The sequence below is a fragment of the Cupriavidus sp. 86D6 genome (assembly GCF_057815095.1).
The window spans coordinates 1-55973 of the sequence record NZ_JBYPSB010000019.1; the positions used below are offsets into that span (position 1 = coordinate 1).

Genomic DNA, 55973 nt, shown 5'->3' on the forward strand with positions numbered 1-55973 from the left:
ATCACAGTGTGCCAGCATCGCAAGCTCACCCGGGTGTCAAGACGGCCTCCAGCGGGCCGTTACGATGATCCAGGCGGTCCACTAGGAGCACCACGTCCGCCACCTCCGAAGCCGAGGCCGCGCCGCGAGCGCCCATCGCGACGCCAACATCAGCGGCGGCCAGGGCAGGCGCATCGTTGACACCGTCTCCCACCATAATGACCAGCCCATCCTGCCGGGCGGCCCGAATCCGCTCGAGTTTCTGGGTCGGCGATTGTGTCGCATAGACCTCCTCAATACCTAGCATTGCCCCCAGGGCTTCCGCCAGATCCTGCCGGTCCCCTGTCAGCATGGCCTGTCGCGCAAATCCCTCGCGCCGCAAAAGCCGCAATGCACGAGGGGTCTCAGCCCGTATAGCATCCGCCAGTGCCAGGATGCCAACCAGTTGACCATCGACGGCCACGAACACCGCCGACATGCCGCCCATGCGGATACGCTGGTCTATCGCGCCGGCCCAGAGCGGCAGACTGGCATCACCGACCACATAGGCGCTGGAACCCATCCTGACCAAACGACCGTCGACAATCCCCTCGACACCTGCGCCCGCCTGCTCTTTCACACCCGCTGGCGTGGCAAGCGCCATGCCACGCTCGCGCGCGGTCGTCATCAGCGCATCGGAGATAACATGCGACGATCCCTGACCTAGCGATGCAGCAAGGCCGAGCAGCGTCTCGGTCGACTCGCCCGGCGCGCTAGCCATCTCGGCAAGCCGCGCCGCGCCGCGGGTAAGTGTGCCGGTCTTGTCGAAGAACAGGATGCTGGCGCGCGCCAGGCGTTCCATCGCGCCGCCGCCCTTCACCAGTACACCGTGGCTTGCGCAACGCGACAATCCGGACACCACGGCAACCGGTACACCCAGAATCAGCGGACACGGCGTGGCCACGACCAGTACCGCCAGCACGCGCAAGGCGTCTCCGCTCCATAGCCAACTGGCACCCGCGACGGCCAGCGCCACAACGTTAAGAACAAGGCATAACGATCGGCCAGGCGCGTCAGCGGGCTGCGTTCGGCCTGTGCCGCCGCGACCATACGCAGAATTCCGGCAAACATACTCTCCGACGCCGTGGCACGCGCAACCATTTCCAGCACGGACCCGGCGTTCAGCACACCGCTGCAAACGGCTTCCCCAGCAGCCCGCCGCTGGATTGTGGCCACTCCCGTCAGGGCAGATTCATCAAGATCGCCAGCGCAGGCCAACACACCGTCGACGGGCAGCACCTCGCCATGCCGCACCAGAAGCCGATCGCCTGGGCGAACCTCATTCACGCCCACGGACACCCAGTTGCCTTGTTCCTGTCGGATAGCCTGGCGAGGAGCATGCCGGAGCAATGCGGTCATCTCGCGTTGCGCGTAGTCTTCCAGCGCACGGCCACTGGCCAGCATCAGCGAGATAACGGCCGCCACGAGGAATTCGCCGAGGCTCAGCGCAACGACCACCGACGCCAGGGCCAGCAGCCACACCGGTTTCCTTGCGAAACACGGCCTTGGCGCTCGTGACGGCGAGCGCGATGACGTTGGGCAACGTCCCGAGCAGCCAGACGCCGTCGGCGATCCCCGAGCCACGCCCGCGCGACAAATCCACCCGCAAGCGTGACGGCCGAAAACACTGTTCCGGCGCTATTGACCATTCTGGCACCCGACATCCTGATCGTGCCCCCAGTACATGACAGCTCGCGCCTTCCTCAGCGCACACCATGCCTGGCTCACGCGCTAACAGCGACGGCCGGACGTTTTCCCTCTTCAAGATACATGGTGCGTGCCAACGTGCCAACGATTGTGTCTGCCATCCGCATCATGAGATTTACGCTACGAATCATTCGCATTTCGTCTTACACCTTCGCTGGACTTGCGGATCAACTGGACTGGCCTCCGTGCACATAATCTGAAATAGATCATGCGCTGGCTGCGCGCCGCCAGCCGGCCGTCCGCGAGGGCTGCGCACGGCGTGCTAGTGTGACAACAAGACCGGCGTCGTCATCGTGCGCAGCAGGGTCCGAGTGGCGCCGCCAAGCACGACTTCACGCATTCTCGCGTGACCATACGCGCCCATTACAAGCAGATCCGCATCCGAATCCGCAAGGCGGGACAGCAGCAGTTCGCCTGGCTCGGCATCGTTGTCCAGCATCGACTCCGAAAGGGTTGCATGAATGCCATGATCATGCAGCCACGCGACGGCATACTGGCCTGGCGAGCACCACGGATCTTCCCAACGATCCGGCGCCACGCATTGGACGATCTCGACGGAAGTGGCGCGCGCAAGAATCGGCAGGGCGTCGCGAATGGCACGCGCCGCCTCGCCCCTGCCATTCCACGCCACCACCACCCGCTGCCCTATCGTTGGGAACGACCCCGTGTGCGGCACCACCAGGACTGGACGTCCGCAGCGCAGGATGATCTCGTCGACCGCCTGGTGATCGCCAGACGCCATCCGGTCGGTGGGATCGGTCTGTCCCAATACGATCAAGTCGGCCAGCCGAGACGCCACAAGAACGGCCGACTGACTGCCCGACTCCGATTCACGCCATTCCGTCGTAATACCTACTCCGGAAGTCGCGCCCTCAAACGCAGTCCTTGCCGCCCTGCACGCCTGATCGTGCCAGGTGTTGAAAGACGCGAGATAGCGATCGCCATCTATCAAGCCCCGAATGTCATTGGGATCTGGCCGGGCGGTAGCGAACAAGCCAATGAGCCGTGCCCCATTGGCCAGAGCCAGTTGCGTGGAAAGGTGCACACGTTGATGCAGGTGTCGGCTGCCATCCAGGTGTACGAGGATCGTGGCGAAGTCCATGACGAAACACTCCTTCCAGGCTCCAGGCCTGCTGCCCGCACTGTATATGCCGGCAACCGCCACCACTTGCGATACGTCAAGCCAACACGTTCAGTGCCCGCAAAGCCTCACACGACGAGGCCTTGCATCCGAGGGCAGCGGGCCATTGATCTTTGTCAACGGGACGGGATGTACACCACCTAGCATGACATCGCCTTTCCCAATTTTTCAGGAGACGATGAAATGGCCGAAACAGAGAGCAAATTGCCTGTCACAAAGGACCAACAGGAAATGATGCAGTCCTGGATGCCGCGCGCGTGGCACCCCTTGGAAGGCCTGCGTCGCGAGGTTGATCGTCTGTTCCAGACCTTCGATCGAGACTTCAAGCTGACCTCGTTCCCCCGGCTGACGCAGGGCCTCGCATCCGCCATGCCCGACATGGGGTTGATGTTCTTGGCAGGTCCCGCCGTCGATTTCGTAGAAACCGACAAGGGCTACGAAATCACGATGGAATTGCCGGGACTTGATGAGAGGAGCATTGAAGTGAATTTGTCAAACGGAGGGCTCGTCGTCAAAGGCGAGAAGCGTGTCGAGAAGGAGGAAAAGAACAAAGACTATTTCCTCCATGAGCGCCACTACGGCTCGTTCGAGCGCGCATTCCGCGTGCCCGAGGGCGTCGACGTCGAGCAAATTGACGCAGCGTTCAAGAACGGCGTATTGACAGTGACCCTGCCGAAGACGGCCGAAGCCCAGAAGCCGGAGAAGAAGATCGCAATCAAGTCCGTATAACGCTTCTTGTTCGGGGCGGTCGCAACTTCTGCCAACGACGCCCGCCTTTTGGTGACAGACAGTTGTTCTGCCCCAGCGCATCGCACGTCGTTCATGCTGACGGCGGCGAAAAGCGATTTGCCCATGCCGAATAACGGGGGATCCCATGATTAAGCATCAAGCTACCGCAGAATAAATTCGTCGCGAGATACTGCGCCGGCTGCAAGATAATGCCGATCTCGGGGAGACATGCTGGGGATGCCAGATCCCTCTTCCCAAACAGACAATGACGGCCGGACAAGCCTGCAACTGGATGATCGACGCCTTCCCCGGCGTCAATGCGCCCTGCCTTGCACTGGTCGAGGCCGTCACGCGCGAGGTAATGCGGGAGTACGATCTAGCGGGAATCAGTCCAAAATCGTTTCTATTTGCTTTCCAACGCCCCCTTGCATACGCGGGCAGGCGTGCATATAAAGGCCGCCAACTTCAGTGACATCGAGATCGATCACAGATATCGATTGCTGGTCGAGGCTGTCAGTGATTATGCGATTTCCATGCTCGACGCCAGCGGCAATGTGACGAGTTGAAACCTCGGCGCCCAGAGAATCAAGGGGTTCACCTCCGACGAGATCATCGGCCGACATTTCTCGGTCTTCTGCACGAAGGAAGACCTGGGGGCCGGAAAACCGGTGCATTTGCTGTGCACAGCGGCAACCACGGGACGCGCACAGGACAAGGGCTGGCGCGTTTGAAAGGATGGCAGCCAGTCTTGGGCCGACGTTACCATCACCGCCGTGCGCAAACACGATGGGACACTTCTGGGCTACGCCAAGATCACGCAGGACCTCACTGCCCGGCACAGGCTATCGGAGTTGGAAGGCTCCGCGTCCACCTCGGCATTGGTGCAGCAGGCCAGGGAGAACGAGCAAAAGCGAATCGCGGGAGAACTGCATGACGACCTGGGTCAGCAAATCGTTGCCATGCAAATGACGGTCTCGCTCCTTAAGAAGCCCTAACAAAATGATCTTGCAGGGCTGTTAACTTCAGGTGATCTTTGTTAACCTTTGCGTTGTTTAGTCAGCGCAAAGGACATGGCAAAACCAATACTCGACGACGAACTGTGGGCACTCATCCAGCCACTGCTACCGCCTCCGAAAGCTCGGCGAGCTCGTTACCCCGGGCGCAAACCGCTGGACGACCGAGCCGTGCTCACGGGCATCCTTTTCGTCCTTCAGTCCGGCATTCCCTGGGAGATGCTGCCCCAGGAAATGGGATGTGGCTCCCGGCATGAGTTGCTGGCGACGTCTGCACGCATGGCAGAAAGCCGGCGTTTGGGACCGTTTGCACGAGGTACTCCTGGCCAAGCTGCGCGCAGCGGACCGCCTCGATTGGTCGCGTGCCGTCGTCGATTCCTCTTCCATCCGTGCTGTGGGGTCGGGTCAAAAACAGGACCCAACCCCACGGATCGCGCGCGACCAGGTTCAAAGCACCACCTCCTGACGGACGCGCAAGGCATTCCACTGTCACTGATACTGACTGGCGAGAACCGCAACGACATCACCCAACTGCTACCGCTGATCGAAGCGATTCCTCCGATCCGTGGCAAACGTGGCCGGCCCCTGTCAAAGCCCAGCATCGTCCAGGGTGATCGGGGATATGACCACGACAAGTACCGCAAACCTCTGCACGCCGCTGGCATTGCTACTGAGATAGCCCGTCGCGGCGAGCCGCACGGCAGTGGGCTTGACAAGACCCGCTGGGTCGTTGAACGAACCATCGCCTGGCTCCACAACTTCAAGCGATTGCGTGTGCGCTTCGAACGCCTCGCAATCATCCACGAAGCCTTTCTGAAAATGACCTGTTGCATCATCTGCTGGCGCCACCTCAGAAAGTCATTTTGTTAGAGCTTCTAAGGCCGACATGTCGTCAGCCAGTACCGAGCGCGCCAGCTCCGCTCAAGCCGAGGCGCTCGACGATATCAGCCATCGGCTCGAAAACATGACTTCCCCCGTGCGCATGATCGCGGCGAATCTGCGCCCCGCCCTCCTCGACGATCTCGGTCTGGATGCGGCAATCGACTGGATCGCGCATGAGGTGGAGCATCGTCACGGTCTACGGGTGCAATGCCAAATCGACGAGACGATCGGAATGGTGGACGAGCGGGCCGCGATAACGCTTTACCGAGTGGTGCGAAGCTCGATCTTGAAAAGATGACTTACAGCGCCGCCCGCCAGATCGATCCGGCGCAATCGCAGTCGCGGAGAAAGGAAAACAAAATGCCGTGGCGACATGCCTTTGCCAGCCCGATCGCGCCCGTCGATGCTCGCCTACTTGCTCTGTCCTTCCGAATACGGATCGAACTTCCCGGATCTCGCCACATCATCCGGTTGCGGGCGCTCGTCAGGGAATTTTTTCGCGCCGGAAGACGCCGTCTTCTCACGTACGCCGTCAGTGTAGGGATCGAACTTCCCAGAGCGTTGTGTCGATGACTTCTTGGCTTCCTTTGACGGTGCTGCGTTGCCCGTTGGCGCGTGTGCCCCGCCATAAAGATCGCCACCATCGGTGTAGTTCTTCTGCGCGTGCGCGGCGGATACGGCCAGCGAACCCATGACCACCGCAGCCATCGCACTCAGTGCAAGCTTTCGTTTCATCGCAACTCCTTACAAGAAAGTCTGTTCCTGCATTCAGCGTAGGAAACCTGACTGCCGGGACCTTGACACATATCAAGCGAGGAGAATCCGAGAGACCTAGCCTTGAGTTGGGAAGACTTGCATCCCAATGACCCCAACTACCGGTCACGCGCCATGAACGACATTGCTGTGCTTTTCTACTCTCGTAGCGGTACCACACGACTGGCTGCCCAAATGCTCGCCGATCGTCTGGACTGCCCCCTATTTGAAGTCGAGGACACAGTCAGTCGCGCTGGCTTCCGGGGCGACCTACGATGCGTCATCGACAACCTTCTGCGCCGGCACGTGCCCTATCGCTACGCCGGCCCACCCTTGTCCGAGTACGCAAACCTTGTCATTATGGCGCCCGTCTGGGTCGGTCATCTCGCCGCACCGATGCGCAGCTTTCTGAGGGATCAGCGCCCGTTAGGGCGCGGCGTGGCGGCCGCCGCCGTGATGGCCGCGCGCGGCGGGTTCCGCGCTACCGAGGAAATTGCCGAAGCACTGGGTCGTACTCCGCACCCCGTGATGGTGTTGTTGCAGCGTGATGTCATCAGCGGCGATGCACGCCCCGACATCGACGCATTTGCAACGGCGCTGATTTCCCAGCCGACAACCGATCCCGGTACCTCTCCGCGCCCTGCATGGCTGTCGCCAAACGAAGCCTAGCGCGCATGCCACCGCGGGAGGGCCGACAGTAATGAGCAAACTGCTGCCTTCCCGTCGCCGACGGGCTGATTTGTGCCACATCAAGGGCCATATGCAAGAGTCTTCTAGATTGACGCATGCAGGGCCATCGTTCGATGGCCCTGCATGACCGAGACAGGAGAATGGAATGAAAACTGACATGGAACTCAAGCAGCTTATCGATGAGGAGCTCGACTGGGATCCCCGCGTAGCTGCCGCCGGTATCGGTGTCGAAGTGCACCAGGGAATCGTGACCCTCTCCGGCCACGTTGGTACGTACGCGGAAAAGATTGCCGCGGAATCCGCCGCCGAGCGCATAAGCGGTGTCAAAGGTGTCGTGGTCAAACTTGAGGTGACGCCGAAGTCAACGCTGGGCGACGAAGCTGTCGCGCTGGCCGCACGTAATGCGTTGCAATGGTATGTGCATGTGCCTGCCGAGAATCTGCACGTGGAAATCGAAAAGGGCTGGATTACGCTCCGTGGCACCGTCCAATGGGGCTTTCAACGCCGTGCGGCGGAAAACGCGGTCAGCCATATCCGCGGCGTGGTTGGTGTATCGAACCTGATCCGTGTCGTGCCGAAGATCGTGCCCGAGGCAATCGAAGGAAAGATCGAATCCGCGCTTCGGCGTCATGCGGAACGTGAAGCCCATCACATCTCCATCAACGCAAACGCCGGCGTCGTCACGCTAGAAGGAACCGTCGACTCGCTGGCCGAGCGCCGAGCCGCTGCCGGCGCCGCATGGTCCGCACCAGGCGTTTCCGATGTCGTCAACAATCTCCGCATACGATAGCCGACATCCAACATGCCTTACGTCAATACCCCCTCGAAGACCGAATGCGTGCGTGTGCCCGCCTATTCTGGTTTGAGTCCTGTCTTGGCGCGCCCTCGTTTCCCGCTTCCGATGGATTGATTCCATTGGATCCGATGCTGCGTCGGCGATACTTTGACCATCAGGATCAGCCGCCACAGCCGGTGGCTCAAGCACGCACGCAGCCTTTGGGGAAACGTCAAGGCATTCAAGACAGCCTGCATCGCCGTGCGCGCGTCCTGGCTCGGCCAGTGCGACATACTGATGCGGATTCGCGGATTGGCAAGCGCCATCTCCGAGCCACAGCAGACGGAACACCCTGCAGGGCCGCCGCGGGCTACAGCCCGGTCATGATTCGATCAATATCGATACCACACGGGATTCTCCGCCAGTGACACCAGTCACGCCACCAGCGTGGCTGGTGCAAGAACTGGTCTGGCGCGGTCCAGATCGATCGCTCTTATTTGCAGCAGAAAAACTTGCAGCATAAAACCGACGGTTATCGCGAGGCTTCCCCTAGCGCCTCGCCGGGAGCAGTCTCATGCGTGCGCGGCGCCTCCCTGACCAGAAGCACCGGCACGGCGGAGGATCGCGCCAATGATTCGGCTACGCTCCCTAGAAATACGCGCCTCAGTCCGTGACGCCCGTGGGTGCCCACCACCACTACGTCGGCGTGCGATGCGTTGATCTGCTCCAAAATCTGCCCGGCGACATCACCCAGACAGATGATGTTATCGATCAATGTCGTCGTGCACTTTACGCCGGCCTGTTCGGCCGCGCCTGCAGCGTCGCGCAAGAGATTCTTACCGTACTCCAGCAGTTCCGGAATGATATCCGCCCGGATTCCGTAACCGCTGTCGTACTGCAAGAACGAGTAGTCAATTACGTGCACGACTTCTAGTTGCGCACGGCATGCCGCCGCGAGCCCGATCGCCTCAGTCAGCGCACGCATGGCGCAGGCGCCGCCGTCAACGGCGACAGAACATGGTGATACATCGACCGTCTCCCAATCCATTCGCCCGGGCATGATGGCCAGTGCTTTGCGTAACGACCTGTCAGTTTCGATTCTGGTATAGCAGGTCGACCTGTAGTTGATTTGTGTCAACCCACGTTCGACCTACGATCAGCCCACGCTCAAGCGCGCGCCACACGCGATTTCACCTGTTCGATAAGTTCGAACACCATCATCCCCGCCGGCATGGCTAGGACGAAACCGGCGGCCTTCGGATATCCCGCTCCCAACGCCACCAATGCGGGCCCAGGGCAGAAGCCCGCCAGCCCCCAGCCGATGCCGAAGGCGGCACTGCCAAGGATCAGGCGCCATGTGATCGACGTGCTGGAGGGCCACTGCATCGGTAATCCGAACCACGAACGTGCACGGCGCCGGGCGATCAGAAATCCGAGTGCGGCCAGCGAGATCGCACCGACCATGACAAAAGCGAGCGAAGGGTCCCACACGCCGGCAAGGTCCAGGAAGCCCAGGACCTTGGCAGGGTTCGCCATGCCCGACACCATCAGGCCGAGCCCAAATACCAGCCCAGCTACCCACGCAGTGATCGTGCCCATCTCAGGCTCCCAGCAAATGACGTTGTACGAAGACGGTCAGGAAGCCGGCTGCCATGAAGGTAAGCGTGCCGGAAATCGACCGTACCGAACCGCGCGAGATTCCGCACACGCCGTGCCCACTGGTACATCCGCTTGCGTATCGCGTGCCGATGCCCACGAGCAAGCCGGCCACCAGTACTTGGGTCCAGCCAGCCTCGATGCTGGCAACGGCAGGATGACCCGCCAGGCGGCCCAGCACCGGTGCGGCGAGCAGCCCCGCAAGGAAGGCAATGCGCCACGCCATGTCGCGGCGAGGCATGCCCAGCAATCCGCCCAGGATGCCGCTGATGCCGGCAATGCGGCCGTTGAAAAGAATCAGCACGGCCGCCGCCAAGCCGATAAGAAGCCCGCCCGCGAGCGACAGCGATGGGGTGAAGTGATCAAGATCCAGCATCATGGGTTTTCCTATTCGATATTTACTCCTGAACCGCGGACATCGGGAGGTGCGAGAGGTTCCGACAGGCGCAATCGGCTCGTGTCGACGACGGCCGGCGCGGGCCGCCAAGAATCTGTGGCAACGTCGAATTGTCGCTGCCCGATGCGCCCGGCAGGACCACGAACCGGCTTTACTGTCTGGCATCAGACATGCCATGTTATCAGCCGCGCGCGGCTTCACCTTTCACCAGAATGACAGGGCACGGCGCATGAGCGATGACACGGCCCGCCACGGAACCGACGATGGCATCGAAGAACGCACCCCGGCCGTGAGTACCCATCACAATCGCCGACGCATCGACGGATCGTGCAAATTCGACGATGCGTTCTGGCGCGAATCCAGTGAGCGCGTGCTGCTCGAACGATACGCCGCCGAGGTTCAGGATCTCGGCGGCCGAGCGCAATGTCCGGCTGCTTTCATCCGCGTGCCATTCTGCCAGGTCGGTCGCGCTGATGTATGACTTCACCTCGCCCGACACGTCCGGCATGCAATGAATCAGATGGACGATCAATGGTCCCTTCAGCAATTTTCCGGCGGCCACAAATTGCGCCGCCGCATCGCTGTACGTTGACCCATCAGCGGCAAGTACGATGGATTGCATTACAGACTCCTTGAATCGAGGACGGCAACACACTTGTTCGGCGCACAGCACTGAAAAGGACACTAACGCGACACGGTGATTCTAAAACCGGTGTACCCGCCCTTGTTTTGACAAGGTAAGCGATCTATCCTCCATCGATTTGGGCTGGATCAAGGAAAAGGTCTTTGTCCTTCGCAGAGTACGGGGAACGGCGTGATTGTTATCATCGCATTATCGGCATGTTCGAGCGGGTGCACCCGAGACCTATTTCAAGGGACAACAGGGTCGTCTTTCATCCTAACCAACGAATGCCGGCGAAGGATGCCTTGTTTGTCAAAGGACAGTACCAGGCTGTACTTGGCGCTCCAAGCGGCTTCCCTGCGCCGCATCGGGACATAACCCTGATGGTTGTGGTCAAGCTGATAAGTCAGGATGCGGCCATCTTCCCACACCGCGCTCGGCTCGGCCAATTTCATGTACACGTCCTCCCGGGTTGTGACGCCGTCCTGCAGGAATGTCAGAAGGTGTGGATCGCCTGGAGGATAGCTCGCGCAAGCGGTGAGGATCGCCAATAGGATGACAATGGCACGGCGACGGGCCCAGATAGTTTTCATCGTCAATCATCTCTTCGCAAGACGCTCGGCTTGGCTCGCTTGTGGTTTACCGCAACTCTCGCAACGTTCAAGATCCCGCTGTCTTGCAGTTACATGCCAAATCGAAAATGCCCGCTGTGCAGCAAGATGCTGTGGGCGCCGGTCATCTCGAACAGTCCGCGGGCCATCGTCTCGATGGCACCCTTGTGCTTCTGATAGGCCACGAACAGGTCTTCTGGCTGACATGATCGCGCACCGAAATGGTCCTCCAGAGCTTCGGCCGTAATGCCGTAGCACGCCGGCGCACCATCGACGTGCGCCTGGCACTGAAGGCTTGGGCCTGCGGAGCAGTAGGTGGGCAACATGACTGAAAACTCGATTGTGCTCATGATGTGTTCGGTGAAATGTCGCCGTACCCTGAGATGTCACCTTCCCTAGACTAGGCGTTGGCGGGATCGGTGATTTGATTCACCGCAAGGGCGGAAGCATCGCACCACGCCGCGCGTGGGTTGCGCGCCGCCTGTCCGGTAGTGGGCGACATCGAAGCCGTAACTGGCGCCGTTGGTGACAGCTCGCCCTGGCCCCTTATCGTTGCATGACAAATCGCCTTGCGCTGTATCAACTGCCACCGCCCATGCGGACATAAAGTAAAGTCCAACGCGGCAACGCAATCACAAAGCGGATTCGATCATGAGCTTCCTTGGCAGTCCCCGCTCCTGGGTCAACGTCATGATCCTCGCTGCCTTCACCGCATCGGCCGGAACGGCCGGCGCCCAAGCGTCTGCGTCTGCAAGCACGCCCAAGACCGCCCTGCAGCAGGGCGCCACCAGCATTCCGTACCTGTCGGGCGGCATCGGCGCCGACGATGTGGCCCGCATGCGCGCGCTCGCGCCGCAGTTCAACGTGCACCTGCGGTTCCAGGATCGGTCGGATGGCGCGTCGCTTGCGGACGTCAAGGTGCTGCTGCTCAATGCGCGACACGAACGCGTCCTGCGCGTGGTGAGCGAGGGGCCGCTGTTGTATATGCGGGTGCCGCCCGGCCAATACTATCTGGCGGCGGTGTACCAGGGCATCATCCAGGAACACGCGCTGATCGTTGGCCGCAAACCAGTAGATCTGACCATCTCGTTCACAATGAATAGCGAGGAAGGCACTTGGCAGTACTGCAAGCGCCAGGCCAACCTGTGCGAAGGCATCACCCCGTAAGTGCGTGGCACGTCGAGGGCGGATGACGAGGCGAACACATGCGGGCGCGGAATCGGCGGCAGCCTCGCTCTGCGGAACATGAACCGGCCGCCTTCAGACAAGCAAGCCGTCGGCTTCGGTGAAGAGATTAGTGGCGTCGGCTGCCCGCCAAGGTCGAAATGGCACCGATGGCGGCAGACAGCAAGGCCACCGTGCCGATGCACCGCCATGGGTGCTCATGCACGTAAGCGTCGGTGGCCTTTGTGAACTCGCGTGTACGCTGGCGCGCGCCTTCGCGCAGCATGCCCATGCGTTGACGGAAGTCTTCCACGCGTCTTTTCATATCGGCATGGGCCGCGGCCGAGCGGCCAGATGCTTCGCTGGCCACCTCGCGCAATAACGCTTGCGCATCGGCAACCAGAACGTTGAGATCATTGATCAGGGCATCGCGGTAGGCGGGAAGCGTGGCGTGCACATCGTCGTTCATCTTGCGTCTCCTTTGGGTCATGCATGGTTCGTTTGGCAATGCACGAAGCGTAGGTGGCAAGGGCGACCGAGAGTTGGGATAGATCAAGGAACATGTGGTGTCATGGATCGCGCCCGCGGTACTAGACGATGAAATCAGACATGTAACCGCAGAAGCTGGTCAGCGATGCACTGGAATGAGACCCGCCATCCTCGCGCGCCCGATCGGCGAGTCTCCGACGCCGGGTCCCCCGCCTACATGTTGGAAAGCTCGGATAGGCCAGGGCGAGGCAAGTCACGTGGCATCGTCGATGCGCCCCCCAATTGATCGTTATCAAACAGCTATGGGTTTTAGCGCACTAACGATTTGACAGTGGCTATCTTCACTAGGCAAAAGACGAGACACAAACAGTTGCCGCTGCCACCGGAGACATGCCATGTTGAGTGCCCATGAAATCGCCGCGTTGATGGTGCTGGGATCGCTGGGGTCGTGCCGCGATATCGATCCGCGCGATCTGGCCGCGCTTGCCACCCGCCGCTTGGTCGATATGGCCGACGCACCGACCGCGTCTCCCTCGGCGCACCTTACCCCGGCCGGGTATCAGGTCTTGGGTGCCATTCACCGCGCTTCGGGGGTGCGGTCGTTGCTGCGGATCGCGTAGCCATTGCGGCATCGGCGAATGCCGGCGCGAGTCAGGCAATCCTGACAGCCGTGCCAAGAAACCTGACGCGCCACACAGCGCCATTCCCACATTGCGCATCGTAATCAGGTGACGCGTTTGCCGGCATGCGCTGATATGTGCCAATACCCGGGCTGACCAATACTCCAGCCACACCCCGGCAACGCCGCGCGAATTCCATAAAGCAACAGGCCGCGCGTCCGTGCCCTCGGTGCCAACCGGCGGGAGATGGAAATGGACGATATGGACATCGCGCCAGCGGCAACCAACCGCGCGCCACAGACGCTGCGGGAAGGCTCGCACCTGGTCACGCCGCGACGCTGGTATCGCCATCATGGCATCTACATCGGCAACGGACAGGTGGTGCATTACGCGGGATTCAAGTCATTGCTGCGTCGAGGCCCCGTGGAATGCGCCACGCTCGAGGCCTTCGCCGACAGCCACGGTTTCGAGGTTGTCACTGTGCAGCAGCACGCCCGTTACAGCGGAGCTGATGTGGTCCGTCGCGCCACTTCGCGACTGGGCGAGGACACCTATCACCTGCTACGCAACAACTGCGAGCATTTCTGCAACTGGTGCGTACATGGCGCGTCCACCAGCTCGCAGGTTGAACGATTGGCACACGAGCCGCTTCGCGCCCTACTCGCTGCCGTGTGCCTACTGCATGCGTGGATGAGGGCGCGCGTGTACACCGGGCGCGGCGGCAACTTTCTTTCTAACCGTCATGGAGAGCAAACATCATGAACACCGTAAGCTACAACTATCGGGGCTTTCATGTCACCCTGCGTCCCGACCCGTGCACCCCGAGGTTCGCATCCTTTCGCGAGACGACGATATGGGCGTGTGCTTTACCCCGCGCTGGGGCCCATTGGCGCCGGTGGCCTCCGAAACCAAGCAGTGGCTGCAAGGCTACGCGGCCGGCCTGATCGACTGCGAACTCGCCGGAGGCTTCGGCATCCTGCTCCAGCGCGACGCTCAGCTAAGGCAAGAGCGCGGCGATTGTGTGGCGGCAGCCGGAGGCGGCCCGTGGTCTGACGCGGCTTCGACGCTCTTGCGCGGCCGGCTCGCACAGCTTCCCGCGCTCAGCGCGCCGATCAATCCTTGACCGAGCAGGTCAGCGAAAGCTGAATTGGAGCGGGGGCAACCGAGTTCATCGACTCTCATTCATTACTGCCTACGCTGCCGAACGGATCTGGATACGCTTCTGCGGCGTGGCTTCCTTCTTGGGCCGCACCGGCCGCAGAACACCGTCGGCGTAGGTGGCGTCAACTTTCGATTCGTCGATCGGCGTCCAACGTGAAGGCTCGGCGCATGGCGCCGCTGTAGCGCTCGTGGCGGATCACACGTTCGCCATCGCCGCTGCTCGGTCGTGCGCTCGACCCTGGCAGCAATCATGACCGTGCCGCGATCGACGTTGATATGGATGTCCTCGTGTTTCACACCGGGCAAGTCGGCGGTTATCGTGTAGCTGCCGTCTGAATCGGTCACATCGACCTTGAACACCATGCCGGCGTCGGCGGCGCCGAGGAACGCGCGCAGCATGCCCTGCATCATGTCGCTGCTCGGTTCGATGGAAAGCGGATCGTAATGTCTGAGGCTGGTCATCGTAGATTCCTTCATTCAACTGCCGGCAACTCCGGCTGTCCTTAGCATGGCAGTCCATGGCGACCGGCCCTTGCGTCGCGTCAAGCGCTGGGGCGCCAGTTTTTCAGATCAGCGTTTGATGAGACAACACGACCCGTCGTCTCGGCGAGGAATGTTTGGGGTCAGCCGCAGCAGAGTGCGGCGAGCACAATAAGTTATCTATAAAGCATACGCACGCCGATTAAGTGCGGTTATGTGGGCGGATGGGCGCCCGCATCCCTTGCGCCAGTCGCGCAGGCGTTACGCATCTTCTATATTTTGATTAGCAGACCACTGCCGCCTTAGGAAAAGAGGAAAATACGCCTTTCGGCATTAAGCATCCCTTAAGAGTGGCCCGACATGACCCAAGACACGCCCCTTCGCAGCGATGCGACGCACCTGTCCGCCCAGATCTCGGGCAACGAGGCGTGTTTGGCAGCCATCGTGCGGACTTCCATGGAGGCGATCATCTCGATCAACGAACAGCAGCAGATCGTGCTGTTCAACCCAATGGCCGAGGCGCTGTTTGGGATTGCCGCGCAAGATGCCATCGGTAAGACACTCGACCTCCTGCTGCCTGAGCGTTTTCGCTCGGCGCACACCCAGCACGTGCGCCGTTTCGGCGTGACTGGGGTCTCGGATCGGCAGATGGGCCTGCAGCGTACGCTCTATGCGCTGCGCCACGACGGTAGCGAATTTCCCATCGAAGCTTCCATCTCGCAGACGAACGACGGCCAGGGACGCAAGCTGTTCACCGTCATGCTGCGCGACATCACCGAGCGCGTGCGCGCAGAAGCCGCGTTGCGGCACTCGCGCGAGGAGCTGCAAGCGCTCTCCGATAGCATCCTGGCAAGCCGCGAGGAAGAAAAGCGCCGCGTCGCCCGCGAACTGCATGACGACATCGGGCAACGCCTGAGCGCGTTGAAGATGGACCTTGCCATGCTGGAGGGCGACCTGCGCGAAGCCGGCACGGCGTCGCATTGCCTGAGCCGCGCGGCGGCCATGCATGGCGGCATCGATGCCGCTATCGCCGCGGTCCGGCAGATTTCCGCGGACCTGCGCCCCGCTCTGCTCGACGAACTAGGGCTGGCTGCGGCGCTGGACTGGCTGAGCAAGGACTTCAGCGGCCGCTACGGCCTGACGATCGATCTGCGCGCTCCCGATCATCTTGACGTGAGTGAACAGGAGGCGACGGCGGTTTTCCGCATCGTGCAGGAGGCACTGAACAACGTCGTGCACCATGCGCAGGCCAATCGCGTGTGGATCGCCCTGGACCAGCACGCCGACGAACACGTGTTGCGGGTGCGGGACAACGGAAATGGCTGGGACGGCGCGCTACTCGACCACACGCGACGTTCGTTCGGACTGCTCGGCATTCGTGAGCGAACCCGGCTGCTAGGCGGAACCCTTGCGCTGACGCACGCGCCGGGGCATGGATTCGAGCTATGCCTGCGATTTCCCATGCGCGCTACTGAGGCGGAGTGAGACGATGATACGAGTAGTCATTGCCGACGATCACGCCGTGGTGCGCAACGGCTTGCGCCACATTCTGGAGCGCGAGGACGATGTGGAAGTGGTAGGCGAAGCTGCCAAGGGTTCCGAAGTGCCGCAGGTGTTGCGCGAGACGACGCCCGATGTGATCTTGCTGGACCTGTCGATGCCAGGGCGCAGCGGCCTGGAGTTGGTGCGGCATGTCCGCACCGATTATCCCGCGAGCCGGGTGCTGGTGCTGACCATGCATGCCGAGGAGCAGTACGTGGTACGGGCATTCCGCGCTGGTGCGGCCGGATACCTGACCAAGGACAGCGCCGCCAATGACCTTATTGCGGCCCTGCGCAAGGTAGCCATGGGGGGGACCTACGTCAGTCCCGAGATGGCGGAAAAACTCGCGCTTGGCGTCCAGGAGCAAACCGATGCGCCGCATGCCAGCCTATCTGACCGCGAGTTGGAGGTGTACCGACGCATCGTCAACGGCGAATCGCTGACCGAGATCGCCGAAGCGCTGTGCGTGAGCTCGAAAACCGTCAGCACCTACAAAATGCGGCTGCTGGAAAAGCTCCAGCTTCGCAGCGACGCCGCCCTGGTGCGGTACGCCATCGAGGCGAACCTGTTTCCCGGTGAATCGCCGCTCTAGTACCTGTCATCCCACGTGCCTGCGACGGCCGGCGGCCACGCTGCTTGCCTCCGCGCGAATCAGCAGCACAGGCTTGCTGGTCTGCGCCAGGACGCCTTCAGACACGCTGCCCATGATGACCCGCCGCATGCCGCGACGCCCATGCGTGCCCATGAGATCACGTCGGCCGGCCAGGTGTCCGCGCGCTCGACGATAGTCTCCGAGATGTTGCCACGGCCAAGCGGACGCTCCACAAGCTCCTTGATGCAGGTGACGCCGGCGTGAGCGCACCGCTCGGCGGCAAGGTCAAGTGCCCGTTCACCACCCTGCACAAGCTGGCTCAGTGCCATAGCGGTGTCCGCCGTGCCCGCGGCGTCGAACAATTCGCTGTCGTCCACTACATATAGCAGCTTGCTATTGGCACGGAACGCCCGCGCCATGCCAATGGCCTGGGTCATCGCCAGGTCGGCCGAATCGCCACCATCCACCGCCACCAAAATTCTCTCGTACATGATCGGGCTCCGCCTGCATCTTCTTGCTTCGAGACTACGTCGCTTCAGCCCATCGCACTTGATCTGCCGCAATGCCTTTGATCGATCGAGTCAGTCCGCTATTGATTGATTTTTCGCAACGGCTTCTTCACGTCATGGCATAGATTTGACGCGTGCCCAATGTTGTGGCATTGGCAAGGGAGAAAATGGACATCTCAGCTATTGTGGTCCACGTCGACGCGTCAACGTACGCCACGGCCCGGCTTGCTCACGCGGTCGCCCTAGCCTGTGCATTGCCGGCGACGCTTGTGGGCCTGCTGCCACAGCGCGGCCTCCATCCCGACGCGGAGTTCTTCGCCGATTGCGAGGCCAGCCGCTTGGCCTTCGAGGCCGCGACGGCAGGCGCTCCCATCGCCGTGGACTGGCGCGTGGGAGAAGGCACGCCACTTGAAGCCATGCAATGCGAAGGCCGCTTGGCCGATCTGATCATCGTCAGCCAGCCGTGCGCTGGCGACGGACATCGCCTAGTTGACACACGGCCGTTTGTGGAAGGAACAATCCTGGAGGCCGGACCGCCGGTCCTGGTCATTCCGCTGACGGACGACGCAGAGCCCACGCAGGTGTGGCCCTATGCGCGCGTGATGGTGGCGTGGAGCGGCACGCGCGAATCGGCGCGTGCGCTGCGAGACGCACTGCCGATCCTGCGCCGCGCGCAGCATGTCGCGCTGGCTTGCTGCGTTCCCTTCTCCCGACATCGCCAAACCGATATGGCGCCGGCCAGCTACGCGCTGACGTGGCTGGCGCGCCGGGGCATCCGAGCCTGCCTGATCGGACTGACAAGCGATGCGCATGCATCACTAGGCAAGGCTTTGCTCGCCACTGCCCGGACGGCCCGCACCGACTTGTTGGTTTGCGGCGCGCCGGCGCGCGACGAAGCGGTCGGCAAGCTGGGGGGCATCGCTGGAACGGTGCTCGAGAAGTCCCCAATCCCGGCGCTATTCGCACGTTAGCGATGCGCATGCAGACGCTGCCTGCGCCCTTCGGACCTTCGGAACTCCGGGGCGCGGGCAGCTTCGCAAATTTGGCGTGGCACGTCTCAGTGCGCCAGGAGCACGGGGACCGTCATCGAACTCAGGATGGTCTTGGTGACGCCGCCCAGCACCAGTTCGCGGAAGCGTCCGTGCCCATACGCGCCCATGACCAGCAGGTCGGCTTGCACATCGGCGGCACGCGACAATATCAGGTCGCCAATGGCGGCATCGTTCGCGCCGGGTTCGACCTCCGTGCGGACATCGGCGCAGACATCGCGCAGCACGCGGCATGCGATGTCCAGCGGGGCCGCGTCGGCGCACGGGGCATGGTGGACATGAGTGGCATGCAGCAGGTGCACGGTGCTACCTACCGGCAGCGGCAATGCATCGTGCAGGGCACGCGCGCATTCCTTGCCGCCGTGCCACGCCACCAGCGCGCGGCGGCCCACCGTCAGCGCCGGCCCGCCGTAAGGCACTACCAGCACGGGCCGGCCGGATTCCAATAGGAGCGATTCGAGAAACTGCGGCGCCACCACGCTCTCAGGTTCGCTGGTATCGATTTGCCCGGCCACCACGAGGCCGGCCTCCTTCACCTCCCTGAGCGTACGGCGTACCGGATCGCCGTCCAGACTGCGCCATTCCGCCGACACCGATTCGCTCCATACGGCCGCCTGGAATCGTTGTCGCAGTGTTTCTTGCTGGCGCTCACGACGGGCGCGATCCTGCTGCGCGGCTGCCGCCGCGTGCGCCACGTGATAAAACCACTGTGGATCGGCGGAAAACGTGGCGCATACGCCTACCAGACGGCAACGCTGCGCGGTGGCGATTTGCAGGGCCAACTTCGCGCGGACCATCGCGCGCGGGCTTGCGTCAACATGGACGAAGATGCTGGGATAGGCGAGCATGGCTTGATCTCCTGACCAGGCGGCGCGGCCAACTAGTGCGAAATGAGCATTGGCACCGGCGTGTTGTGCAGCAGCGTGCGGGTCGTGCCGCCGGTCATTAGCTCGCCTAGCCTTGAATGTCCGTAGCCGCCGGCCACCAGCAGATCAGCCGATTCCTGCTGCGTCTTTTGCAGTAGGCAACCCGCTACCGACGACGACTCCTCCACCGTCACCGTCGCCCGGACCCCATGCATGCCAAGCCAGCGCAGCAGTTCACCGTCTCCATGCTGCCAAAGCCCCTTTCCGCCGATTACCACCAGCAGAATCACACGCTTGGCGCGCTTGAGCAGGGGCAGCGCATCGCTGACCGCGCGAGCAGCCTCGCGCCGGCCGTTCCACGCCACCATTGCGGTATCGATCTTCGACAGCCGCGCCTGGGGCGGAACCACCAGCATCGGCCGACCTGCGTTGACCAGTGCATACTCGGCCGCTGACGCCATCAGCACGGGCAGATCGCTGGGCGCCCCCGGCAGGCCGGGCAGGATGATGTCGCTGGCCATGCCGTGCGTGGCCAATGCCCAACCAGGGTCCTGTTCCGCTAGCAGGTGCGAATAGTCTGCCGGCGCACCGTGACGCCCACAGGCATCGGACAGCGCCTGGGTACCCGCTTTCTCCACGCCGCGCAACATGTCGGCCCGCATGGTTTGATAGCGCATCGTCTCCGCGCCCACGCTGCGATACGGATCGAGCATCGGTCCGGTCGCGCTGAGCCCGACCACGCGCCCACTGGAGAACGACGCCAACAAAAATGCCGCATCCAGGCGCGCCTCCCGCGCTCCGTCGTCAGTCAGATCTACCAGCACTGTCTTGCAGTCCATTGCCGTGCCCTCGCGTGTCGTTGTATCTAATACAGTCAAAGGTAGCCAACACAGGATTGCGACGCTTGTGTCAGATCAAGTCAATGCGCGTTGCGCATGCGATGATGGATTCACTGCAAAGCGGTTGCGCAGCAAGCGAAACAAGGAGTGCAGATGGACGCCACCATGCAGGCCATGATCTTCGACGGTCACACGCTTGTCGCGCAGCGCGTGTCCGTGCCCACGCCGGGCGCAGGCCAGGTGCGCATCCGTGTACTGGCCTGCGGGGTATGTCGCACAGACCTGCATGTGATTGACGGAGACCTTCCTCATCCGAAGCCGGCGCTGATTCCGGGGCACGAGATCGTGGGTCGCGTCGAAAAGATGGGCGAAGGCGCGGCCGGAGTGGCGCTCGGTGACCGGGTGGGCGTGCCGTGGCTCGGCCATACCTGCGGCGTCTGCCGCTTCTGCGCCTGCGGGCGCGAGAACCTGTGCGATGCGCCGCTGTTCCACGGATATACGTGCGATGGAGGCTACGCGGAATACATGCTGGCTGACGCGCGCTACTGCTTCCCGATTCCCGACGCTTACGATGACGCGCACGCCGCGCCGTTGCTGTGCGCAGGCCTGATCGGCTATCGCACTTTACGCATGGCGGGTGAAGGCCAGCGCCTCGGCATCTATGGCTTTGGTGCGGCCGCGCACATTGTCACGCAGATTGCCGTGGCTCAAGGCCGCACGGTCTACGCCATGACACGGCCTGGCGACTCGGCGGCGCAGGCGCTGGCCACGCAAGTGGGCGCGGCTTGGGTGGGCAGCAGCCTGGACCCACCCCCAACCGTGCTGGATGCTGCACTTATCTTCGCGCCCGACGGTACACTGGTGCCGGCAGCGCTAGGTGCCACGGATAAAGGTGGCGTCGTCGTATGCGGTGGCATCCACATGAGCGATATTCCGTCGTTTCCGTATCGCCAGCTTTGGGAAGAGCGTCGCATCGTGTCCGTAGCCAATCTCACGCGGCAAGATGGCATTGGACTCATGCAGGTGGCCGCGCGCCTGCCGATCCAAGTGCACACCACAGTCTATCCGTTGCGCGATGCCGGCAAGGCGCTGGCCGACATGCGCGCCGGACGGCTTGCCGGTGCTGCCGTCCTGCGCATTTGATCGCGTGCCAGGCCCCACCGCGACGCTACTGCGGCAGCATCTGGATATCGTCCACCACCTTCATCACGCCCGGTGCAATCCACGCGGCGTTGAAAGCTGCCTGCCGCTCAGCCATCGACGTCACATGCCCCGACAGCGTGACCACGCCATCTTTGACGATGACCTTCACATGCCGCGCATCGCGGGCCGCCTGGCGTCGCATGGCATCTTCGATGCGCTGCTGCACATCTGGCGCGCTGGTGCGGGGCCTCAGCACGATCTGGTTCACGACGCCGCGTACGCCGTTAAGCGGCCGCACTGTATCGACCGCTGTACGACGCTGGTAATCCCAGTCCACTTCCCCCGAGAGAGTGACCATGCCCCGCTCAACTGCCACGCCAAGCTGCCCAACTGGCACGACGGAATTCCACATCAGCACGTTTTCGATAGCCCAGGCGATATCACTGTCGGTCCGCACGGTATCACCAGGCAACACCACGTCCAATTCCACGGCAACCGCCCGCAATCCCTGCACACGCTGCGCGGCCTGCTCCGCGAGATGCTTGGCATGGAATGACCGCAAATGTCCAGTGAGTGTGACAATGCCATCCTTGACCTGCACACCCACCTCGCGCTCGTCGACTTCCGGATCCCAGGCCAGTTCGTCAAGCACGTCTTGCTTCAGTTGAGAATCGCTTTTCATTTGCAACGCCTCCTTTTTTCGCCCGTCCGCATATCGCGTGTTGGGAACTTTAGGCGCATTACGTTGGGCGGCTTTGCTCTGGCGCAAGGCCTGCGCCCAGCGCGCACTCGTCTGCAAGCGCCTGTCAGATTTTCCTGACGCGCGCCCAGCGCAATCTGACCCGCCTCTCAGTCACCGCTGATTTCGGCCTGAGCGGCCGTGGCCAATACTCCAGGAAAATCGGGAGATACCGAATACCGACGCCGGTAGGTAGCCAGCGCGACCAGCAAAGGGGATGATATGCAGCAACAGGTGATACAGTTGCGCACGGCCGTGCCAATGCCCTACCCAGAAGCCTACGCGCCAGCGCAGGTCATGGCTCTGACACCCAGATGCGCCCATTGCAGCCTGAGGCCTCTCTGCCTGGCGGCGGGACTCGATGACGACGACCTGCCCCAGCTTGGATCGGTCATCGGACAGTGGCGCATGGTGCATCGTGGAGACTACCTGTTCCGCGTCGGCGACAGGTTCCAGTGCCTATATACGCTGCGCTCTGGATCGTTCAAGACGGTGGCGGGCCACGAGGAGGGTGTCGAGCATGTCACGGCCTACCTATTGCCGGGCGACATGCTGGGGCTGGGTGCTATCTCTGGCGAGCACTGCGACTGCGATGCCATTGCACTGGAAGACAGCACAGTGTGCGTGATCCCGTTCTCGCCGCTTGAACTGCTTTGCCGCGACATGCGCGGCGTGCAGCGTCAGTTGCACAAGCTGCTCAGCCAGGAGATTGTGCGCGAATCCCGCCAGACCACGCTGCTGTCTGGCATGCCTTCGGAGCGTCGCGTCGCTGCCTTCCTGCTCAACATCTCGCGGCGCCTGCGCGCCAGGGGCTACGCGGCGCATGCGTTCACACTACGGATGACGCGCGAGGAAATTGGCAGCTACCTCGGCATCAAGCTGGAAACGGTCAGTCGCACGTTCTCCCGCTTCCAACGCGAGGGGCTGATCCGCGTGGACGGCAAGCAAATTGAGATTTTCGATCTCGACGCGCTGGCGCAGGTCTGAGTTGTACGGCGAAGACAACCCACGTTGGCACGCGCCGCACCGCGACGCGCCGCCGGCATTTGTCCTCGGAGCAAGTCATGGCGACGATGCAAGCAGCAGTCTTTGGTAAGCCCGGCGTGATCGAGTTGCAAGAGAAACCCCATTCCTGACGTGGGCCCCGGCGGCGCATTGGGGCGGGTTACCACCACGACAATCTGCGGCACCGACATCCATACCCTGAAGGGCGAGCACCCACGGGCGTCGGGATTGACGATTGGCCACGAGCCGGTTGGCATCATGCCAGACTGGGCAGCGGCGTCACGGGCTACCAGGAAGGCCAGCGCGTGATCGCCGGTGCAATCTGCCCGAGCTTTCATTCCTGGTGCCCGATGCCCAAGCGAATTTGGCCCCGATTCCGGCAGGCCTGACCGACGAACAGGTGCTGATGCGCTCGGACATCATGCCCACCGGATTCGCAGGCGCCGAGCGCGCCAACATCCGCATCGGCGACGTCGTTGCCATCTTCGCGCAGGGCTCGATCGGGGTGTGCGCAACCGTTGGGCGCGCCTGCGCAGCGCTTCCACCATCATCTTCGTAGACGGATTGGACGACCGCCTGGCCATCTCGCGGCAACTGGGCGCCGACGTCACACTGAACTTCCATCAGCGCGACGTCGTGGGAGATATTTTGAAGCTCACCGGCGGCCGGGGCGTGGACGCCTCTATCGAGGCGCTGGGCACGCAGGCTGCGCTACGCGTGCTGAAGCCCGGTGGCACGCTGTCCAGCCTTGACGTCTATTCGACCGATCCGGGAATTCCGCTGGGTGCGTTTGCCGCTGGCTTGGGCGACCACCGCATCGTCACGTCGCTGTGTCCCGGCGGCAAGGAACGGATGCGCAGGCTGATGAACGTGATAGAAACAGCGCGCGCCGACCTGTCCGCGCTGGTGACTCATCACTACAAGCTAACCGGCGTTGTCGAGGCTTACGACCCCTTGGTCATCAGCGCGATGGCGTGCTGAAGGTGTCGATCACGCCCTGAGTCGGCGACAGCGGCCCATGTTTGGTCTTCTTGATCGTGCTCGCTTTCTATATTGAACCAAGACTTGCACAAAGCCATCGACATAGTTGATGCCTTAGAGTCCGTTGAAAAAAATGGGAGACGAACATGAAGATGCCGATCCGTCGACGGTAGCGTCGCAGTGGATGCTTCGGCGCTTGGGGGGCGCCACGGGGGCGTTGCCGGCAGCAGACCACGTCACCCGAGCCGGATTCCGCCGCCCCGACCGATAGCAACGACCTGTTCATGCGCGTCTGCAACTGCGACCTGCGCGCCTACCCGCAACGCACCGGCAGGGGCTACAGCCAGGGCTTCGTACTCGTGCGCGACTGCGCGCCGCCCAGTCCGGTGTGGCACATCGAAACCGTATCGCCTAGTGTTTTTGCCCTACTCCAGCGAATACTTCTGCCGGTATTCTGGCATTGTGACCCGCCATTTCAGCTCGTGTTCGATGCGCTGGCGCAACGCGTCGCTGGCCACCGGCTCGCCATGCACGACGAACGTCTGACGTGGCGGGCGCTCGAATCCCTTCAGCCAGCTCATCACTTCTTCGGCATCGGCGTGGGCTGACAGGTTCTCGATCTGCGCCACTTCGGCGCCGATGTCAATGTCCTTGCCATGCAGCCGGATTTGCCTGGCGCCACTGCAAAGGCGGGCGCCGCGCGTGCCGGGTGCCTGGAATCCGGACAGCAGGATGGTGTTGCGCGGGTCCATGCCGAACGCTTCCAGGTGGTGCACCACGCGGCCACCGGTGGCCATGCCGCTTCCTGCCAGGATGATCTTCGGACTGCGATCTGCGTTCAGGCGTACAGACGCCTCAGTACTGGTTACGGGGCGCGCCATGTCGCAAGCGCCCGCACAGCTTGCCTCGTCGACGCGCAGCTCCGACACATGCCGGGCAAAGATCGTCGTTGCCGCGATAGCCATAGGGCTGTTCAAATAGACGGGTACGTCCGGCAGCCGGCGCAGTTGCCTGAGCCGGTACAGGCAATACAGCAATGATTGCGCGCGACCTACGGCGAAAGTCGGGATCACGAGCGTGCCGCCCCTGTCGATCGTGCGGCTGACGATATCGCCCAGCGCGTCGACGGGATCGACGTCGGGATGGCGCCGGTCGCCGTACGTGGATTCCACGAACAGCCAGTCGGCATGCTTCAGGAAGACGGGCGCGCGCATCACCGGATCGTTCAGGCGCCCAAGATCGCCTGAGAACACTAGCCGCTGCCCATCCACGTGCAAGGTGACACTGGCAGCGCCGATAATATGTCCGGCGTGACTAAACTCTGCATCGATGCCCGCGCTCACCGGCACGCGCGTGTCGAATCGCACCGCCTCCAGGCGATGCACCGCGCGCTCAGCATCGGCGCGCGTATACAGCGGCATCGCCGGATCGTGACGCGAGAAGCCTTTTCGGTTTGCATACGCCGCGTCTTCCTCGGCCAGCGCCGCGCAGTCGGGTAGCAGTACGCCGCACAATTGCGCGGTCCCCAGAGTGCAGTACACGCGCCCTCGGAATCCGTTGCGGATCAGCAGGGGCAGATAGCCACTGTGATCGATGTGCGCGTGGGTCAGCACCACCGCGTGCAAGCTGGCGGGATCGACCGGCAGCGCATCCCAGTTGCGCAGGCGCAAGGCTTTGAATCCTTGAAACAGGCCGCAATCCACCATCACGCGGATGCGTCCAATGTCCACGACGTACTTGGAGCCCGTCACCGTATCGGTGGCGCCTAGACATTGCACTTTCATCGATATCCCCTTGTTCATGCTGCGCCATCGCTGACCGGATGCTTTGCGGTGCGCACAGCGCGCAACAGCATTTTTCAGGATGGATCGCACGCCGGGCGGTAGCTTGATTTTCATCAACGTTCGGGCACTTCATTCCTGCGCCGCGCGCCCCCAGCGGCGATGGCTGTCGTCCATGCCCTACAGACAGCTCAGCACATCCTGATTTCATTGACGGTGCTCGGCGTCCATACTGGGATGACTGTTGATGCTGCCCTCCCCCGTCATGCTGGTATTCAAGCCGCTCGGTATCGACACGTGGCAAGAGCACGTGATTTACCTCCACCCCGACTGTCCGGTGTGCGGGGCCGAAGGTTTTTCGGCGCAGGCGCGCGTGCAGGTGCGAATTGGTGCGCGCACGCTGATCGCCACGCTGAACTTGGTGGGCGCCCCACTGCTGCATACTCACCAGGCCAGTCTTTCGGCGAGTGCTGCAGGCGAACTATGTGCGCGTGAAGGCGATGCCATCGAGGTCACGCACGCGCCGGCCTTGGAATCGCTGCGCGCAGTCCGCGCCAAGATTCATGGCCTGGCTATTGACGACGCACAACTGGCTGGCATCGTCGAGGACATTGCAGGAGAGCGTTACACGGAAATGCAGATCGCAGCCTTCCTTGCAGCCTGCGCGGGCGGCAGGATGAACGAGCAGGAAGTCATCGGCTTGACTCGCGCGATGATCGGCACGGGGGAGCAATTGCGTTGGGACTGCGAGGTGGTGGCTGACAAGCATTGCGTGGGCGGGCTGCCCGGCAATCGCACCACGCCAATCATCGTGGCAATTGTGGCCGCCGCCGGGCTAACGATTCCCAAAACCTCGTCACGCGCGATCACGTCTCCAGCGGGCACGGCGGACACCATGGAAACCCTGACGCGAGTGACACTGGACGTGCACGAACTGCGGCGCGTGGTGGAGCGCACGGGCGCCGCGCTTGCGTGGGGCGGCGCACTGAACCTGAGTCCGTCCGACGACGTGATGATTCGTGTGGAACGTGCCCTAGATATCGACAGCGACGCCCAGTTGATTGCGTCGATCCTGTCGAAGAAGGTGGCAGCCGGGGCCACGCATGTACTAATCGATGTCCCCGTGGGCCCCACGGCTAAGGTGCGTTCCGAGGCCGACCTGTTGCGCCTGGAGTCTTTCATGCAACGCGTGGCGGCGGCGTTCGGACTGCAAGTGATGATGGTGCATACCGACGGCTCCCAGCCGGTTGGCCGTGGCATCGGTCCGGCGTTGGAGGCCCACGACGTGTTGGCCGTGTTGCGACGCGACACCCACGCGCCCGCCGACCTACGGCGTCGCGCGCTACTGCTTTCCGGATTACTGCTTGAGTTCTGCGGGGCGGCCAGGCCCGGCGATGGCCAGGCCAAAGCCGAGCAGATCCTGAACTCCGGCGCCGCTTGGGCCAGGTTCCAGTCCGTTTGCGAGGCGCAGGGTGGGCTGATGGTGCCGGGCGAGGCGCTGTTCCGGCGCGACGTGCTGGCGCAAATTGGTGGCACAGTCGCCACCATCGACAACCGTCGCCTGGCGCGCACCGCCAAGCTGGCGGGAGCGCCGCGCCACCAAGTAGCCGGCATCGCGATGCGCGCTCGGCTGGGCGACATCGTGTCGGGGGGCGATCCCCTTTTCACTATCCATGCGCAGGCGTCAGGAGAACTCGATTACGCCTCCGCCTATGCACTCGCCAATCCTGCCTTCGGCGTGAATCCGGGCTGACTATGCGCCACGAGAAAGGGCGCACGGTGCCGGAGCCAGCCTGAATTGCGGCGAAACCGCGTTCGATCGACCCCATCACGCCCGATTTCTGCCGTTGGCAGCAATCTAGCTGATCGACAGAGATAGGGCGGAAGTCGTCTCGGAACCGGTAAGCCCTGGCCCAGGTAGGCCGAGGGCCGAGCTGGCCACGAGGCGAGATGCGCCTGATCGACCATTTGCCGCGCAGCGCGAGCTGGTGGCCGGCTTCCACGCTAGTGGCCACGCCGCTGCCGCGATTGCCGTTGGCCAGCTTGGTCGCCAGCGTTGACGAACGGATGTCAGTGTCTAGGGCAGCCCCCAATTCATTGGCGGCCTAGTTCGACTTGCAATAGCTCCGGACTTAGCATCGTATGTTATTGCTCGGCTTCTCCAGGCCGTACGATGAAAGAGTTCCTGTATGCCTTGCACAGGTACGTTGTCATCTAGCGGTCCGGCTTCCAATGACTGACTTGCAAGGCGAGCAGCCTTTGCGTCAAGGCTGCGGCACGTCGCGCATCATCTTTCAGCCTTTTCGCGGTCACTTGTACCAAATTGTGAAACATTGATCTACAGCAACTGCCTCCTTCAACCAAGCGCTACCTTTCAACAGAGTCGCGCTTCTGCGCAGCGCACACAATTACTGAGCGTTCGTCGCACAGAGAGTGTGCGCAGGAACAAAGTCTACCGATGCAGCGTACATTCGTACGGCAGCTATGCGCTCACCTATATAACTTGGTAAGTTAGACACGTCAGTCAGAACCTGCATCACCTTTCGGCCTGAGCATTGCCATGACCACCGCCACGGTTTCCATCACGCCCGCAACAGTCTCTCGCATGTACTCTCTGGGCCGCGCCCTGCTGGGCGCGCTTTTTCTACTCTCAGGTTTGCTCAAGATGATAAGTTTCGCGGGATATTCCGCCTGGATCGCGAGTGCCGGACTGCCTTCGCCAGGACTATTGCTCACCCTTACGATGGGGATCGAGATTGTCGGTGGCCTGATCTTGATGTCAGGATGGAACGCTCGATGGGGAGCAGTTACGTTGGCGTTGTTCCTCGTGCCAACGACGTTAATCTTTCACGGATTTTGGCGTGCGGATATCGCCGACTCGTGGAACCAGCTCAATCACATTCTTAAGAACATCGGAATCTTGGGCGGGTTGCTGATCATATTCGCGACCGAATCCGCGCGAGAGAGGCGCCGTACAGCGATCTAGGTAGCGCAGACAACACTCCTTGGTCCGAACGGTGGGATCTGGCTGATCTGGATCAAGTTTGATGCCCGCTTGTCGACTAACTTGGAAAAGCCACGGATCGAAGCCTGATTCGTTGGCGTCTCCTAGTGTTGAATTTCACTCAAGCGACCCAAGTGCTATTCGGCGTGTGCGCCGATCCGTCTTCGAGGCTTCTGCTTCATGAAGGCATGACATGGACAACTCTTCCGCTTCGGGCCTTCATGAGGGCAGTCCGGCTTCCGCCGGATACTGGCATCAGTGGTTTGCGCCCGCAAAATGGCTCGCAACCTACCGCGCCCAGTGGCTACGGTACGACGCCGTCGCCGGCGTGACTCTGGCGGCATACGGCATTCCGGTGTCGCTCGCCTATGCGTCGCTGGCGGGGCTGCCGCCGCAGTACGGCATCTACTGCTATCTGACCGGTGGCCTCTTCTACGCCCTGTTCGGCTCGTCACGGCAACTGGCGATCGGCCCAACTTCGGCCATCTCCATGCTCGTCGGCGTCAGCCTCGCCGGGATGGCGCAGGGCGATCCAGCACGCTGGGCGTCCATCGCGGCGCTGACCGCCTTGTTGGTCGCGGCCATGTGTCTGGTGGCCTGGTTCTTCCGATTGAGCTCCTTGGTAAATTTCATCAGCGAGACCATTCTGCTTGGATTCAAGGCTGGTGCGGCTCTCACGATTGGACTGACTCAACTGCCCAAGCTCCTTGGCGTCAAGGGCGGGGGCGAGTTCTTCTTCGAGAGAATAGCGATCCTGACGCAGCAGATTCCACAGACGAACCTTACCGTGCTGGCATTTGGTCTCACGACAATCATCGTGCTCTTGCTCGGCGAAAAATACTTGCCCGGGCGACCGGTTGCGCTAATCGTCGTGGTGGTGTCTATCATCTTGCTATCGGTGACGCCTCTCGGCGCCCTCGGTTTTAAGGTCGTGGGGGCATTGCCACAGGGATTGCCGGCGCTTCATTGGCCGAATCTGCGTCCCCGCGACGTCGATGGCGTTATACCGCTGGCCTTCGCCTGCCTACTGCTCTCCTATGTGGAAAGCGTGTCGGCCGCTCGGGCTATCGCCCAGGCGCATGGCGACGAAATCGACCCACGCCAAGAGCTTCTGGCACTGGGCGCGGCGAATTTTGGAACGGCTCTCTTCCAGGGCTATCCTGTCGCAGGCGGCCTATCCCAAAGCTCAGTCAATGACAAGGCGGGCGCCAAGACGCCGATTGCGCTCATTGTCGCGTCCGTCACCATCGGCTTGTGCTTGATGTTTTTGACAGGTCTACTCGCCAACCTGCCCAACGTGGTACTCGCCGCCATTGTCCTTGTAGCCGTCAAAGGGCTCGTCAATATTGGCGAACTCCGGCACGTCTGGAGGGTCAGTCGATTTGAGTTTTGCGTGTCGATGATAGCGCTGGTCGCCGTGCTGTTCCTGGGTATCCTCAACGGCGTGATCGTGGCCGTCCTCGTATCGATGCTACTCATCATTCGCCGCGCTTCCCACCCACACGTTGCGTTCCTGGGCCGCATTCCGGGAACGCAGATCTATTCGGACGTCGCGCGGCACCCGGAAAATGAGGTTGACGCAAAGATTCTCGCTTTCAGGCCAGAAGCCTCCTTGCTCTACTTTAACGTCGAGCATGTCCTCGCCGCCGTTCGACAACAGATTGCATCACGCGCCGAGTCGCCGAAGCTGGTGATCTGCGACCTTTCCGCATCCCCCGTCGTGGACTTGGCTGGGGCGCGAATGCTGGCGGCGCTGCACAAGGAATTAAACGCCGCAAGCATCGCCCTGCAATTGGTTGGGCCCCACGCCGGCGCGCGCGACATCCTCCGCGCCGAAGGGCTCGAAGAACGCGTAGGCGACTTTGGACTGGGCTCCTCCGTGGACGGCGCAATGGAAGCCTTCCGGCATCCGGCGGTTCTTCCCGAATCGTCTAGCGCAATCGACGAGAAGTTCTCCTCGATAAGGAGCCATCCATGAACAAACCAGAAAGCGTCCGTCACATGGTAAGACCGCTCCACGCGCAGGCTGCCTACCTGAGCGCCGACGAGCGCGCGGCCAATGGCCGGGCGCTGCGCGATGCCACGCCTCGCTCGTCTCAGTCCGGTTGGCGGCCCGCCGAAGACCGGCAGGATCCTATTGCGCTCTTGGCCGCATCGAACACGGGGCGCATGCTCGACTTGGTTCCGATCCGCTTTGGCAGGATGGCGTCGTCCCCCTTTGCCTTTTATCGTGGGGCGGCCATGATCATGGCGGCCGACCTCGCCAACACGCCGTCCAGTGGTATACGCGTCCAGGCATGCGGTGACGCGCACCTAATGAATTTCGGGGGCTTTGCGACGCCGGAGCGCAATATCATTTTCGACATTAACGATCTGGATGAAACCCTGCCTGCGCCTTTCGAATGGGACCTGAAGCGATTGGCCGCCAGTGTGGCCATCGCCGCAGAACACCTTGCCTTGCCCAAGAGCGATGCGGCCAGGATCGTGACCGATGTTGTGCGCGAATACCGTGAGCGCATGTTCAACTACGGATGGATGCGCGCACTGGATGTGTGGTACGACCGTATAGATCTCCAGAAATACGAGGATCGAAGCGGCGATCCGGAGGTTGTTGCGGCCGCTCGCAAGCGGCTTGCACAGCGTATCGAGGAGGAGCGGCGCAAGAGCGTGCCAGACCATCTGTACCCAAAGCTAGTCTCGGAAGAAGGCAGGCAGCCACGCATCAAGGATGAGCCACCGCTCATCTTTCATCCAACGGAGGAGATGGCGCCCGGCCTTGACACAGCTTACGGCGAGGCCATTACCTCGTATCGGGAAAGCCTGCCCGAGCACGTGCGCGTGCTGTTCGACCGGTTTCACTTCTTCGATCTGGCCATCAAGGTAGTCGGCGTGGGGAGCGTTGGAACGATGTGCGCCGTCGGCCTGTTCCTGGCCGCAGATAACGATCCCTTGTTCCTACAGGTAAAGGAAGCCCGTCAGTCTGTGCTCGAGCCGTATGCCGGGAAGAGTGTCCATGCTAACCATGGCGAGCGCGTCATCGCGGGTCAGCGTCTCATGCAGACGGCAAGCGATGTTTTCCTCGGCTGGACACACGGCAGGAACGGAAGGGACTTCTATATCAGACAACTGCGGGACATGAAGCTCTCGGCCGTGATCGAGGATTGGGACACGGGCATGCTCAGGCAGTATGGCCGCATGTGTGCTCACGCGCTTTCTCGCGCGCACGCGCGCTCGGGCGACGCCGCAACCATCGCCGGCTACATGGGATCTGGCCAGACCTTTGATGACGCAGTCTGTGAGTTCGCGACGGAATATTGCTCACAGAATCGCAGTGATTTCCGTGCGTTCGTTGCCGCCATTCGGGAGGGCCGTGTCGAAGCACGGGCCGAATCGTAGTCCCAGCCACAAGATCGGTCTGGGTGCACCGCGATCCGCCCCATGGATGAGGCGAACTCGGTGGCGGCACTATGCAGTGCCGCGGCTTACCCCCATGATGCACCCTATGTCCGCATGCTGGAAACCCACATCTCGCGCGTCTTTCTCGCTGGCGACTTTGCTTACAAGTTTCGCAAGCCAGTAAAGTTCGACTACGTAGATTTTTCCACGCTAGAGCGCCGCAAGGCAGACTGCGAACAAGAACTGACCTGCAACCAGTGCCTTGCGCCGCATCTGTACCTTGATGTTGTCCCCATCGCCATCACGCTGGGGGGGGTAGCGCCCGTATCGCAGGGGCGGGCGCGCCAATCGAATACGCAGTGAGAATGCGCCCGTTTCCCAACGGCGCTCTCTTCAGCGAGATGGCCAACGCTGGGCGACGCGAACGCGTACACGTCAACGACCTCGCCATGCGCCTGTCGGCATTTCACGACAGGCAACCTCGCGCCGCGCCTTCCGCCGGGTTCGGAACGGCGCGGCGGATCGCGGCAACAGTTCGGGCCACGCTATCGGCATTGACGCGTCTGTCAGGCGACAAGCATCAGGTCGAACGTGTTGCGTCGCTGGTTCACGAACGTTTCCAGGCGCTGCGACCTGCCATCGCAGCGCGTCTGGCACATGGCCATGTTCGCGACTGCCATGGCGACCTGCATCTGTGCAATATCGCCTGGCTGGACGGCGCGGCACTTCCCTTCGACTGCCCGGAGTCCAATTCGGCTTTGCGCTGGACCGACACCATGAGCGATGTAGCCCCACAGGAATGGAGCGCGTGATGCAGCTAGCCGCCACGGACCTGGTGGGCACGAAATGTGTAACTGTGTAACTGTGTAACTGCGTAACATCGACCTGACGTGAAGGTACCCACGTTAGTCTTGAAGGAACGCTGGACGTCCCAGCGCTATGACATATGGTAGCCGCCATTGATCGCAAGGTTTGCGCCGGTCACGTAGGCGCCGTCCTCCGAACAAAGATAGGCGACCATGCCGGCCACCTCCGCCGGTCGCCCCAGCCGGCCCGCTGGAATCGCAGGCAGAATGGATTGTGCCAGGACATCAGCGGGTATGGCGTGCACCATTGGGGTATCCAGAAATCCAGGCGACACCGTGTTGACGGTAACCCCGTTACCCGCCAGTTCCAAGGCGAGCGCCTTGGTAAAACCGTGGATCCCGGCCGTGGCAGCCGCATAGCCGGCGTTGCCGAGCGCCCCCTGCAACACACTGACCGAGGAGATGTTGACAATCCTCCCCCACCCGCGTGCGGCCATACCTGTGCACACTGGCCGCGTCATATGGAACATGGAGTCCAAATCGGTTGACATGACCATTCGCCACTCTTCCAGCGACATGTCGCGAAATGCCCCGGCTCGGGTCATGCCCGCGTTGTTCACTAGAACATCTACCGGACCGATTTGGGCCTCAACTCGAACCACGCAGTGCTGGCAATCTCCGTAGTCGGTGACGTCGACGGGATACGCCGCGATATTGCGACCCTCACCCCATTGGGCTTCCAGCCAGGTGTTTACATGGTCGTTATGCGGGGAGTAGGTCACGACCACCCGAAATCCATCTACGCACATCCGAAGCGCAATGGCCTCGCCGAGGCCACCCATGCCGCCCGTGATCAGCGCGATTCGTGGCTTCTCCATAGCGTTCTCCCTTGATTCAGATGGGCGATTTATCAATAAGCGCTATCGCGCGGCGACGTCGCCTCAGATCAACCCTCCGCACTGGACTATTCCCACCCCCTTCGGATATCCATATGCGCGCTGAGCAGGTTTCAGAACAGCCGCTACTTGCGCCTTGTACGCACTGGCTACTACTTGGACGCACCATCTGTATAGGGGTCAAATTTCCCGCTCTTCGCCACGTCATCGGGTTGTGGATGCGCGTCAGGCAAGGTCTTGGCGGGCACAGGTGCCAGATGGCTCTTGGTATGTGCCCCCTCTGTATAAGGATCGAACTTCCCACTGCGATGCGTCGCCGGTTTCGCCGCTTGCTTCGCGGGCGTTTCCTTCGCATCTGGCGCGCGAGACCCACCATAAAGGTCACCGCCATCCGTGTAGTTCTTCTGAGCACCGACAGGCAAGGAGAGCAGCACGGCAAAGGTGGCCAAAACCGCGCCCGCATGATTCGGGGTCATCTTCATCTCCACTGACAGACAACATTTGTCTGTTCTCAGCATAGAAAAATGCAACGCTGATCCGTTGATACATATCAAGTCAATGCATGACAGGAGCAATAGCCTTCTTAAAGGCACCCCTCGCACGCCATCCTCCTTTGTCCGCTAGCGTGCTCCAACAGGAAGCAAGCTGCTGTGAATGACGCCGTCATCCTAAAATCACCCGCGCCACCCGAACCTTCGGCCCGGTTAGCATGCCAGAGACAATCCTACAGCTCGTTGGCGTGCTATCGGTTGAAAGTGAGCCAAGCGCTGCGGTCACCGTCACGGAAAAAGTCACCCTGCCGCGCGTCGTCGCCAATGTGTGAACTAGCCGATCCCATCGTTGCGACGTGCAGGGTGTCCGTAAAGGGCCTTATGTAAAGGGTAAAGCAGTCTATGCACCGCACCGGCACCAATCTCGCCCGCTGGGTCAGATCGATTGTTCACCACAATCCAGCGCGAGCCCTTCCTGGTCCACGATGCATGCGAGACGATTGAGTTGTGCCACTGCCATGGCAAGCGCCACAGCGCTTTTTGGCTGCGCGGCGCCAACACGAAAAACCTTCTGTACAGTACCGACGAGCGTGTGATGGCGAACGAGAACGAACCCTTGACTCAGTCCGCCATCGACAAGCTGTGTATACGCACGAAGGTCATGGTAGCCGACACGTCTGAACAGATCCTCGGTGGCGTCCCGCTCTTCAGCATCAAGCGGCTTCGTACGTCGTTGCGCTCCAGCGCGAAACGGTCGCAGCACAGAGTGGTCCGTAGGTGGCGCCTCATCTGAGGTGGAAAACTCACCGCGTGGTGGCGGTGCCGTAATGTCTCCTTCGGGAACCGTTTTCAGAGACCCCGCGTTTCCCCGGCCCGCGCGGCCTTGGGACAAAAATCCCAACGCGCCTGATGACAGTAGCGCGCCATATTGGCCATCTTCCGCATTCTTTCTCAGCATTGCCATATGTCGTCTCGCCGGCGAAGCCCGTATGCAGCCAAGTACGCTGGGACGACTGACGCTGGCGTGCCGCAAGGCGCGTTTTCCGCAATGCCCTCACGCAGCCTCGTAGACATCGCCCAGTTTCCGACGCCCTCGGTTCACTATAGAAACGCCCAGCCACCCAAATCTGATCTGCGTCAAAACATTCGCACGACGACGCTACCCCACGCGCAACTAGGACCAATGAGTGACGCAAGCGCTCGGTTGGTCCGATACGTACGGCGAACATCCGCTCAACATCTCACACCCAAGACAGCACTACGAGAAAGTCAACGCAATGCGGCCAAACCGGCATTCCGGAGAATCGTGACCACCGATGCGCACAAGTGCGACTGCAATTTGCGCACCCTTCCTTGCCTTGCTCTGCGCTGTCCTTGTCATAGGCTGGGCTTGCCGGCGCTGCAAGCTGGTCAAATGGCCAAACGTCCAACTTTCGTGACGTTGTGCCACATCAAAGGGAGAACTCGCTTGTCCTCTAGATTTCAGGATGCGCATCCATCGGTTTCGATGGGAGGCAAGAATCGATGAGGAGTAAATTTTGAAAACAGACATGGAACTCAAGAAGCTTGTCGACGGCGAGCTTGAAGGGGACCTGAGAGTGGCCTCAGAGGGAATTGGTGTTGAAGTGCATCAGGGCATCGCTACACTTTCCGGCCATATCGGCACGTATTCTGAGAAAATGGCGGCAGAAAGGGCGGCCGAACGCGTGAGCGGCGTCGAGGGCGTCGTGGTCAAACTGGAAGTCCGTCCGAGTGTAACGCAGGACGACGAGGCTATCGTGCTTGCCGCACGCAACGCGCTGCAATGGTATGTCCACGTACCTGCCGATGATCTGCAGGTTGAGATCGAGAAGGGCTGGATAACCTTGCGGGGTACTGTGCGGTGGGGCTTCCAGCGTCATGCGGCCGAAAGCGCGATCAACCACCTGCGTGGCGTGGTCGGGGTGTTGAACCTGATCCGGGTAGAGCCTAAGATCGTCCCTGAGGAAATTGGGGGCAAGATCGAATCCGCGCACTACGTCACCACGCTGAACGGGAATCCCATCACATCTCGATCAAGGCAAACGCGGGCGTGGTCACCTTGGAAGGCACCGTGGATTCCGTTGCTGAGCGCCGCGCGGTTGGGGGCGCGGCGTGGTCCGCACCGGGCGTTTCCCAAGTCGTCAACAACCTTTGGATCCGTTAAGGACTGGCGCAATGCGATAGTTCCCCGATAGCACGCCAGATCGCACGAACGCCTACTCAGTTAGCGCGAATCGAACCCCGAGCGTCCGCTTCACAAGTGTTCAAGGAGGCCGCCATGGCCCGCAAGATACTCGTTGCCATCGACTTCAGTCGCTGTGCGCAGCGCGCGTTGGAGGAAGCATTGCGTGAAGCCGAATTCCGACAAGCCACCCTGGAGATACTGCATGTCATCGATTACGGATTTCTGAAGCATGAGAACAAGCCTTCGGAACTTGCCGACGTTCGTCTCAAACACGTCCTTGCAGCCAGTTCGCTCCTTGCAAAAGCCGCAGCGCGCGCGCAGACAGCCAGGATCGAGCACTCGTTGCAACTGATCGATGACATGGCAACGCTAGGCGACGTGGCCGGCCGCGTCGTTCAATTCGCAAAGACTTCAGGCGCGGAACTGATTGTGACGGGGTCCCACGGACACACCGGTCTGTCGCGCGCCCTGCTGGGAAGCGTCGCAGAGGAATTGGTTCGTCACTGCGCCGTCCCCGTGCTCGTGGTGCGCGAAGATATGGCGCAAGCAAGAGATGCCTCCATCGCCAAGTCAACACCCCAAGAAGTCGAAAGTAAATGAGACGGAAGAGCGGACCGCGGGACGTACGTCGGTCCCATTTCGCGACCGAAGGTTAGAATCTATAACCGTAGGCTAGCTAACAAGCCTCAGGCGTGATCTGTCGGTACGCGCGGGTGGGCTGCTTGGCGTGCCTGGAAGCGGTCACATTGCCGCCCTCTCACGGTGGCGCTTCCGCTGTTGCCGTGTCTGACTCGGATAGGCGCTCCCTCACAAGAAAAATGGCATCGGAGACGATCACTCAATGTGCGAACAGCGTGGGCACAGTCATGCATGACAGGATGGTTTTGGTAACGCCTCCGAGGACGAGCTCCCTGAAGCGACCATGCCCGTATGCTCCCATCACAATCAAATCCGCCTCGCAGTTCGCCGCGCGAGACAGGATGATCTCGCCGATGACCGAATCCGCCGCTGCGGGAGCAAGCTCAGTCTGTACTTCGGCACCGACATCGCGTAACAGACGCGCGGCGCTGGCAACCGGTGCGGAATCCTGGCGCAAGCTGAGACCCATCGCCGGGGCGCTTAGCAGGTGAACTTCGCTACCTGCAAGCAATGGCAGTGCATCATGTAATGCACGGGCACACTCCCGCCCGCCATCCCAGGCGACCAACGTCCGGGTACCAATGGTGTAGATACTTGTCGCGTAGGGGACGACAAGGACCGGGCGACCGGATTCCAGGATCATGGACTCGAGAAACTGCGGGGCGACGAAGGCTTCGGGATCGGCTTCATCCGGTTGACCGCCAACGACCAGACCCGCCTCCCTGATCTCCTTGAGGGTATGGACGACTGCGTCGCCATCCTCACTGCGCCAGTCCGCCAGAATGCACTGCTCGGCGAGCATGGATTGGAAATCCTGTCGCAAGGATTCGTGCCTGCGCAAGCGCCGCGCCCGCTCTGCTTGCAGATAATTGGACGCATCTTCCATGCGATAGAACCACCGCGGCTCCGGCGCAAAGGTCGCGCAAACGCCGACTAAACGGCATTGTTGTGTGGCCGCAATGCGAGCCGCCAATCTCACCCTCGTCGTCGCACTACGGCTGGCGTCGACATGGACAAACACACTTGGATATCCGAGCATCGATGTGTCTCCTGCGGAACGCAGACTAACGTCAGCCTATATGTGTCATTCTCCGGCAGACAGGATTTTTACACGCACCATGGCTGCGGCATAGACTGCACCTGACTTCCCGCTTCCCTTGCGAGGAGGCGGCTCCGCCAGACATTCCTCTCCCAAGCGGCTTGCGCTGGTATGCCAATCGACCGGCATCTGCGCCGGGAAAGTGCACGGGCCTCGCGCTGCCACTGAACCATCGGAAGCCATTCTTTACAACGCCGAGGGGTGATTTCGATTCAATAGTAGGGTTGGGTCTGGCCACAGCCTTGATATCGGTCAAGTCTGCACCACGGATCTACTGTTCGCGGCATGTCCGCATCATCCGGCGGGACATGACAGATGTGCACTTTCTGTCGTTCGGGCATTCTGCACGCGCCTGAGGTATGCACGTGGCCGAGCGCAAAGGCAAACCGGCGGAGTCCAGAGGCATTTGCCCGCGCCTCCCTGGCAATGCCACAAAAGAAAAGCCCGCTATGCCAAGCGGCATGCGAGCTTAATGTCTATGAGGAGCCAAGTAGACGGTCACGCGGAGCGCCCCCGCTCGCGTAACTGGATTCAGGATAGCCGCGCACACAAAACATGTGTTTGATCTGTATCAATAGTGGGCAGCAGGGAGGCGGTCTTGACGACAGTTCCCCCCCAAGGAGGAATATAGCCCGGCAAATGGGAGGAGTGAACGAGGGAGGACGCCAGCGCTCGCGTCACCTCTTGCTCGAACTGCGCTCCGATCCGCACGCGACGTCTCACTTCCGCCATCAGACATCTCTTCGCCGGGCATTCAATTTAGCGGTCAATAGGTCAGACACGAGCGTCCAAACGAACAAGCAACACCGGTGTCACCGCGCTTCGCGCGAGCTTCTCGGCGACACTTCCCATGAGCAGTCTGTCAATTCCCTTTCGCCCGTGCGTACCCAGCACGAGGAGATTAGCACCGACGCGCTCCGAAGTCCGGGTGATTGCACTCGAGACATCGCCGAGGTGTTGCTCTGCGTCATCCAGTGTGATCCCGCATTGCACGTCACGTTCGTCCGCCTCCGCCTTGGCCAACGCAAGGAGTTTTTGTCCCTGCCGAAGAAGCTCATCGTGGAATTCGGACTCGTAACCGCTCTCAACGACGTGAAGGACCTCCAATCGCGCGTGCACTGCCGATGCAAGCGCTATGGCTTCATCTAGGGCACGCTGCCCGCATGGGCTACCGTCAATTGCAACCAGGATTGTGTCGTACATCGTCGGACCTCCATTTCCTGATAGAGACAGTTCCGCGATGGCTGGCGAGCATGCCGTTGGTCCGGCGGTACTTGGCGGGCACCTGCACGATGAACCGCCGACGTACAGGCCAGCATCGCGATCGGAGTCAATATAGATGCCGACAATCCTTTGCCGTTGATAAAGATCAAGCTCGGCACAGCCATTGCACTGCACGTAGCTGTGCTGTAGCTCCTCCTAGAAGCAGAGGCCGAGGCGATTTCACGTCGCCGGGCGAGAAAATCGTCCGGGCTCGCCAGCATCCATTTGATTTACCGCAACCCAATACCAGGCAGGCGACATACTCTGAATTGGAGACCAAAGCTCTCCAGCCTGATCTGCGATCGCAGGCGGCCTAGCCTGCCCGGGAATGCTACAAACGGCCCAGCCACGCTACGGAGGCCAGCGTGAATCATCGAATCCCCCGCTTGCGCTCAATCCATACCCGGCGCAATTCCAGCCATAACTCTGGCGGAGAGAAGCAGGCGTTCTCGCTCGTCCTGGGAGGGCCGGTCTACCAGCTTTTCCGCAGGGTTCGTCTATCCGACGATGCCCTGCAACTGGTACGTCAACGCATTCTGGTCCTCTCCCTATTCGCGTGGCTGCCGCTCCTGCTGCTGTCCGCGATCGAGGGCAATCTGTTCGGCAAGGCCGGCATCGTCCCATTTTTCATGGATATGGAAGTCCACCTCCGGTTCCTCGTTGCCGTCCCACTACTTGTCGCGGCGGAACTTGTGGTTCACAAACGTCTTCGCGGCATCACGCAATCGTTCCAGGAGCGGAACCTCATTCCAGAGGCGGCGACAGGCGAGTTTGAAGCGGCAATCGTTGCGGCCATGCGCTTGCGCAACTCCGTTTCCGCCGAAATGGCGCTGGTTGCGATTGTCTACGGTGTGGGTGTGCTGATCGTCTGGCGCCATTACACGGCACTTCAGACTTCCACCTGGTACGCCACCGCTGCCGCAAACGGTTCCCGCTTGTCTCTGGCCGGCATCTGGTACGGCTATGTCAGCCTTCCCCTCTTTCAGTTCCTGCTGATTCGCTGGTACTTCCGCATCTTTATCTGGATGCCATTCCTATGGCAGGTGTCCCGCATCAAGTTGAGCCTGATTCCTACGCATCCGGATCGTGTTGGCGGCCTCGGCTTCTTGGCGAATACGGTCTATGCGTTCGCATTGCTCCTGGCAGCCCACGGCGTCATGGCGGCCGCAAACCTTGCCAACCGGATCTTCTTCCTCGGGGCGGTCCTGCCGGATTTCAAGGCGCCAATCCTGGGGATGGTGTTGTTTCTGCTGGCGGTGGTCTTTGGACCGCTCTTTGTGTTTGCGCCTCAGCTCGCACAAGCCAAACGCAAAGGCCTGCACGACTACGGCACGCTCGCCGAGCGCTATGTTCGCGAATTCGACCAAAAATGGCTATGTGGCGGCGCCGCACCGGCAGAACCATTGTTGGGAAGCGCCGATATCCAGTCGCTGGCAGATCTGGGCAACAGCTTCGAAATCGTTCGCGGCATGCGGCTGGCTCCCATCACCAGGGATGCCGTCATCCAGATTGCAGCGGCTGTTCTCGTCCCCATAGCGCCCTTGGCACTGACCATGATGCCGCTGGATCAATTGCTGAAGTATGTCTTCGGCCTGCTCTTCTAGCTGTGGCGCAGTGTCGTTGGATAGACTAATTTCTCATTATTGGCAGTCGCCCACCAAAAGCGATAGGGATCGCACCATGTCCGGGCCATTGCCGCTTGCATCCCTCGCGCCAGCGAGGGATGACTTTGAAGAAAAACAGGGGGATAAGGGATGCTCGAGTGGCGCATATCGCCCGTGCATGTGCGGTCGCCCCGATATCTCCTGCTCTGTCTTGTGGCAAGCATGGGTGCCATGGCCAAACCAGGCATGGCGCATGAGTCGGAACCACGCGCCTATTCGTCTGCGCCAGTGGGAACCCATTTTTTGATGGCATCGTACACACAGCTCGGCGGAGACGTGCTGACGGACCCGTCCCTGCCTATTACGAACGTCACGGCGAAGATCGATATCCTCGCACTAGGATACGTTCAAGTTTTGGCGGCCGTACCGCTTCCGTCGGCGTCGTACTGTCCTATAGCCGCGCCAATGTTGCAGGCAAATGTATTTGACGCGCCAAACGGCGTATATCGTGCCGGGCTCAGCGACGCGGCCTTTCGTTTCGCGGTTGACATCCTAGGCGGGCCGGCTCGGTCGCAAACGGATTTCTTGAGGAATCCGACCGCCACTACACTAGGGAGACGAGCATCACTATTGTGGCGCCGAGCGGACAATACCACGCAGACAGGCTCAACAACATTGGCAGTAACCGATGGGCGTTCAAGCCCGAGGTCGTTGTCTCCTGGCCTGTGGGCGACTGGTTTGCGGAAGCCTCGCTCGGCGCGTGGTTCTTTACCCCCAATGACGACGTTCTTGGCAGCCGCAAGCGCAGCCAACGTCCTCTGGCAATAGCCCAACTCCACAGCGGCTACCAGTTTCGGCCGGATTTCTGGATGGCCGGCGACCAGGGGCTCTCTAGCGAAGGCACCACCACGGTGGATGAAGTCGCCAACGCCGATCGACGGTCCAGCACTCGGTACGGGCTGACCCTAGCCGTACCGTTTTCACGGGACTGGTCGGCCAGGTTCAGCGCTTCGCGAGGATGGATCACTCGTGCGGGTTGCGACTACAAGGCGGTGAGCCTGACGGTGCAATATCGTCGGATAGATTGATACGCTCGTGCCCAGCGGCCGCGCCTGGCGATGGGAGCGAGTACGACGCCGGTGTGCAAGGTGACTCGCCAACAATGGCCAAGCTCGAAGAGACCATGGCACGATTTAGTCAGGTAGAGCTTGCAGCGCAAAGCGTCACGTCGCCGCCGCTTCGCGCACAGGGCGCGCGTTTCATCAAAGCGATTACGGACCCGCAAAAACCATTCCGATGATAGGGCCTTCTCTGTGTAATGTTTGTACTCTTGTTGCAATGATTTTTCCTTCGATGACGATTGCAAAGATCCTCGTTGTACAAATCACCGTAGCTTTGGCTAACCGATAGCCGGGTCCCGGGCACCGCCATCATGTCGGGAGACAACCAATGAAAGTCGCCGTGTTTAGCGCCAAGCCCTACGACCGTGAATATCTTGACGCCGCCAACCTTGCCGACGGGCATCAGCTCAGTTACTTCGATAACCCACTTGATATGGTAACCGTTGGCCTCGCCGCCGGCCATGACGCCGTCTGTATCTTCGTGAACGACACTGCGGATGCTTCTGTGCTCGAGGCGCTCAAGCGCGGGGGAACGAACCTGATTGCCCTGCGCTGCACCGGATTCAACAACGTCGATCTGAAAGCCGCAGCAAGCCTTGACATGAGGGTGGTTCGGGTTGTCAATTACTCGCCGAACGCGGTTGCCGAGCATGCCGTTGCGTTGTTGCTGGCGGTCAATCGCAAGATTCACCGGGCCTACAATCGTACGCGGGACTTCAACTTTTCTCTCGACGGGTTGATGGGGTTCGATTTCTACGGCAAAACCGTCGCCGTGGTCGGCACCGGCAAGATCGGGCGCGTGTTCGCCAGGATCATGCTTGGCTTCGGATGCGACGTCATTGGCTACGACGTAGTTCCCTCGCCGGAGTTCGAAGCCCTGGGCGCCCGCTACGCCCGAGAAGCCGAAATTGGTGCCAGCGCGGACATCATTTCACTTCACTGCCCCCTGACCCCGCAGACGCACCACATCATCAATGCCGACATGCTGGCACGCGCAAAGCCAGGAGCATTGCTGGTGAACACGAGCCGCGGCGGCCTGATCGATACTGAGGCAGCGATCGGTGCGCTGAAGAGCCGGCAATTGGGCGGCCTCGCCCTCGACGTGTACGAGCAGGAGGCGGATCTATTCTTCCGTGATCTCTCCAGCACCATCAGTACTGACGACGTACTTCAGCGCCTGGTCTCTTTCCCGAACGTCATCGTGACCGGGCACCAGGCCTTTTTCACGCGTGAAGCCATAACCACGATTTGCCTGACAACCCTGCGCAGCATTACTGAATTCGCGACAGGCCAGGCCCTGACAAACGAGATAAAGATGTGAGATGGCGTGGGGAGGGTGCTGGGCCGCCATCCTCGCGTATCCATGGCAGGACGCCGAAATGTACACCGTCTAACCCTGAAAAATACAGAAGGTGGTGGCGATGCCCCATGCATTGCCGTCTTGCCCCTGCGCTCGCCTTGTGTCGAGTACCGACACAGGCTAGCCACGCCCTCGGCAGGCGGATCCTGCGATTCAGTTGTTGCTCGCGGGACGCGCCCGGCCGGAACGGGATAAACTCGAGACGCTCGCCAACCTTCACTGAAGGGCCTAGGGCCGCGCGCGGAAGCCTACGACGCAGCCCCTGTGCGAGGGCGAAGTCGCCGCGTTACGGGCCGCTGTCATGGACATTCCACTCAGCAGAGGCCGCCTTCAGAGCGCCCGAGCCGCCGTCCTCACTCGCCCTCCTAGAACCTCCATCGCAATCCCAACGTCCCGGTATGGTCCTGGTTACCGCCACCGAACTGGCCGGTATAGCGCAAGCCAAGCGTGGCCATGGGCGAGATAGCGAAGTCGGCGCGCAGTTCGGCCAGCGCCGCGTTCTGCGCAATCGGTGCACCCGTCACCGTGAACGGCTGGCTGCCGTCGAAAGCCAGCGTGGTAGCCGGGCGTACGTCGCCGAACGCATGGCGCCAGCCGGCTCCGACGTGGAACGCCGCGTCAGTGCCGCCAATCTGAACGCGCGCGCTGGTACGCAGACCGAGCGTTGTGGTGGTCAACGTGTTGCTATCGCCGGGGCTGTGCAGGGCCGCCGAGCCGCCCGTCTCCGCGAAGCTGCGCGTGCGTGTGTCGCTCCACGCCACGCCCCCGTACGGTTCGAGCTGGATGGTCGCCGATAGAGGCATGGCGAAGCCGGCTTCCGTGAAGACTTGCGCCGTGCTGGCGTGATAGCTGGCGGTCAGGGACTGCACCGTACTGCCGCCGAGCCTGGCCTGCCGGTCCGTGTCGGCGTCGTGCCAGCTATAGGCGGTACCGAACAGCCATTTGAGCTTGCCGCCGCCAAGCGCGAATGCGCGGCCGCCGTAGAGTGTGGCGCTGAATGAATCGGTGATGGCGCGCGACGACCGTTCGCTCACTCGCAGCGTACTGTTGGCGTAGCCGAACGCGCCGCCGATGCGCCAGCCTTGCCCCACCGTACCATCGCCACCCAGATAGAAACCGCCAGTCTGCTGGCGCACGCGCGCTGCATCTGCGCTTCCATGAAAGTTCTGCCAGTTGCCAAGCACTTCCACCCACAGCGGCTGGGCGGCGGAAATGGGCAGTGCGGCAGCCGGCAGGACGCCACCAAGCTGGGCGATGGGCGCGCCGGGCAGCATGCCGGCGGACAGGCTGTCATTCAAATGCGCCAGCGGCAGCGCCCGCGCCCCACCCGCCAGGGTCATCAGACCCGTGGACACGCTGGCGTGGGCCTCCCCGGAAAGGCTGTCGAAGACGGCCGGCGGCGCGCCCTCGGGCAACGTCACCACGGCTTCGTGCACCGGGTTGCTGTCCGGCAGGGTCTCCAGTGCGTTAGCCACGGCACGCTGGTTGCCGGTGACAGCGGCATCGGCAAAGCGCATCGCACGCGCGGTGCCCCCGCCAGCGCCACCACCTGCGCCCGGAACGAGCGGCGAGACGGGCGGCACGGGGTCCGTCACCACCTTGCGCGTGAGTGCCAGGGTGACTTCATTGGCGCCATAGGTCAGCGTCGGGTCGAGGAACGCGTAGTTCGAGCTGACCGATGCAAAGCGGCCCTGCACCATGCCGGCGGTCAGGATGCTATAGCGGCGCGTGGACGCGAAGTTGCCGTCGGGGCCGACATGGACCACCGCACCGCCAAGTGTGGCTGTACCGCTCACCGCAACGCGGTCGCTGGCCGACGATGCCGGGTCGGCTTCCACTCGATAGGTCGAACCCGACGCCAGCGTCAAGTTGCCGTTGACCGTCAGCGTGCCGATGGAATTGCCCGGTGCCAGCGTGCCGCCCGATGCAATCACGGTACTGCCGACGCTGCCAGCGCCGCTCAGCGTGGCGCCGTTATTCACCGTGACCGCCCCTGCCACACTGCCGTTCACGGCCAGCGTGCCCGCGTTCACCGTCGTCGCCCCGGTGTAGGTATTCGCGCCGCTCAGCGTCAGCGTGCCAGCGCCGATCTTGATCAGCCCCCCGCCGCTGCCGCCACCGGCCCCGCCATCCTCAATCGTGCCGCTTACGGTGGTGGACGTGTTGTTGCCCCCTACGGTCAGGACGTTCTGGCCAAGCTGGAAGCGCCCCGCCCCGGCGATGGCGCCGGCGGTGATCCGGTGGTCGAACGCCGGACCGGACGTGCCTGAGAAATCGACCCAGCCCCCAGCCTCCGTCACTAGCGAGGCGTTGCCAGCGGTACTCCAGCCCCAGAACTCGGCGTAGCTGCCACTGCGGGTCGTCACCTGGCTGTTACCGCCGGTGCTGCCCTCCTGAAACGACATCACGCCGCCGTTGTTGACGATCGTCGCATTGGCCGCCGTGCTGCTGCCGAGCAGGTATGTGAACCCGCCGAGGTTCGTGACCTGCGCATTGCCAAGGCTACCTGCGCCGAAGAGTTGGATGTAGCCGGATCGATTGACCACCTGCCGGCCACCGAGATCAAAGTTCCCATAAAGGCGAAGCGTGCCGCCATCGACACTGACCCCGCCAGTGCCCAGCGCCCCATTGACGTTTGCGCTCAGCGTGCCAGCACTGACCAGCGTGCCACCGGAATAGGTGTTCACGGCGTTCAGATCGAGCGTGGCGCTCCCCGCCTTGGTCAGACTGCCGGGGCCGTCGATGACACCGTTGTACAGGAGCGTGCCGTTCGTCACCTCGAAGGTACCGCCCCCCGCCCCGAGCGTCGTTGCGCGCGCCGTGTTTATGGCTGCGGTAGTCCGCAGCGTGCCGCCGTTCAACCCAAGTGTGCCGGCTGGGGCACCAAGATTGGCGTCCGAGGCAATCGCCAGCGTACCGCCCAGGATTTGCCAGCTTGTGATATCGGTGTTGGTACCAGCGAGGGTCCAGACCGAGGCACCGATTTTCTCGAAACGCTCAAAGCCATGATAGAGGCCGGCGCTGCCGATGCCGCCCGTCAGCGTCGCAGCACCGGTGTCGCCAGCCAACACGAATGTGTCGTCATTGCCGTAAGCGTCGATTTGCCCCACGGTGCTGTTGGTCCAAAACTCAAAGCGGTTTGTGCCCCCCGTGAACTGGACAGCGGGCACGCCAGGGCCACCTGCTACGATGGTACCCTTGTTGACGACGGTTAGATTGCTGCCGCGCACGCCCATGCCGCCGCCGCCAGGCATTCCGTCAGCGGCCCGCGAACCATCCATGTTCGTGCCGCCCGCGCCGCCCAAGCCGCCCGTACCGCCCCTGATCGTGCCCTCGTTCATCAGCATGGACCCGCTTGCTAGCTCCATGCCGGTCCCGCCTATGCCACCCTTGCCGCCCCGGCTGCCGTAGGCATCGTAGACGCCATCGCCGCCGTTGCCTCCCGCCCCGCCGTTGCCGCCAGCCACCAGGGCATTTGCTTCGATATGCACCGTGGCGGCGGCGCCCACCAGCATGCCGACACCACCGTCACCACCGTCGCCCGCGCCCGAGAGGCCCATCATCAGCCTCGGCTTCGAGGCCCCGCCATTTCCGCCATTGCCGCCAGAGCCGCCGTACACCCCGCCGCCCGCCTTCACTAGGATCTTGGCACTGCCTGCGTGGATCAGGCCGTAACCACCCTCCCCTCCGCCGCCGCCGCCGCCCTGATAGCCCGCTGACGGGTCGTTCGTGTCCGTTCCACCGTTACCACCCTTGCCGCCGCTGCCGCCGAGCACGACGGCCGAGATGGTCATCGGCACAGCGCCCGTCACCATGCCATCCGCACCACCCCCACCGCCACCACCACCAGTACCTGTGAACAACGCATAGTCGAAATGACCATCACCACCATTGCCGCCGAACTGGCCGGGCGAGGTACCGGCTACACCCGCGAGCCCCTGCGGCGTCGTCTGAGACGGACTGATGCCACCCCAGCCACCGGCCCCGTTGCGAGCGCCACCGCCGCCACCAGTCCCGTCGCCATCAAACACCGTAAGACCGCTCTGCCCAGCCTGGCCAGCGAGGTAGCCTCCCCACCCGCCCGGTAGGAATGCGCTGTAGCCCCCGGCGCCGCCGTTGCCGCCAGCGGCTTGTGCCGGCGACGCGGCGAGGGACATCATGAAGAGGGAGACGGCGCCGGCAATGGCGCGCAGGCACGGCTGTTCACCGGCGGAGAGACTCGAATGTCTTGTCATGCGGATTTGCGGCCGGCCAGGCCGGCGACCCTTTTTGCGCGCGGCAGCCGTCTGCTTGCTGGCTATGTCCGCGCTTTCATTGTTTTAATGTGCGGGCGCCCGTGCGAACCTCAGCGGCGTCGGCGAAAAGCCGCAACGGCATAGGCGACTGGTCCCTCGGGACCGGATTTTCGCATTTTACGGATCGAAAGATGCGTTTACGAGGCTTGGAAGCGCTGCGGCCTGCAGGCTCCGTGTTGCTTTTGAACCACTACGAAAGGCTTCTGTCGATTCCGAGGCATCATCGATAAAACATCGACTGGCATAACCGAGCGGCGATAAGAGGTGCCGGCTACAGATGCAGAAGCGCCCTTCAACGCCACCCGAGACCGGGAGACACCTGCTGCAGAACGGTCTCAATGACGTGGGCGCAATATTCCACGCCGAGCTGGTTCGGGATCGTCAGCAGTAGCGTATCCGCCGCGGCGATGGCCTCATCCTTTGCCAACATGTCGATGAGTACGTCAGGTTCTGCAGCGTAATTCCGCCCAAAAATCTTCTGCACGTCATCCTCGAGGAAGCCGAAGGTATCCGCGGTCTGCGTGCCACGGCCGAAATAGGGCCGGTCCTGCTCGTTGACCAAGGGGAAGATGCTACGGGTAACCGAGACCCGCGGCTCCCGGGTATGACCTGCCTCTTTCCATGCGGCACGGTAAGCGCGAATCTGCTCGGCTTGCTGGATATGGAGCGGACGGCCGGATTCGTCGTTCTTCAGCGTCGAGGTCTGCAGGTTCATACCCATTCTGGCGGCCCATTGCGCGGTCGCATTAGAGCCCGAACCCCACCAGATGCGGTCCCTGAGCCCATCGGAATGCGGCTCCACGCGTAGCAGGCCGGGCGGGTTAGCGAACATCGGACGTGGATTGGGCTGCGCAAAACCCTTGCCTTGCAGGACTTCGTAGAACACCTCTGTATGCTGCCGTGCCAGATCGGCGTCGCTTTCGCCTTCGGCAGGCGCGTAGCCGAAATAGCGCCACCCGTCCACGACCTGCTCACCGGAGCCTCGGCTGATGCCAAGCTGCAGCCGGCCGCCGGAAATCAAATCAACCGCACCGGCTTCCTCCGCCATGTACAGAGGGTTTTCGTAACGCATGTCGATGACTCCCGTGCCGATCTCGATGCGTGTGGTTCTCGCGCCGACTGCCGCAAGCAGCGGGAATGGCGAGGCCAACTGCTGCGCAAAATGATGGACGCGGAAGAATGCCCCATCCGCGCCCAGTTCCTCGGCGGCGACAGCCAAATCGATCGACTGCAGCAACACGTCTGCAGCGGTTCTTGTGCGAGAGCTTGGGCTTCGGCCCCAATGGCCGAAAGAGAGAAATCCGATCTTTTTCATGGGACTGCAGTGTTGTTCCGATTCGGGTTGGCGCGGTCGCGCGTTGGTCGATCAGTCAGCAGGGCCTACAGGATGGCAGATCATTCCGCCGGGAAATCTGTCGACGCCGAGAGCGTCTTCCATGCCTCCGTCTCTGTCGCCACGTACGCATTCTTGCCGGCGATAGCTTGCAGCGTATCGGTGCCGAACGGCAAGCGCAACGGCGGTGTTTCCGCGTTAACCAGCGCGACGACAGCCGTTGCCAACCGCTCTGGATCGCCGGGCTGGTTGTGATTGATGCCAACGGCAAGCTCGCGCAGCTTGCCCGAGCTCTCGGCGTAGTCGTCGATGACGTCCGTGCCGACCACAAGCGACGATGTGTCCAGGAAATCCGTGCGGAAGAATCCTGGCTCGATCATTGTTGCATGGATGCCCAGCGGCTTCAGTTCCGCGTGCAGCGCTTCCGTAATGCCCTCGACCGCGAACTTCGTCGAGCTATACACGCCCACGCCCGCTGACGCCTGATAACCCACGATCGACGACAGGTTGATAACGTGGCCCGAACGCTGCTTGCGCATCGTGGGAAGCACCGCTCGTATCACGCCTAGCAAACCGAAAACGTTGGTTTCATAGATCCGACGGACGTCGGCGTCGCTCGATTCTTCGATGGCAGCAAGCAGCCCGAACCCCGCGTTATTGATCAGTACGTCGATGCGACCGAACCTGTCGATGGCGGCATCGACAGCCGCCTGAACTTGCCCTGCGTCCGTCACGTCAAGGCGGAGCGCCAGCAGCGCGGGCGAATCGCCCAGCCGCTCGACGATTGCGGAGGCGTTGCGACCTGTGGCAACAACCGCATTGCCATCGGCAAGGGCAGCCTTCGCCATCTGCGCGCCTAGGCCGCGCGTTGCACCGGTGATGAACCAGACGCGCTTGAAATGTTCATTCTTATGGGTAGTCATGAGTTGCTTCCGAGTTGGAGGGTAAAGTTCGATGATTGGGCTTAGCATTGCTGGCGTGACAGGACCGCACCGGCTCGATCCGGGATCACTCCAGGACTTCTGGCAGCGACAGCGAGCGCCGTCGCGACACTCAACGCCAGAACGCCGATTAACGCGCCAGCGACACCGATCTCGGGCAGGCCAAGCGCGCCGATGACGTTGCCGCCAACGACCGCACCCATACCGATTCCGGCGTTGAAGATGGAAACGCTGAGCGATGCCGTTACGTCTTGGAGCGCAGGAGGCACTGCACGAATCGTCCGCACGTGGTTGGTCACGAACCCGGCCGCGTGCGCGGCGCCCCAGATCGCGAGCGTTGCCATGGCAGCGAGATGGCTATCGAGGAGGTAGGGAAAAGCCGCCATGGCGAGACCGGCGATGACAACGGCGGCAACTGCCGCACGTAGAGGATTCACATCCACGAACCGGCCCGCGATTTCATTGCCAACGATGCCCGCAACGCCGAACCCCATCAGGATCCAGCCGGTCGAGGTACTGCTGAAATGCCCGACCCGCGTCAGTAGGTCGGCGAGGTAGGTGTAGGACGTAAACATGGCCGTCAAGGCGAGAAAAGACATCGCCAGATGGCTCACGATTTTGGGTTGGATCAGCGACCTGAAAGACGCATGGGTGGTGTCCTCGGGCAGCGCCTCCATGCGGGGAAAGAACTTCCACATCAGGAGCGCCATGGTGGCGCAGAGTGCGGCGCCGGCGGCAAATGCCATCCGCCATCCAAACGCGTCGGCCAATATCGTGGTGATAGGCGATCCGATGACGCTGGCGATGGACACGCCGGCGAATACTGTGGAGATGGCGCGTCCGGCGTTGCCTGGCTCGGATATCCGGGCCGCTGTCGATGTAGCCATACTCCAGAACATGGGCAGCGCCAGGGCCGAAGCGATCCGTCCGGCCACCAGTACCCCATAGTTCGGTGCCATCGCTGCGATGGCCGCACCGACGGCGGTGACCGCGAGGACGCCGGTAAAGAGCTGTCGCCGCTCGACCCGTCGCAACGCGAGCGTCAGGAAGGGGCCCGTTATCGCCACGGTGAAAGCGAAGGCAGTGACCAGCAACCCGACCTGCGGCACCGGCACGTCAAGATCCTGCGCGATCAGCGGAATGACGCCGATGATATTGAATTCATTGGTGAGCATCGCAAAGGCGGCTGCGGCCAACAGGGGAACCGGAAGTTTCATGATCTCTGTCCTCGCGCGGTCCCGGCCTGGCTGGTGGCTGCACCGCATGATCAATCGGGGGGGGGGGCGCCAACCGCAAGGGCCGGCGCGTGGAGACTTTTCCAGAGGCGGCGGCGCGATACCGGCCGCCCTGCTTCTTAGAAATCCTGCACCGTGGGACGGATCACGATCTCATTCACGTCGACGGACGCAGGCTGGGCGATGGCATATGCGATAGCCTGCGCAATTGCATCGGCCGGAATGGCCATCTTGTAGAAATCGACGACGAAATCGCGGCTTGCCTTGTCACCGGAGCCGAACTTGAGATCGGTGTCGATCGCCCCAGGCGAGATCACGGTGGTGCGAATGTTGCCCCCCACCTCGTGGCGCAGCCCTTCCGAAATGGCGCGAACCGCGAACTTGGTGCCCGAGTACACCGTACCGCCCGGGCTGAAGACCTTCAGCCCAACAACCGACGCGATGTTCACGAAATGACCCGATTGCTGCTGCTCGAATATCGGGAGCGCAGCAGCGACGCCGTAGAGAAGCCCCTTGATGTTGATGTCGATCATGCGTTCCCATTCTTCGGTCTTCCGAAGCGTCAGGGGCGCGATGGCCATCAGCCCAGCGTTGTTCACCATCACATCGAGACGGCCGTGCTGGGCGACGACATTGCTGACTAGGCGATCGACCTGCGCCTGGTCGGTGACATCGACGTGGTGCGCGGACGCCTTGCCGCCTTTTGCCTGGATATCTGCAGCGATTTGCTCGAGCTCGTCTATGCGACGCGCGGCCAGTGCGACGGTTGCGCCTTGCGAGGCCAGCAGCCTTGCGGTGGCTTCTCCGATTCCACTCGATGCACCGGTGATGAGGACGACTTTGCTTGACATGACTGTTCTCCAAGGGAGGTTGAACTGCTTGGAGACAAGTCTCGGCTACGGAGCGATTTTTGATTAGACTAGAATATCTGTAATCTCTTTTCCACGTATGCAAAAGTCGCCATGACCGAACTTACGGATCTGAACGACATCGCCGTCTTCGTGCGTGTGGTGCAGCTCGATAGCTTCAGCCGCGCAGCGCAGGCGCTGGGCATGCCGGTCTCGACGGTGAGCCGGAAGGTCACCGCCCTGGAACAACGCCTTGGCGTGACGCTCTTGCAACGTACGACGCGCAAGCTCAGCCTGACGACGCAGGGGCGCGCTTACTACGATCAGTGCAGTGAGCCGTTGAGTCACCTGTTCGACGCGGAGCATGCGATAACCGAGACGCAGCGCAAACCGGAAGGGCTGCTGCGAGTATCGGGGCCGGTAATGCTGGAATATGAGCCCTTTTACACATTTCTATCGGCGTTCTTGAACAAGTATCCAGGTATCCAAATGGACCTTTACTTCACGAACCTGTTCTTGGACCTGATCGCAGAGAACGTGGACGTTGCCATTCGCTTCGGCGATTTGCAAGACTCCAGCCTGATCGCGCAACGCGTAGGAAGAAGTGTGCGGTATTTGGTTGCGTCGCCGGAGTATGCGCGGACTCATGCCCTCCCCTCTCGGCCAGAAGACCTCAGCGAGCATCCATGCGTTCTGATCAATGCCCGGAACAATGAGACGGACTGGCACTTGATGAGCGGCCGAAAGTCGGCAAAGATCCGGGTGACCGGCCCTGTCGCCGCACGTGACTTCCACATCGTCAACGCATTTGTACGCCGCGGGCATGGTATCGCGCTCCTTCCTTCCGGATATGCCGATGCGCAGATCGCCAGCGGTGAGCTTGTGCGTATCTTGCCGAACTGGTCATCGCCGGAGATATCGGTGCACGCCGTTTATCCGACGCGCCGCTTTATGCCGTCGAAGCTAAGAGCTTTTCTTGAGGAGTTGAAGGCTTGGGACAGCCCTCTTTGGCTTCCGCTGTGAGTCGCGAGCCCTAATTGCAATCGGGGAGACTTCCGAAGACGGTGGTGAGCAAGCCGGCGTGGAAACCCTCAGCAGCGGCCCGTTCGACGACGCTGGCAAACGTCGCAAGAATTGGTTAGAGGAAAGCGTGGACAGTACGGCCGCTCGGCTCGCCGCGTCGGCATTCTCGGTCCGCGTGGCGATGCGTTTTGACGCCTTCTTCTGGAAAGACAGTCGGTGGCCCACGGAAACACTGCTTCCCCTACCGTCTGTCCCAGGCAAGATGCGGCCGCATTTTGCCTGGGACACCCGCCGGCTTCAGCCACTTCGTTGCCTCTATGGCTGGGCAGACTACTCCCGGCTAGAGCGCTTGCCGGGGGGACTTGCACCCACTGGAGCGCCTCCTAAGCACGGCGCACGCCAGAAGCCATCGGTCGACCACGCATCCCATTCGAATAGCCGAGATCTCGGTCTCCCGCTCAACGACCGGTTACCCGCCAACGAATCGCCGATGGCGCCGCCTCAAGGCTGCAACAATGGGACCCTCGACGGGACTGCTTACATCGTAGACAATTGATCTTCAATTCTCCGACGATGTCCTAACGACACAATCGCAATGATCGATCTGTTCAATCGCATCAAGGAAGCAAACAAAAATACGAAGGCCTATCACCACGATTCGAGCGACACATCGCTTCGCGGGCATGAAGCTGAACACGAGGTATGCAACGCGCTGGCGCCTCGATTGATCGGCACCGGATGGGAGTTGGTCAATGGCGTTCGTGTCCCTGACCCAACCGCGAAGCGTCGCAGGGAGATGGATTTCGTTTTCACTGGCCCCAACGAGGCAATCGTTGTGGAACTGAAAAACTGGACCGGAGAGGTTAGCTTAGGCCGCGACGGGAGTGTGATGCAGCGCAACCGTAAGGGCGACTTGATCAACGGCGGGAAACTGTTCGAGGACGTCGCCGATCGCACTGAGATCCTGCGGCTTCACCATATGAGCAAAGGCCGGACACCCGTAGCGATGCGACATTTCGTCGTCTTCTACGATCCTTACGGCAACCTCTGGTTGGATGACGCGATTGCCAGTCGCCCGGACGTGCTCCGATTCGAAGAGTTGGAAGACCTCATGCCCAACGGTCAGGAACCATTCTTGCTTCGGCTGCTCCATGCGCTGATGCGCTTCTTTGGCTGCAAACCACAAGTGGGGGAAGCGCCGAGCCCCTCCCCCCGAGATCGTCGCGTTTCGCCAGTCGCTTGCGGAGTTGGGCGGTTGGGATGTGATCTTGCTCCATGGTGGTCGAACGCTTTGCGGGGACATCCTGAGTATTGGCAAACATCGTTCGGACGAAATAGAAGGCACTAATTTCAATCGCAAATTAGTGTCTCGGGCGGAGTTTGACGTTGACCGGAGCATCGTGGCCTCTATCTTTCGTGCCCCTTCTCCTTATGCCCTGGTGTCATCGACGGGGCGAGATGCCTCTAACAAGGTATGGAATGTCCCTACGTCAGCACAACTGACCTTCCACCGTGCCGGAGATCGAGAACCCAGCGTTTATGAGGTCAGGAACATGCAGGCCATCCAGTTCGGCTACCAAGCGAAACCGAAGACCACCTTCAGCTTTGACGATTTTCGTGTGGGAATGAACGTGGTTGGCAAAGTCACCGCCATCAATGACAAGGGCGTTTTCATCGACATTGGCTACCGAGAAGAGGGAGCGGATCGTCACGCGCGAGCTAACCCGATCGCATCGGGCCCCGTAATTGTTGGCCAGCGGATTCTGGCGCGCATTACCCGTCTGATTGAAGATAGAAAACTTGTCTCTATCGAGATCCTCGAGCCGCGGCTTGGATAAGGCGCGGCGACTTACGATGGGAGAGCCCGTAAGGGGCAACTAATTGGCCGTTACTGTTAATGCGCCTTTGTGTTGTTCAAGAGCGCAGTGACTAAAGGCTCAGAGGTAGGATTTGCCCCGGCTCTCAGGCTAGCATCTATCGATTGACATTGAACGGCCGTTTCCCGGATTTCTGAAGGCAGGTCAGCCATCAAGAGACATTGCATCGGCGTTATCAAATGATCGAAGTCCGGTACATAGCCAATGGAATATGGGCGAACGGTTTCAAGAGGCATGGAAAGTTGCACGCTGCTGGCACGCTCCATTGCCCACATCGGCTACCCCACGATACCGCTAAGCCGGCGTGATTGCACGAACCTCATTGCCTGACTTGGTGAAAATGTCGGTTCTCCAGTGGAGAGACAGTAAGCGCAGCCACCAACTCGCGACGGCGTGCAGGACACGTCGCAGCCATCTTTTCATTGCGTCGTTGAGCATCAAGAGTTCCGAAGCAACCGCCTTTCACATAGACACCCTCATTCGCTCCCAGAACGCAGTCAGCGGCGCCGTCTGGCCACCATCGCACCTCATACTGACGGAGACGCAGTTCCTGCTCGCAGCCTGCAAGTGCAAGACTGACAC

Annotated in this window: 58 protein-coding genes and 2 pseudogenes; 31 read left to right on the top strand and 29 right to left on the bottom strand. The window is 61.5% G+C overall.

Features of this window, described 5'->3' with window-relative positions; translation table 11 throughout:
- Positions 1–25: 25 nt before the first annotated feature.
- The 3 genes from AC3G88_RS26365 to AC3G88_RS26375 all read right to left on the bottom strand — a co-directional run bounded on the left by AC3G88_RS26365 (position 26) and on the right by AC3G88_RS26375 (position 2827).
- The gene (locus AC3G88_RS26365) at positions 26–940 is read right to left on the bottom strand and encodes an HAD-IC family P-type ATPase (protein ID WP_488894272.1); all 915 of its coding nucleotides are present in this window, start codon (positions 938–940) and stop codon (positions 26–28) included.
- The gene (locus AC3G88_RS26370; protein WP_488894191.1) at positions 901–1500 is read right to left on the bottom strand and encodes a P-type ATPase actuator domain-containing protein; all 600 of its coding nucleotides are present in this window, start codon (positions 1498–1500) and stop codon (positions 901–903) included. The genes AC3G88_RS26365 and AC3G88_RS26370 overlap by 40 nt, the downstream gene beginning before the upstream one ends.
- Positions 1501–1987: 487 nt before the next feature.
- Positions 1988–2827, bottom strand: coding sequence for a universal stress protein (locus tag AC3G88_RS26375; protein WP_488894192.1), 840 nt, complete (start codon positions 2825–2827; stop codon positions 1988–1990).
- A 222-nt stretch (positions 2828–3049) separates the two neighbouring features.
- Here AC3G88_RS26375 and AC3G88_RS26380 point away from each other — a divergent pair, with 222 nt between their 5' ends.
- On the top strand, positions 3050–3595 hold the full coding sequence (locus AC3G88_RS26380; protein ID WP_488894193.1) for an Hsp20/alpha crystallin family protein: 546 nt from the start codon (positions 3050–3052) through the stop codon (positions 3593–3595).
- 386 nt (positions 3596–3981) lie between these two features.
- Here the strand turns inward: AC3G88_RS26380 and AC3G88_RS26385 are convergent, their stop codons facing one another.
- Positions 3982–4218, bottom strand: coding sequence for a hypothetical protein (locus tag AC3G88_RS26385; RefSeq protein WP_488894194.1), 237 nt, complete (start codon positions 4216–4218; stop codon positions 3982–3984).
- A gap of 258 nt (positions 4219–4476) precedes the next feature.
- On the opposite strand from AC3G88_RS26385, the gene AC3G88_RS26390 reads away from it, so the two are divergent.
- The 3 genes from AC3G88_RS26390 (at position 4477) to AC3G88_RS26400 (ending at position 5788) form a co-directional block, all read left to right on the top strand.
- Positions 4477–4590 carry a histidine kinase gene (locus AC3G88_RS26390; protein WP_488894273.1) on the top strand — a complete coding sequence of 38 codons (114 nt, stop codon included), beginning with the start codon at positions 4477–4479 and terminating at the stop codon, positions 4588–4590.
- 75 nt (positions 4591–4665) lie between these two features.
- On the top strand, positions 4666–5478 hold the full coding sequence (locus AC3G88_RS26395; RefSeq protein WP_488894195.1) for an IS5 family transposase: 813 nt from the start codon (positions 4666–4668) through the stop codon (positions 5476–5478).
- A 16-nt stretch (positions 5479–5494) separates the two neighbouring features.
- Positions 5495–5788 (top strand): hypothetical protein, encoded by a 294-nt coding sequence (locus AC3G88_RS26400; RefSeq protein WP_488894196.1) that lies wholly within the window; start codon positions 5495–5497, stop codon positions 5786–5788.
- 113 nt (positions 5789–5901) lie between these two features.
- Here the strand turns inward: AC3G88_RS26400 and AC3G88_RS26405 are convergent, their stop codons facing one another.
- Positions 5902–6225 (bottom strand): hypothetical protein, encoded by a 324-nt coding sequence (locus tag AC3G88_RS26405; protein WP_488894197.1) that lies wholly within the window; start codon positions 6223–6225, stop codon positions 5902–5904.
- Positions 6226–6378: 153 nt separating this feature from the next.
- Here AC3G88_RS26405 and AC3G88_RS26410 point away from each other — a divergent pair, with 153 nt between their 5' ends.
- Both AC3G88_RS26410 and AC3G88_RS26415 read left to right on the top strand, forming a co-directional pair.
- Positions 6379–6912 carry a flavodoxin family protein gene (locus AC3G88_RS26410; RefSeq protein WP_488894198.1) on the top strand — a complete coding sequence of 178 codons (534 nt, stop codon included), beginning with the start codon at positions 6379–6381 and terminating at the stop codon, positions 6910–6912.
- 166 nt (positions 6913–7078) lie between these two features.
- Positions 7079–7723, top strand: a complete 645-nt coding sequence (locus AC3G88_RS26415; protein WP_488894199.1) for a BON domain-containing protein — start codon at positions 7079–7081, stop codon at positions 7721–7723.
- A 62-nt stretch (positions 7724–7785) separates the two neighbouring features.
- Here AC3G88_RS26415 and AC3G88_RS26420 read toward each other — a convergent pair whose 3' ends face one another.
- From AC3G88_RS26420 to AC3G88_RS26450, 7 genes are all read right to left on the bottom strand, one after another.
- Positions 7786–8034, bottom strand: coding sequence for a hypothetical protein (locus AC3G88_RS26420; RefSeq protein WP_488894200.1), 249 nt, complete (start codon positions 8032–8034; stop codon positions 7786–7788).
- 206 nt (positions 8035–8240) lie between these two features.
- Positions 8241–8693 (bottom strand): universal stress protein, encoded by a 453-nt coding sequence (locus tag AC3G88_RS26425; RefSeq protein WP_488894201.1) that lies wholly within the window; start codon positions 8691–8693, stop codon positions 8241–8243.
- 182 nt (positions 8694–8875) lie between these two features.
- Complete coding sequence (locus AC3G88_RS26430; RefSeq protein WP_488894202.1) at positions 8876–9307, bottom strand: DUF6691 family protein; 432 nt, start codon at positions 9305–9307, stop codon at positions 8876–8878.
- A 1-nt stretch (position 9308) separates the two neighbouring features.
- Positions 9309–9743, bottom strand: a complete 435-nt coding sequence (locus tag AC3G88_RS26435) for a YeeE/YedE family protein (RefSeq protein ID WP_488894203.1) — start codon at positions 9741–9743, stop codon at positions 9309–9311.
- Positions 9744–9942: 199 nt separating this feature from the next.
- The gene (locus tag AC3G88_RS26440) at positions 9943–10383 is read right to left on the bottom strand and encodes a universal stress protein (RefSeq protein WP_488894204.1); all 441 of its coding nucleotides are present in this window, start codon (positions 10381–10383) and stop codon (positions 9943–9945) included.
- Between the two features lie 248 nt (positions 10384–10631).
- Positions 10632–10976 (bottom strand): hypothetical protein, encoded by a 345-nt coding sequence (locus AC3G88_RS26445; protein ID WP_092602817.1) that lies wholly within the window; start codon positions 10974–10976, stop codon positions 10632–10634.
- Between the two features lie 89 nt (positions 10977–11065).
- Positions 11066–11344 carry a DUF1488 family protein gene (locus tag AC3G88_RS26450; RefSeq protein WP_488894205.1) on the bottom strand — a complete coding sequence of 93 codons (279 nt, stop codon included), beginning with the start codon at positions 11342–11344 and terminating at the stop codon, positions 11066–11068.
- A gap of 301 nt (positions 11345–11645) precedes the next feature.
- Here AC3G88_RS26450 and AC3G88_RS26455 point away from each other — a divergent pair, with 301 nt between their 5' ends.
- A complete protein-coding gene (locus tag AC3G88_RS26455; protein WP_488894206.1) occupies positions 11646–12161 on the top strand; it encodes a hypothetical protein in 516 nt (171 codons plus the stop codon).
- Between the two features lie 127 nt (positions 12162–12288).
- Here AC3G88_RS26455 and AC3G88_RS26460 read toward each other — a convergent pair whose 3' ends face one another.
- Positions 12289–12627, bottom strand: coding sequence for an ElaB/YgaM/YqjD family protein (locus tag AC3G88_RS26460; protein ID WP_488894207.1), 339 nt, complete (start codon positions 12625–12627; stop codon positions 12289–12291).
- Between the two features lie 415 nt (positions 12628–13042).
- Here AC3G88_RS26460 and AC3G88_RS26465 point away from each other — a divergent pair, with 415 nt between their 5' ends.
- From AC3G88_RS26465 to AC3G88_RS26475, 3 genes are all read left to right on the top strand, one after another.
- Positions 13043–13267 carry a hypothetical protein gene (locus tag AC3G88_RS26465; RefSeq protein ID WP_488894208.1) on the top strand — a complete coding sequence of 75 codons (225 nt, stop codon included), beginning with the start codon at positions 13043–13045 and terminating at the stop codon, positions 13265–13267.
- Positions 13268–13519: 252 nt separating this feature from the next.
- Entirely contained in the window at positions 13520–14029 is a 510-nt protein-coding gene (locus AC3G88_RS26470) for a lecithin retinol acyltransferase family protein (protein WP_488894209.1), read from the top strand.
- 52 nt (positions 14030–14081) lie between these two features.
- The gene (locus AC3G88_RS26475) at positions 14082–14390 is read left to right on the top strand and encodes a hypothetical protein (RefSeq protein ID WP_488894210.1); all 309 of its coding nucleotides are present in this window, start codon (positions 14082–14084) and stop codon (positions 14388–14390) included.
- A gap of 62 nt (positions 14391–14452) precedes the next feature.
- Here AC3G88_RS26475 and AC3G88_RS26480 read toward each other — a convergent pair whose 3' ends face one another.
- On the bottom strand, positions 14453–14890 hold the full coding sequence (locus AC3G88_RS26480; RefSeq protein WP_488894211.1) for an Hsp20 family protein: 438 nt from the start codon (positions 14888–14890) through the stop codon (positions 14453–14455).
- A gap of 378 nt (positions 14891–15268) precedes the next feature.
- Here AC3G88_RS26480 and AC3G88_RS26485 point away from each other — a divergent pair, with 378 nt between their 5' ends.
- Positions 15269–16393, top strand: a complete 1125-nt coding sequence (locus AC3G88_RS26485) for a PAS domain-containing sensor histidine kinase (protein WP_488894212.1) — start codon at positions 15269–15271, stop codon at positions 16391–16393.
- A gap of 4 nt (positions 16394–16397) precedes the next feature.
- Positions 16398–17042 (top strand): response regulator, encoded by a 645-nt coding sequence (locus AC3G88_RS26490; RefSeq protein ID WP_488894213.1) that lies wholly within the window; start codon positions 16398–16400, stop codon positions 17040–17042.
- A gap of 6 nt (positions 17043–17048) precedes the next feature.
- Here the strand turns inward: AC3G88_RS26490 and AC3G88_RS26495 are convergent.
- A pseudogene (locus AC3G88_RS26495) lies at positions 17049–17533 on the bottom strand (universal stress protein).
- 185 nt (positions 17534–17718) lie between these two features.
- Here AC3G88_RS26495 and AC3G88_RS26500 point away from each other — a divergent pair.
- A complete protein-coding gene (locus AC3G88_RS26500; protein ID WP_488894214.1) occupies positions 17719–18522 on the top strand; it encodes an adenine nucleotide alpha hydrolase family protein in 804 nt (267 codons plus the stop codon).
- An 86-nt stretch (positions 18523–18608) separates the two neighbouring features.
- On the opposite strand, the gene AC3G88_RS26505 is transcribed toward AC3G88_RS26500, so the two are convergent.
- Positions 18609–19448 carry a universal stress protein gene (locus tag AC3G88_RS26505; protein ID WP_488894215.1) on the bottom strand — a complete coding sequence of 280 codons (840 nt, stop codon included), beginning with the start codon at positions 19446–19448 and terminating at the stop codon, positions 18609–18611.
- Positions 19449–19480: 32 nt separating this feature from the next.
- Positions 19481–20290: a universal stress protein gene (locus tag AC3G88_RS26510; RefSeq protein ID WP_488894216.1), complete on the bottom strand. Its 810-nt coding sequence runs from the start codon at positions 20288–20290 to the stop codon at positions 19481–19483.
- 168 nt (positions 20291–20458) lie between these two features.
- Between AC3G88_RS26510 and AC3G88_RS26515 the strand changes: the two genes are divergently transcribed.
- The gene (locus AC3G88_RS26515; protein ID WP_488894217.1) at positions 20459–21448 is read left to right on the top strand and encodes a zinc-dependent alcohol dehydrogenase family protein; all 990 of its coding nucleotides are present in this window, start codon (positions 20459–20461) and stop codon (positions 21446–21448) included.
- 25 nt (positions 21449–21473) lie between these two features.
- Here AC3G88_RS26515 and AC3G88_RS26520 read toward each other — a convergent pair whose 3' ends face one another.
- A complete protein-coding gene (locus AC3G88_RS26520; protein ID WP_488894218.1) occupies positions 21474–22130 on the bottom strand; it encodes a BON domain-containing protein in 657 nt (218 codons plus the stop codon).
- A 465-nt stretch (positions 22131–22595) separates the two neighbouring features.
- On the opposite strand from AC3G88_RS26520, the gene AC3G88_RS26525 reads away from it, so the two are divergent.
- Positions 22596–23174 carry a helix-turn-helix domain-containing protein gene (locus AC3G88_RS26525; RefSeq protein ID WP_488894219.1) on the top strand — a complete coding sequence of 193 codons (579 nt, stop codon included), beginning with the start codon at positions 22596–22598 and terminating at the stop codon, positions 23172–23174.
- 77 nt (positions 23175–23251) lie between these two features.
- Positions 23252–24193, top strand: a pseudogene (locus tag AC3G88_RS26530) (zinc-binding dehydrogenase).
- 405 nt (positions 24194–24598) lie between these two features.
- On the opposite strand, the gene AC3G88_RS26535 reads toward AC3G88_RS26530, so the two are convergent.
- Positions 24599–25957, bottom strand: coding sequence for an MBL fold metallo-hydrolase RNA specificity domain-containing protein (locus AC3G88_RS26535; RefSeq protein WP_488894274.1), 1359 nt, complete (start codon positions 25955–25957; stop codon positions 24599–24601).
- Between the two features lie 244 nt (positions 25958–26201).
- Between AC3G88_RS26535 and AC3G88_RS26540 the strand changes: the two genes are divergently transcribed.
- From AC3G88_RS26540 to AC3G88_RS26565, 6 genes are all read left to right on the top strand, one after another.
- On the top strand, positions 26202–27707 hold the full coding sequence (locus AC3G88_RS26540) for a thymidine phosphorylase family protein (protein WP_488894220.1): 1506 nt from the start codon (positions 26202–26204) through the stop codon (positions 27705–27707).
- An 807-nt stretch (positions 27708–28514) separates the two neighbouring features.
- The gene (locus AC3G88_RS26545; protein WP_488894221.1) at positions 28515–28940 is read left to right on the top strand and encodes a DoxX family protein; all 426 of its coding nucleotides are present in this window, start codon (positions 28515–28517) and stop codon (positions 28938–28940) included.
- Between the two features lie 211 nt (positions 28941–29151).
- A complete protein-coding gene (locus AC3G88_RS26550) occupies positions 29152–30936 on the top strand; it encodes a SulP family inorganic anion transporter (RefSeq protein WP_488894222.1) in 1785 nt (594 codons plus the stop codon).
- Entirely contained in the window at positions 30933–32354 is a 1422-nt protein-coding gene (locus tag AC3G88_RS26555) for a DUF2252 domain-containing protein (RefSeq protein WP_488894223.1), read from the top strand. The genes AC3G88_RS26550 and AC3G88_RS26555 overlap by 4 nt, the downstream gene beginning before the upstream one ends.
- A 42-nt stretch (positions 32355–32396) precedes the next feature.
- Positions 32397–32717: a hypothetical protein gene (locus AC3G88_RS26560; RefSeq protein ID WP_488894224.1), complete on the top strand. Its 321-nt coding sequence runs from the start codon at positions 32397–32399 to the stop codon at positions 32715–32717.
- A gap of 2 nt (positions 32718–32719) precedes the next feature.
- A complete protein-coding gene (locus tag AC3G88_RS26565; protein WP_488894225.1) occupies positions 32720–33166 on the top strand; it encodes a hypothetical protein in 447 nt (148 codons plus the stop codon).
- 125 nt (positions 33167–33291) lie between these two features.
- Here the strand turns inward: AC3G88_RS26565 and phbB are convergent, their stop codons facing one another.
- The 3 genes from phbB to AC3G88_RS26580 form a co-directional block, all read right to left on the bottom strand.
- Positions 33292–34038, bottom strand: a complete 747-nt coding sequence (gene phbB / locus AC3G88_RS26570; RefSeq protein WP_488894226.1) for an acetoacetyl-CoA reductase — start codon at positions 34036–34038, stop codon at positions 33292–33294.
- Between the two features lie 170 nt (positions 34039–34208).
- Complete coding sequence (locus tag AC3G88_RS26575) at positions 34209–34532, bottom strand: hypothetical protein (protein WP_488894227.1); 324 nt, start codon at positions 34530–34532, stop codon at positions 34209–34211.
- A gap of 451 nt (positions 34533–34983) precedes the next feature.
- The gene (locus AC3G88_RS26580; RefSeq protein ID WP_488894228.1) at positions 34984–35505 is read right to left on the bottom strand and encodes a hypothetical protein; all 522 of its coding nucleotides are present in this window, start codon (positions 35503–35505) and stop codon (positions 34984–34986) included.
- A gap of 592 nt (positions 35506–36097) precedes the next feature.
- Here AC3G88_RS26580 and AC3G88_RS26585 point away from each other — a divergent pair.
- Both AC3G88_RS26585 and AC3G88_RS26590 read left to right on the top strand, forming a co-directional pair.
- Positions 36098–36763, top strand: coding sequence for a BON domain-containing protein (locus tag AC3G88_RS26585; protein WP_488894229.1), 666 nt, complete (start codon positions 36098–36100; stop codon positions 36761–36763).
- A gap of 83 nt (positions 36764–36846) precedes the next feature.
- Positions 36847–37353 (top strand): universal stress protein, encoded by a 507-nt coding sequence (locus AC3G88_RS26590; protein WP_488894230.1) that lies wholly within the window; start codon positions 36847–36849, stop codon positions 37351–37353.
- A gap of 238 nt (positions 37354–37591) precedes the next feature.
- Here AC3G88_RS26590 and AC3G88_RS26595 read toward each other — a convergent pair whose 3' ends face one another.
- Entirely contained in the window at positions 37592–38431 is an 840-nt protein-coding gene (locus AC3G88_RS26595) for a universal stress protein (RefSeq protein WP_488894231.1), read from the bottom strand.
- Between the two features lie 834 nt (positions 38432–39265).
- Positions 39266–39694 carry a universal stress protein gene (locus AC3G88_RS26600; RefSeq protein ID WP_488894232.1) on the bottom strand — a complete coding sequence of 143 codons (429 nt, stop codon included), beginning with the start codon at positions 39692–39694 and terminating at the stop codon, positions 39266–39268.
- Between the two features lie 425 nt (positions 39695–40119).
- On the opposite strand from AC3G88_RS26600, the gene AC3G88_RS26605 reads away from it, so the two are divergent.
- The 4 genes from AC3G88_RS26605 (at position 40120) to AC3G88_RS26620 (ending at position 43800) form a co-directional block, all read left to right on the top strand.
- Positions 40120–41358 (top strand): hypothetical protein, encoded by a 1239-nt coding sequence (locus AC3G88_RS26605; RefSeq protein ID WP_488894233.1) that lies wholly within the window; start codon positions 40120–40122, stop codon positions 41356–41358.
- 632 nt (positions 41359–41990) lie between these two features.
- Positions 41991–42446: a transporter gene (locus AC3G88_RS26610; RefSeq protein WP_488894234.1), complete on the top strand. Its 456-nt coding sequence runs from the start codon at positions 41991–41993 to the stop codon at positions 42444–42446.
- Between the two features lie 74 nt (positions 42447–42520).
- On the top strand, positions 42521–42658 hold the full coding sequence (locus tag AC3G88_RS26615; RefSeq protein ID WP_488894235.1) for a hypothetical protein: 138 nt from the start codon (positions 42521–42523) through the stop codon (positions 42656–42658).
- A gap of 149 nt (positions 42659–42807) precedes the next feature.
- Complete coding sequence (locus AC3G88_RS26620) at positions 42808–43800, top strand: 2-hydroxyacid dehydrogenase (protein WP_488894236.1); 993 nt, start codon at positions 42808–42810, stop codon at positions 43798–43800.
- 404 nt (positions 43801–44204) lie between these two features.
- On the opposite strand, the gene AC3G88_RS26625 is transcribed toward AC3G88_RS26620, so the two are convergent.
- The 5 genes from AC3G88_RS26625 to AC3G88_RS26645 form a co-directional block, all read right to left on the bottom strand.
- A complete protein-coding gene (locus tag AC3G88_RS26625) occupies positions 44205–48074 on the bottom strand; it encodes an autotransporter outer membrane beta-barrel domain-containing protein (RefSeq protein WP_488894237.1) in 3870 nt (1289 codons plus the stop codon).
- A 352-nt stretch (positions 48075–48426) separates the two neighbouring features.
- Positions 48427–49449 (bottom strand): LLM class flavin-dependent oxidoreductase, encoded by a 1023-nt coding sequence (locus AC3G88_RS26630; protein ID WP_488894238.1) that lies wholly within the window; start codon positions 49447–49449, stop codon positions 48427–48429.
- Between the two features lie 80 nt (positions 49450–49529).
- Entirely contained in the window at positions 49530–50390 is an 861-nt protein-coding gene (locus AC3G88_RS26635) for an oxidoreductase (RefSeq protein ID WP_488894239.1), read from the bottom strand.
- A gap of 41 nt (positions 50391–50431) precedes the next feature.
- Positions 50432–51625 (bottom strand): MFS transporter, encoded by a 1194-nt coding sequence (locus AC3G88_RS26640; protein WP_488894240.1) that lies wholly within the window; start codon positions 51623–51625, stop codon positions 50432–50434.
- A gap of 137 nt (positions 51626–51762) precedes the next feature.
- The gene (locus AC3G88_RS26645; RefSeq protein ID WP_488894241.1) at positions 51763–52494 is read right to left on the bottom strand and encodes an SDR family oxidoreductase; all 732 of its coding nucleotides are present in this window, start codon (positions 52492–52494) and stop codon (positions 51763–51765) included.
- 111 nt (positions 52495–52605) lie between these two features.
- Here AC3G88_RS26645 and AC3G88_RS26650 point away from each other — a divergent pair, with 111 nt between their 5' ends.
- From AC3G88_RS26650 to AC3G88_RS26660, 3 genes are all read left to right on the top strand, one after another.
- Entirely contained in the window at positions 52606–53514 is a 909-nt protein-coding gene (locus AC3G88_RS26650) for a LysR family transcriptional regulator (protein WP_488894242.1), read from the top strand.
- A gap of 595 nt (positions 53515–54109) precedes the next feature.
- Positions 54110–54862, top strand: a complete 753-nt coding sequence (locus AC3G88_RS26655; protein WP_488894243.1) for a nuclease-related domain-containing protein — start codon at positions 54110–54112, stop codon at positions 54860–54862.
- Between the two features lie 205 nt (positions 54863–55067).
- On the top strand, positions 55068–55352 hold the full coding sequence (locus tag AC3G88_RS26660; RefSeq protein ID WP_488894244.1) for a hypothetical protein: 285 nt from the start codon (positions 55068–55070) through the stop codon (positions 55350–55352).
- Positions 55353–55973 lie beyond the last annotated feature (621 nt).

Bases quoted from the DNA above. Each gene is read 5' to 3' on its own strand.
- AC3G88_RS26375 (WP_488894192.1), bottom strand. From the start codon at position 2,827: ATGGACTTCGCCACGATCCTCGTACACCTGGATGGCAGCCGACACCTG.
- AC3G88_RS26380 (WP_488894193.1), top strand. From the start codon at position 3,050: ATGGCCGAAACAGAGAGCAAATTGCCTGTCACAAAGGACCAACAGGAA.
- AC3G88_RS26385 (WP_488894194.1), bottom strand. From the start codon at position 4,218: ATGTCGGCCGATGATCTCGTCGGAGGTGAACCCCTTGATTCTCTGGGC.
- AC3G88_RS26395 (WP_488894195.1), top strand. From the start codon at position 4,666: ATGGCAAAACCAATACTCGACGACGAACTGTGGGCACTCATCCAGCCA.
- AC3G88_RS26400 (WP_488894196.1), top strand. From the start codon at position 5,495: ATGTCGTCAGCCAGTACCGAGCGCGCCAGCTCCGCTCAAGCCGAGGCG.
- AC3G88_RS26405 (WP_488894197.1), bottom strand. From the start codon at position 6,225: ATGAAACGAAAGCTTGCACTGAGTGCGATGGCTGCGGTGGTCATGGGT.
- AC3G88_RS26410 (WP_488894198.1), top strand. From the start codon at position 6,379: ATGAACGACATTGCTGTGCTTTTCTACTCTCGTAGCGGTACCACACGA.
- AC3G88_RS26415 (WP_488894199.1), top strand. From the start codon at position 7,079: ATGAAAACTGACATGGAACTCAAGCAGCTTATCGATGAGGAGCTCGAC.
- AC3G88_RS26420 (WP_488894200.1), bottom strand. From the start codon at position 8,034: ATGGCGCTTGCCAATCCGCGAATCCGCATCAGTATGTCGCACTGGCCG.
- AC3G88_RS26425 (WP_488894201.1), bottom strand. From the start codon at position 8,693: ATGCGTGCGCTGACTGAGGCGATCGGGCTCGCGGCGGCATGCCGTGCG.
- AC3G88_RS26430 (WP_488894202.1), bottom strand. From the start codon at position 9,307: ATGGGCACGATCACTGCGTGGGTAGCTGGGCTGGTATTTGGGCTCGGC.
- AC3G88_RS26435 (WP_488894203.1), bottom strand. From the start codon at position 9,743: ATGATGCTGGATCTTGATCACTTCACCCCATCGCTGTCGCTCGCGGGC.
- AC3G88_RS26440 (WP_488894204.1), bottom strand. From the start codon at position 10,383: ATGCAATCCATCGTACTTGCCGCTGATGGGTCAACGTACAGCGATGCG.
- AC3G88_RS26445 (WP_092602817.1), bottom strand. From the start codon at position 10,976: ATGAAAACTATCTGGGCCCGTCGCCGTGCCATTGTCATCCTATTGGCG.
- AC3G88_RS26450 (WP_488894205.1), bottom strand. From the start codon at position 11,344: ATGAGCACAATCGAGTTTTCAGTCATGTTGCCCACCTACTGCTCCGCA.
- AC3G88_RS26455 (WP_488894206.1), top strand. From the start codon at position 11,646: ATGAGCTTCCTTGGCAGTCCCCGCTCCTGGGTCAACGTCATGATCCTC.
- AC3G88_RS26460 (WP_488894207.1), bottom strand. From the start codon at position 12,627: ATGAACGACGATGTGCACGCCACGCTTCCCGCCTACCGCGATGCCCTG.
- AC3G88_RS26465 (WP_488894208.1), top strand. From the start codon at position 13,043: ATGTTGAGTGCCCATGAAATCGCCGCGTTGATGGTGCTGGGATCGCTG.
- AC3G88_RS26470 (WP_488894209.1), top strand. From the start codon at position 13,520: ATGGACGATATGGACATCGCGCCAGCGGCAACCAACCGCGCGCCACAG.
- AC3G88_RS26480 (WP_488894211.1), bottom strand. From the start codon at position 14,890: ATGACCAGCCTCAGACATTACGATCCGCTTTCCATCGAACCGAGCAGC.
- AC3G88_RS26485 (WP_488894212.1), top strand. From the start codon at position 15,269: ATGACCCAAGACACGCCCCTTCGCAGCGATGCGACGCACCTGTCCGCC.
- AC3G88_RS26490 (WP_488894213.1), top strand. From the start codon at position 16,398: ATGATACGAGTAGTCATTGCCGACGATCACGCCGTGGTGCGCAACGGC.
- AC3G88_RS26500 (WP_488894214.1), top strand. From the start codon at position 17,719: ATGGACATCTCAGCTATTGTGGTCCACGTCGACGCGTCAACGTACGCC.
- AC3G88_RS26505 (WP_488894215.1), bottom strand. From the start codon at position 19,448: ATGCTCGCCTATCCCAGCATCTTCGTCCATGTTGACGCAAGCCCGCGC.
- AC3G88_RS26515 (WP_488894217.1), top strand. From the start codon at position 20,459: ATGGACGCCACCATGCAGGCCATGATCTTCGACGGTCACACGCTTGTC.
- AC3G88_RS26520 (WP_488894218.1), bottom strand. From the start codon at position 22,130: ATGAAAAGCGATTCTCAACTGAAGCAAGACGTGCTTGACGAACTGGCC.
- AC3G88_RS26525 (WP_488894219.1), top strand. From the start codon at position 22,596: ATGGTGCATCGTGGAGACTACCTGTTCCGCGTCGGCGACAGGTTCCAG.
- AC3G88_RS26535 (WP_488894274.1), bottom strand. From the start codon at position 25,957: ATGAAAGTGCAATGTCTAGGCGCCACCGATACGGTGACGGGCTCCAAG.
- AC3G88_RS26540 (WP_488894220.1), top strand. From the start codon at position 26,202: ATGCTGCCCTCCCCCGTCATGCTGGTATTCAAGCCGCTCGGTATCGAC.
- AC3G88_RS26545 (WP_488894221.1), top strand. From the start codon at position 28,515: ATGACCACCGCCACGGTTTCCATCACGCCCGCAACAGTCTCTCGCATG.
- AC3G88_RS26550 (WP_488894222.1), top strand. From the start codon at position 29,152: ATGGACAACTCTTCCGCTTCGGGCCTTCATGAGGGCAGTCCGGCTTCC.
- AC3G88_RS26555 (WP_488894223.1), top strand. From the start codon at position 30,933: ATGAACAAACCAGAAAGCGTCCGTCACATGGTAAGACCGCTCCACGCG.
- AC3G88_RS26560 (WP_488894224.1), top strand. From the start codon at position 32,397: ATGGATGAGGCGAACTCGGTGGCGGCACTATGCAGTGCCGCGGCTTAC.
- AC3G88_RS26565 (WP_488894225.1), top strand. From the start codon at position 32,720: ATGCGCCCGTTTCCCAACGGCGCTCTCTTCAGCGAGATGGCCAACGCT.
- phbB (WP_488894226.1), bottom strand. From the start codon at position 34,038: ATGGAGAAGCCACGAATCGCGCTGATCACGGGCGGCATGGGTGGCCTC.
- AC3G88_RS26575 (WP_488894227.1), bottom strand. From the start codon at position 34,532: ATGACCCCGAATCATGCGGGCGCGGTTTTGGCCACCTTTGCCGTGCTG.
- AC3G88_RS26580 (WP_488894228.1), bottom strand. From the start codon at position 35,505: ATGCTGAGAAAGAATGCGGAAGATGGCCAATATGGCGCGCTACTGTCA.
- AC3G88_RS26585 (WP_488894229.1), top strand. From the start codon at position 36,098: ATGGAACTCAAGAAGCTTGTCGACGGCGAGCTTGAAGGGGACCTGAGA.
- AC3G88_RS26590 (WP_488894230.1), top strand. From the start codon at position 36,847: ATGGCCCGCAAGATACTCGTTGCCATCGACTTCAGTCGCTGTGCGCAG.
- AC3G88_RS26595 (WP_488894231.1), bottom strand. From the start codon at position 38,431: ATGCTCGGATATCCAAGTGTGTTTGTCCATGTCGACGCCAGCCGTAGT.
- AC3G88_RS26600 (WP_488894232.1), bottom strand. From the start codon at position 39,694: ATGTACGACACAATCCTGGTTGCAATTGACGGTAGCCCATGCGGGCAG.
- AC3G88_RS26615 (WP_488894235.1), top strand. From the start codon at position 42,521: ATGGCCAAGCTCGAAGAGACCATGGCACGATTTAGTCAGGTAGAGCTT.
- AC3G88_RS26620 (WP_488894236.1), top strand. From the start codon at position 42,808: ATGAAAGTCGCCGTGTTTAGCGCCAAGCCCTACGACCGTGAATATCTT.
- AC3G88_RS26625 (WP_488894237.1), bottom strand. From the start codon at position 48,074: ATGACAAGACATTCGAGTCTCTCCGCCGGTGAACAGCCGTGCCTGCGC.
- AC3G88_RS26630 (WP_488894238.1), bottom strand. From the start codon at position 49,449: ATGAAAAAGATCGGATTTCTCTCTTTCGGCCATTGGGGCCGAAGCCCA.
- AC3G88_RS26635 (WP_488894239.1), bottom strand. From the start codon at position 50,390: ATGACTACCCATAAGAATGAACATTTCAAGCGCGTCTGGTTCATCACC.
- AC3G88_RS26640 (WP_488894240.1), bottom strand. From the start codon at position 51,625: ATGAAACTTCCGGTTCCCCTGTTGGCCGCAGCCGCCTTTGCGATGCTC.
- AC3G88_RS26645 (WP_488894241.1), bottom strand. From the start codon at position 52,494: ATGTCAAGCAAAGTCGTCCTCATCACCGGTGCATCGAGTGGAATCGGA.
- AC3G88_RS26650 (WP_488894242.1), top strand. From the start codon at position 52,606: ATGACCGAACTTACGGATCTGAACGACATCGCCGTCTTCGTGCGTGTG.
- AC3G88_RS26655 (WP_488894243.1), top strand. From the start codon at position 54,110: ATGATCGATCTGTTCAATCGCATCAAGGAAGCAAACAAAAATACGAAG.
- AC3G88_RS26660 (WP_488894244.1), top strand. From the start codon at position 55,068: ATGCAGGCCATCCAGTTCGGCTACCAAGCGAAACCGAAGACCACCTTC.